The 54,893-nt window shown below is 58.3% G+C and carries 59 protein-coding genes, 3 tRNA genes and 1 pseudogene (1 of these 63 running past the window's edge); 17 read left to right on the top strand and 46 right to left on the bottom strand.

Features of this window, described 5'->3' with window-relative positions; translation table 11 throughout:
- Positions 1–514, bottom strand: the start of a protein-coding gene (locus tag ACR0AA_RS19095; protein ID WP_480756790.1) for an AIPR family protein. The gene continues 728 nt to the left of window position 1, outside the view; the window shows 514 of its 1,242 coding nt (coding positions 1–514); it begins with the start codon at positions 512–514; its stop codon lies beyond the left edge, outside the window.
- A 213-nt stretch (positions 515–727) separates the two neighbouring features.
- Between ACR0AA_RS19095 and ACR0AA_RS19090 the strand changes: the two genes are divergently transcribed.
- From ACR0AA_RS19090 to ACR0AA_RS19075, 4 genes are all read left to right on the top strand, one after another.
- Positions 728–1,630, top strand: coding sequence for a hypothetical protein (locus tag ACR0AA_RS19090; protein ID WP_480756787.1), 903 nt, complete (start codon positions 728–730; stop codon positions 1,628–1,630).
- Between the two features lie 50 nt (positions 1,631–1,680).
- Positions 1,681–2,058, top strand: coding sequence for a hypothetical protein (locus ACR0AA_RS19085; RefSeq protein WP_480756785.1), 378 nt, complete (start codon positions 1,681–1,683; stop codon positions 2,056–2,058).
- A gap of 3 nt (positions 2,059–2,061) precedes the next feature.
- Complete coding sequence (locus tag ACR0AA_RS19080; RefSeq protein ID WP_480756784.1) at positions 2,062–3,927, top strand: phage major capsid protein; 1,866 nt, start codon at positions 2,062–2,064, stop codon at positions 3,925–3,927.
- A 334-nt stretch (positions 3,928–4,261) separates the two neighbouring features.
- Entirely contained in the window at positions 4,262–5,326 is a 1,065-nt protein-coding gene (locus tag ACR0AA_RS19075; RefSeq protein WP_480756782.1) for a tyrosine-type recombinase/integrase, read from the top strand.
- Between the two features lie 90 nt (positions 5,327–5,416).
- Here the strand turns inward: ACR0AA_RS19075 and ACR0AA_RS19070 are convergent.
- From ACR0AA_RS19070 to ACR0AA_RS18995, 16 genes are all read right to left on the bottom strand, one after another.
- Positions 5,417–5,491, bottom strand: a tRNA-Phe gene (locus ACR0AA_RS19070).
- Positions 5,492–5,570: 79 nt separating this feature from the next.
- Entirely contained in the window at positions 5,571–5,753 is a 183-nt protein-coding gene (locus ACR0AA_RS19065) for a DNA gyrase inhibitor YacG (protein WP_480665562.1), read from the bottom strand.
- The gene (locus ACR0AA_RS19060; RefSeq protein ID WP_480756780.1) at positions 5,750–6,772 is read right to left on the bottom strand and encodes a ribonuclease E/G; all 1,023 of its coding nucleotides are present in this window, start codon (positions 6,770–6,772) and stop codon (positions 5,750–5,752) included. Before ACR0AA_RS19060 ends, ACR0AA_RS19065 begins: the two co-directional genes overlap by 4 nt.
- A complete protein-coding gene (locus ACR0AA_RS19055; protein ID WP_480665560.1) occupies positions 6,769–7,347 on the bottom strand; it encodes a Maf family protein in 579 nt (192 codons plus the stop codon). The genes ACR0AA_RS19060 and ACR0AA_RS19055 overlap by 4 nt, the downstream gene beginning before the upstream one ends.
- 11 nt (positions 7,348–7,358) lie before the next feature.
- On the bottom strand, positions 7,359–7,577 hold the full coding sequence (gene infA / locus ACR0AA_RS19050; protein ID WP_005978431.1) for a translation initiation factor IF-1: 219 nt from the start codon (positions 7,575–7,577) through the stop codon (positions 7,359–7,361).
- 91 nt (positions 7,578–7,668) lie between these two features.
- On the bottom strand, positions 7,669–8,544 hold the full coding sequence (locus tag ACR0AA_RS19045; RefSeq protein WP_480665559.1) for a carbon-nitrogen hydrolase family protein: 876 nt from the start codon (positions 8,542–8,544) through the stop codon (positions 7,669–7,671).
- A 69-nt stretch (positions 8,545–8,613) separates the two neighbouring features.
- Positions 8,614–8,883, bottom strand: coding sequence for a DUF4242 domain-containing protein (locus ACR0AA_RS19040; RefSeq protein WP_480665558.1), 270 nt, complete (start codon positions 8,881–8,883; stop codon positions 8,614–8,616).
- Between the two features lie 64 nt (positions 8,884–8,947).
- Complete coding sequence (locus tag ACR0AA_RS19035) at positions 8,948–9,541, bottom strand: GNAT family N-acetyltransferase (RefSeq protein WP_480665557.1); 594 nt, start codon at positions 9,539–9,541, stop codon at positions 8,948–8,950.
- Positions 9,534–9,932, bottom strand: a complete 399-nt coding sequence (locus ACR0AA_RS19030) for a ketosteroid isomerase-related protein (RefSeq protein WP_480665556.1) — start codon at positions 9,930–9,932, stop codon at positions 9,534–9,536. The genes ACR0AA_RS19035 and ACR0AA_RS19030 overlap by 8 nt, the downstream gene beginning before the upstream one ends.
- 2 nt (positions 9,933–9,934) lie before the next feature.
- Complete coding sequence (locus ACR0AA_RS19025; RefSeq protein WP_239342339.1) at positions 9,935–10,387, bottom strand: arsenate-mycothiol transferase ArsC; 453 nt, start codon at positions 10,385–10,387, stop codon at positions 9,935–9,937.
- A 3-nt stretch (positions 10,388–10,390) separates the two neighbouring features.
- Entirely contained in the window at positions 10,391–10,870 is a 480-nt protein-coding gene (locus ACR0AA_RS19020) for a UPF0262 family protein (protein WP_480665555.1), read from the bottom strand.
- An 84-nt stretch (positions 10,871–10,954) separates the two neighbouring features.
- On the bottom strand, positions 10,955–12,256 hold the full coding sequence (hisD, locus tag ACR0AA_RS19015) for a histidinol dehydrogenase (protein ID WP_480665554.1): 1,302 nt from the start codon (positions 12,254–12,256) through the stop codon (positions 10,955–10,957).
- Between the two features lie 60 nt (positions 12,257–12,316).
- Positions 12,317–12,898 (bottom strand): GNAT family N-acetyltransferase, encoded by a 582-nt coding sequence (locus ACR0AA_RS19010; protein ID WP_480665553.1) that lies wholly within the window; start codon positions 12,896–12,898, stop codon positions 12,317–12,319.
- Positions 12,828–13,304: a DUF2948 family protein gene (locus tag ACR0AA_RS19005; protein WP_480665552.1), complete on the bottom strand. Its 477-nt coding sequence runs from the start codon at positions 13,302–13,304 to the stop codon at positions 12,828–12,830. Before ACR0AA_RS19005 ends, ACR0AA_RS19010 begins: the two co-directional genes overlap by 71 nt.
- Positions 13,301–14,569, bottom strand: a complete 1,269-nt coding sequence (murA, locus tag ACR0AA_RS19000; RefSeq protein WP_480665551.1) for a UDP-N-acetylglucosamine 1-carboxyvinyltransferase — start codon at positions 14,567–14,569, stop codon at positions 13,301–13,303. The genes ACR0AA_RS19005 and murA overlap by 4 nt, the downstream gene beginning before the upstream one ends.
- Positions 14,570–14,575: 6 nt before the next feature.
- Positions 14,576–14,731 (bottom strand): hypothetical protein, encoded by a 156-nt coding sequence (locus ACR0AA_RS18995; RefSeq protein ID WP_480665550.1) that lies wholly within the window; start codon positions 14,729–14,731, stop codon positions 14,576–14,578.
- Between the two features lie 83 nt (positions 14,732–14,814).
- On the opposite strand from ACR0AA_RS18995, the gene ACR0AA_RS18990 reads away from it, so the two are divergent.
- A tRNA-Thr gene (locus ACR0AA_RS18990) sits at positions 14,815–14,889 on the top strand.
- 513 nt (positions 14,890–15,402) lie between these two features.
- On the opposite strand, the gene ACR0AA_RS18985 is transcribed toward ACR0AA_RS18990, so the two are convergent.
- Both ACR0AA_RS18985 and ACR0AA_RS18980 read right to left on the bottom strand, forming a co-directional pair.
- A complete protein-coding gene (locus tag ACR0AA_RS18985) occupies positions 15,403–15,906 on the bottom strand; it encodes a hypothetical protein (RefSeq protein ID WP_480665549.1) in 504 nt (167 codons plus the stop codon).
- A gap of 388 nt (positions 15,907–16,294) precedes the next feature.
- Positions 16,295–17,245 carry a GlxA family transcriptional regulator gene (locus ACR0AA_RS18980; protein ID WP_480665548.1) on the bottom strand — a complete coding sequence of 317 codons (951 nt, stop codon included), beginning with the start codon at positions 17,243–17,245 and terminating at the stop codon, positions 16,295–16,297.
- 138 nt (positions 17,246–17,383) lie between these two features.
- Here ACR0AA_RS18980 and ACR0AA_RS18975 point away from each other — a divergent pair, with 138 nt between their 5' ends.
- Genes ACR0AA_RS18975 through ACR0AA_RS18960 form a run of 4 tightly spaced genes read left to right on the top strand, consistent with a single transcriptional unit; the run spans position 17,384 to position 21,870 of the window.
- The gene (locus ACR0AA_RS18975; protein ID WP_480756772.1) at positions 17,384–18,094 is read left to right on the top strand and encodes a GntR family transcriptional regulator; all 711 of its coding nucleotides are present in this window, start codon (positions 17,384–17,386) and stop codon (positions 18,092–18,094) included.
- A gap of 7 nt (positions 18,095–18,101) precedes the next feature.
- Positions 18,102–19,031 carry a dihydrodipicolinate synthase family protein gene (locus ACR0AA_RS18970; protein WP_480665546.1) on the top strand — a complete coding sequence of 310 codons (930 nt, stop codon included), beginning with the start codon at positions 18,102–18,104 and terminating at the stop codon, positions 19,029–19,031.
- A 5-nt stretch (positions 19,032–19,036) separates the two neighbouring features.
- A complete protein-coding gene (locus ACR0AA_RS18965; protein ID WP_480665545.1) occupies positions 19,037–20,533 on the top strand; it encodes an aldehyde dehydrogenase in 1,497 nt (498 codons plus the stop codon).
- Complete coding sequence (locus ACR0AA_RS18960) at positions 20,530–21,870, top strand: NAD(P)/FAD-dependent oxidoreductase (RefSeq protein WP_480665544.1); 1,341 nt, start codon at positions 20,530–20,532, stop codon at positions 21,868–21,870. Before ACR0AA_RS18965 ends, ACR0AA_RS18960 begins: the two co-directional genes overlap by 4 nt.
- Positions 21,871–21,879: 9 nt before the next feature.
- On the opposite strand, the gene ACR0AA_RS18955 is transcribed toward ACR0AA_RS18960, so the two are convergent.
- The 5 genes from ACR0AA_RS18955 to ACR0AA_RS18935 form a co-directional block, all read right to left on the bottom strand.
- Entirely contained in the window at positions 21,880–22,614 is a 735-nt protein-coding gene (locus ACR0AA_RS18955) for an SDR family NAD(P)-dependent oxidoreductase (RefSeq protein WP_480756769.1), read from the bottom strand.
- Positions 22,611–23,342, bottom strand: a complete 732-nt coding sequence (locus ACR0AA_RS18950; protein ID WP_480756767.1) for an SDR family NAD(P)-dependent oxidoreductase — start codon at positions 23,340–23,342, stop codon at positions 22,611–22,613. The genes ACR0AA_RS18955 and ACR0AA_RS18950 overlap by 4 nt, the downstream gene beginning before the upstream one ends.
- Positions 23,343–23,353: 11 nt before the next feature.
- Entirely contained in the window at positions 23,354–24,457 is a 1,104-nt protein-coding gene (locus ACR0AA_RS18945) for a mandelate racemase/muconate lactonizing enzyme family protein (RefSeq protein ID WP_480756764.1), read from the bottom strand.
- Between the two features lie 77 nt (positions 24,458–24,534).
- A complete protein-coding gene (locus ACR0AA_RS18940) occupies positions 24,535–26,082 on the bottom strand; it encodes a trimethylamine methyltransferase family protein (protein ID WP_480665540.1) in 1,548 nt (515 codons plus the stop codon).
- A gap of 153 nt (positions 26,083–26,235) precedes the next feature.
- Positions 26,236–28,059 (bottom strand): BCCT family transporter, encoded by a 1,824-nt coding sequence (locus ACR0AA_RS18935; RefSeq protein ID WP_480665539.1) that lies wholly within the window; start codon positions 28,057–28,059, stop codon positions 26,236–26,238.
- Positions 28,060–28,607: 548 nt separating this feature from the next.
- Between ACR0AA_RS18935 and ACR0AA_RS18930 the strand changes: the two genes are divergently transcribed.
- The 7 genes from ACR0AA_RS18930 (at position 28,608) to ACR0AA_RS18900 (ending at position 36,117) form a co-directional block, all read left to right on the top strand.
- Positions 28,608–29,513, top strand: a complete 906-nt coding sequence (locus ACR0AA_RS18930) for a LysR substrate-binding domain-containing protein (RefSeq protein ID WP_480665538.1) — start codon at positions 28,608–28,610, stop codon at positions 29,511–29,513.
- A gap of 100 nt (positions 29,514–29,613) precedes the next feature.
- Positions 29,614–30,768: an aromatic ring-hydroxylating oxygenase subunit alpha gene (locus ACR0AA_RS18925; protein ID WP_480665537.1), complete on the top strand. Its 1,155-nt coding sequence runs from the start codon at positions 29,614–29,616 to the stop codon at positions 30,766–30,768.
- Between the two features lie 60 nt (positions 30,769–30,828).
- Complete coding sequence (locus tag ACR0AA_RS18920; protein ID WP_480665536.1) at positions 30,829–31,068, top strand: hypothetical protein; 240 nt, start codon at positions 30,829–30,831, stop codon at positions 31,066–31,068.
- A 110-nt stretch (positions 31,069–31,178) separates the two neighbouring features.
- Positions 31,179–33,599, top strand: a complete 2,421-nt coding sequence (locus ACR0AA_RS18915) for a GcvT family protein (protein ID WP_480756759.1) — start codon at positions 31,179–31,181, stop codon at positions 33,597–33,599.
- 259 nt (positions 33,600–33,858) lie between these two features.
- Positions 33,859–34,857 (top strand): isopenicillin N synthase family dioxygenase, encoded by a 999-nt coding sequence (locus ACR0AA_RS18910; protein ID WP_480665534.1) that lies wholly within the window; start codon positions 33,859–33,861, stop codon positions 34,855–34,857.
- A 126-nt stretch (positions 34,858–34,983) separates the two neighbouring features.
- A complete protein-coding gene (locus tag ACR0AA_RS18905) occupies positions 34,984–35,958 on the top strand; it encodes an alpha/beta fold hydrolase (RefSeq protein WP_480665533.1) in 975 nt (324 codons plus the stop codon).
- A gap of 82 nt (positions 35,959–36,040) precedes the next feature.
- Positions 36,041–36,117, top strand: a tRNA-Met gene (locus ACR0AA_RS18900).
- A 233-nt stretch (positions 36,118–36,350) separates the two neighbouring features.
- Here ACR0AA_RS18900 and ACR0AA_RS18895 read toward each other — a convergent pair.
- The 21 genes from ACR0AA_RS18895 to ACR0AA_RS18795 form a co-directional block, all read right to left on the bottom strand.
- On the bottom strand, positions 36,351–37,718 hold the full coding sequence (locus ACR0AA_RS18895; protein ID WP_480756754.1) for an SGNH/GDSL hydrolase family protein: 1,368 nt from the start codon (positions 37,716–37,718) through the stop codon (positions 36,351–36,353).
- Between the two features lie 85 nt (positions 37,719–37,803).
- Positions 37,804–38,616: a DNA adenine methylase gene (locus ACR0AA_RS18890; protein WP_480756752.1), complete on the bottom strand. Its 813-nt coding sequence runs from the start codon at positions 38,614–38,616 to the stop codon at positions 37,804–37,806.
- A 136-nt stretch (positions 38,617–38,752) separates the two neighbouring features.
- Positions 38,753–39,148 (bottom strand): hypothetical protein, encoded by a 396-nt coding sequence (locus tag ACR0AA_RS18885; protein ID WP_480756750.1) that lies wholly within the window; start codon positions 39,146–39,148, stop codon positions 38,753–38,755.
- On the bottom strand, positions 39,148–39,738 hold the full coding sequence (locus tag ACR0AA_RS18880; RefSeq protein WP_480756748.1) for a hypothetical protein: 591 nt from the start codon (positions 39,736–39,738) through the stop codon (positions 39,148–39,150). Before ACR0AA_RS18880 ends, ACR0AA_RS18885 begins: the two co-directional genes overlap by 1 nt.
- Positions 39,735–40,799, bottom strand: coding sequence for a phage tail-collar fiber domain-containing protein (locus ACR0AA_RS18875; protein WP_480756746.1), 1,065 nt, complete (start codon positions 40,797–40,799; stop codon positions 39,735–39,737). Before ACR0AA_RS18875 ends, ACR0AA_RS18880 begins: the two co-directional genes overlap by 4 nt.
- A gap of 9 nt (positions 40,800–40,808) precedes the next feature.
- Complete coding sequence (locus ACR0AA_RS18870; protein ID WP_480756744.1) at positions 40,809–41,480, bottom strand: phage tail protein I; 672 nt, start codon at positions 41,478–41,480, stop codon at positions 40,809–40,811.
- Entirely contained in the window at positions 41,480–42,592 is a 1,113-nt protein-coding gene (locus ACR0AA_RS18865; protein ID WP_480756742.1) for a baseplate J/gp47 family protein, read from the bottom strand. Before ACR0AA_RS18865 ends, ACR0AA_RS18870 begins: the two co-directional genes overlap by 1 nt.
- Complete coding sequence (locus ACR0AA_RS18860; RefSeq protein WP_480756740.1) at positions 42,582–42,965, bottom strand: GPW/gp25 family protein; 384 nt, start codon at positions 42,963–42,965, stop codon at positions 42,582–42,584. Before ACR0AA_RS18860 ends, ACR0AA_RS18865 begins: the two co-directional genes overlap by 11 nt.
- 241 nt (positions 42,966–43,206) lie before the next feature.
- A complete protein-coding gene (locus ACR0AA_RS18855) occupies positions 43,207–44,445 on the bottom strand; it encodes a hypothetical protein (protein ID WP_480756738.1) in 1,239 nt (412 codons plus the stop codon).
- A gap of 227 nt (positions 44,446–44,672) precedes the next feature.
- The gene (locus tag ACR0AA_RS18850; RefSeq protein ID WP_480756736.1) at positions 44,673–45,140 is read right to left on the bottom strand and encodes a phage baseplate assembly protein V; all 468 of its coding nucleotides are present in this window, start codon (positions 45,138–45,140) and stop codon (positions 44,673–44,675) included.
- A 5-nt stretch (positions 45,141–45,145) separates the two neighbouring features.
- A complete protein-coding gene (locus ACR0AA_RS18845) occupies positions 45,146–46,150 on the bottom strand; it encodes a phage late control D family protein (protein WP_480756734.1) in 1,005 nt (334 codons plus the stop codon).
- A complete protein-coding gene (locus ACR0AA_RS18840; protein WP_480756732.1) occupies positions 46,147–46,392 on the bottom strand; it encodes a tail protein X in 246 nt (81 codons plus the stop codon). Before ACR0AA_RS18840 ends, ACR0AA_RS18845 begins: the two co-directional genes overlap by 4 nt.
- Positions 46,389–46,847 (bottom strand): phage tail protein, encoded by a 459-nt coding sequence (locus ACR0AA_RS18835; protein ID WP_480756730.1) that lies wholly within the window; start codon positions 46,845–46,847, stop codon positions 46,389–46,391. Before ACR0AA_RS18835 ends, ACR0AA_RS18840 begins: the two co-directional genes overlap by 4 nt.
- Positions 46,847–49,039, bottom strand: coding sequence for a tape measure protein (locus ACR0AA_RS18830; RefSeq protein WP_480756728.1), 2,193 nt, complete (start codon positions 49,037–49,039; stop codon positions 46,847–46,849). The genes ACR0AA_RS18835 and ACR0AA_RS18830 overlap by 1 nt, the downstream gene beginning before the upstream one ends.
- A gap of 175 nt (positions 49,040–49,214) precedes the next feature.
- Positions 49,215–49,559, bottom strand: coding sequence for a hypothetical protein (locus ACR0AA_RS18825; RefSeq protein ID WP_480756726.1), 345 nt, complete (start codon positions 49,557–49,559; stop codon positions 49,215–49,217).
- A gap of 111 nt (positions 49,560–49,670) precedes the next feature.
- On the bottom strand, positions 49,671–50,180 hold the full coding sequence (locus ACR0AA_RS18820; RefSeq protein ID WP_480756724.1) for a phage major tail tube protein: 510 nt from the start codon (positions 50,178–50,180) through the stop codon (positions 49,671–49,673).
- A gap of 16 nt (positions 50,181–50,196) precedes the next feature.
- Positions 50,197–50,826, bottom strand: coding sequence for a hypothetical protein (locus ACR0AA_RS18815; protein ID WP_480756722.1), 630 nt, complete (start codon positions 50,824–50,826; stop codon positions 50,197–50,199).
- On the bottom strand, positions 50,789–52,318 hold the full coding sequence (locus tag ACR0AA_RS18810; RefSeq protein ID WP_480756720.1) for a phage portal protein family protein: 1,530 nt from the start codon (positions 52,316–52,318) through the stop codon (positions 50,789–50,791). Before ACR0AA_RS18810 ends, ACR0AA_RS18815 begins: the two co-directional genes overlap by 38 nt.
- Before the next feature lie 117 nt (positions 52,319–52,435).
- On the bottom strand, positions 52,436–52,894 hold the full coding sequence (locus ACR0AA_RS18805) for a hypothetical protein (RefSeq protein ID WP_480756718.1): 459 nt from the start codon (positions 52,892–52,894) through the stop codon (positions 52,436–52,438).
- Complete coding sequence (locus ACR0AA_RS18800) at positions 52,894–53,085, bottom strand: hypothetical protein (RefSeq protein WP_480756716.1); 192 nt, start codon at positions 53,083–53,085, stop codon at positions 52,894–52,896. The genes ACR0AA_RS18805 and ACR0AA_RS18800 overlap by 1 nt, the downstream gene beginning before the upstream one ends.
- Before the next feature lie 2 nt (positions 53,086–53,087).
- Positions 53,088–53,387: a helix-turn-helix domain-containing protein gene (locus ACR0AA_RS18795; RefSeq protein WP_480756712.1), complete on the bottom strand. Its 300-nt coding sequence runs from the start codon at positions 53,385–53,387 to the stop codon at positions 53,088–53,090.
- Between ACR0AA_RS18795 and ACR0AA_RS18790 the strand changes: the two genes are divergently transcribed.
- Positions 53,370–54,569, top strand: coding sequence for a S24 family peptidase (locus ACR0AA_RS18790; protein WP_480756710.1), 1,200 nt, complete (start codon positions 53,370–53,372; stop codon positions 54,567–54,569). The genes ACR0AA_RS18795 and ACR0AA_RS18790 overlap by 18 nt on opposite strands.
- A 227-nt stretch (positions 54,570–54,796) precedes the next feature.
- On the opposite strand, the pseudogene ACR0AA_RS18785 reads toward ACR0AA_RS18790, so the two are convergent.
- A pseudogene (locus ACR0AA_RS18785) lies at positions 54,797–54,893 on the bottom strand (IS5/IS1182 family transposase); the annotation flags it as partial.

Raw genomic sequence — 54,893 nt, 5'->3', positions numbered from 1 at the left:
CCCCAGAGAGTTCAAAGATTGACTGAGGTTTGACAGCGATACCTGTGTTTTGTCCGCGCGCAATATCGACTCGCAACGTGTGATCGTTGGAGCCTTCAACTCCAGTGATAATGCGCAATTCCACATGTTGGCCTTCAGCGATAGTGTCGTCGTCCTGACACTCCCAAATTAGCCGGGCGGTATGACTGCCATTGGCGATGCCGTATTCATCGTCAATCAGTACATCAAAAACACGCTTGTCATGAGCTTTCACTTCTTCTGCGATGACCGTGATCCCCAGGTTAAGGAGGTCGAAAGTTCCGGCGAGCGCTTCTTTCCCACGCAAGCTTTCGCGCACATCCTTATAGACCGCGCGGTTCATACCTGTTGCTTCTCGCAGATTTGCCTTTTCTGGAATTCCACGCGGTAGCTTGCTGGCGGGAACCAGAAAAACGTGTTTCTGAATGTTGGGAAAATGTGGGTGCCTGAAGCTTCGCGCTTCCGCAACCTCAAACCTATAAGGTTTAACAGCCATATTATGGCTCCTTTATTGCAGTGCCGACGGTGCGGCCTATGTCCTGCGGGCACGAGGACCCTTCACAGGGGACACGATGGTCCGTCCTTATTGTAGCACCCGGATCATCACCGCACAACATGTTACGTGGTCCACCGTACTAAGGGTTCAGCATTTCAATACGCCCCTTACATACGCTCCTTTTTCACACGCTAAAAATTTGGGGACCCCATCATGAACGCAGCACAATTGAAGTACCCGCTTTCAAAAGCCCTTGAGGTTGCCGGGGTTAAGCCCGGCCGGTTTCACAGGCATTTCTACAGCGGCGCTCTATGTGAGGCGTTATCGCGGGGCGGCCAACTAACAGCACATTTGTCAAATCGACCCAGTGAGTCGGAAACCGGTAAAGGCGGAAGAAGGTACATTACTGAATGCGGTACCATTTGCCTGGGTCTGTTCTTTTCTTTGATCGACGGCGGTATCAACTCTCGTCGTGCCATTCAAATCGCACAGACCTTTTGCTTTCTCGGGGAAGCTGGGTCGGGCATCCGAGCGTTAAAGCGAAATCGAATGAGACCGGCAGGCGAACTCTTTCCTGGTAATGACGATACTTGGTTGGTTGTGATTGTTAACGATCTGCCAAACGACGCCGCCGAATGTGATGGTTTCGCCTTCTTCCCTCGGTCTGATCTAAGCGGTGATGCGTTGCTTAACTGGTTGGACCTCCACGACTCAGAGGAAAGTCCGGCAACCATGTTGAACCTCTCGTTATTGAGCAAACGCATCAAGGCGGGTCTCAGGGAACATGACCTCGCCCCATTTCCCTTGGCACCTGAGACAAACTACTTGAACACCGAGGGCGTCTCTGTCGGTGCATTTCTCGCAGATTGTGCAATTCGAGATGACAAGGCACGGACACCAACCCAAGACTTCTTTCGGGCATACCTGGCTTGGTATGAAAGCTGCTCAGGCACTCCGGCCAGTGCCGCCGCTGGACTAAAGGCCCGAGACGCTGCGCTTCTGGAACAACTCGACACATTAGGCATCCAAAAGATCAAGTCCAATGGGATCATGACATTTGCCGGGTTTCGTTGGCGAGATGATCCAACCGTCCAGGAATACTTGGCACTCGCCTGAGCCTGGCTCACTTCTTCGTCCTTTTCCAATCTAACGAAAGCCCACGAGCAATGAACCCGCTACAAGAAAGCGGCGAGGACATCACTCGCCCATTAAACCGCACACACGTAATCGCCGCTTGCCTGACGGTATTGGCCCGCGAGGTCGGCCATGCGGGCATAGAAACTCAAGAGGCATTGGACCTCCTGCGCGACACCCCAGACAAAGTTGAGGCAGCGTTGACGCGCGGCCCTGACGCCCTGGTCGTTTACCGACTCGACCCTATCGGGGCGCGGGGGATCGTCAGTAACAATGATGCAAAGCTGCAGCGCTTTGTGGCCGCCGCCGAACAAGACAACGCCCCGTTGTTTGGCTTCTGTCCGGCGGTTGTCGCTGAGTTTGCTGCACACATAAATATGGGTGTCGCATCCTTGAGAAAGGATGCGTGACCGATGTTGCACCAGCGTTTCAAAGATCAGAAAACCCCCGCATTTGGCCCCGAGATTTCGGCCGATGCGAAGTTGGAAGAAGGCGACCGTTTGGTCCGCCTATCATTCTCAAGCGAAATTCCGGTCCTGCGAGATACCGAGATAGGACCGGCATATGAGGTTTTGGGACACGAACCGAGCGAGGTTGACCTGGTGAGGCTCAACAGCGGTTCTGCACCCGTCCTCAAAGATCACCGGCGTGACGTCGACTCGATGGTTGGGACGGTTGTTTCTGCCCAGATCGAGGGCCGCCGGGGCCGCGCAGTTGTGCGGCTGGCAGACACCAAAGAAGGCAACTCAATGCTATCCCGTATCGAGGCGGGCGAAGTGCAATCGGTGTCGGTGGGTTACGCCGTCCATGAGTTGAAACCGGCGGGCGAACACAACGGTTATCCGGTGTTGCGCGCCACGAAATGGGAAGCAGTCGAGATTTCGTTGGTCGCAGTTCCGGCGGACCCCACGGTCGGGGTCGGCCGATCTTTGCCCTCCGCTCCTTCTGCGCCCGGCAACCCTATGAAGAAAGGTTCAATGATGAACACCCCCACCACCGAACAGAAACCAGACAGCCCCAAAGCAACCAATGTGGGCTCCGAACGCCGCCGAGCGTCCGAGATTTATGCGTTGGCCCGCAAATTTGACGTACCTGCGCAAGACGTCGAGACTGCGATTGCAGAGGGTACACCGGTTGGCGCATTCCAGCGGTCTATTCTGGACCAAATGGGCCGGGACACGGCCGCGCCCACACGCAGCCGCATGGCATCGCCCACCGTTGCATCGGCGGAACGGTCGTATTCGCTGACGCGCATGGCTCAAGCGCAGATCACCGGCGACTGGTCGCAGGCTGGCTTTGAACGGGAAGTTTCCCAGGAATTGCAAACCCAGATCGGGCGCAGCGCATCCGGGGCTTATGTTCCTACCGCTGTTCTGGCTGGCCGCAACCTAGTCACAACCTCAAACGCTTCGTCTTTGATCGGCACCCAGCAGATGCAAGACGCATTTATCGATGTGTTGAAACCCCAGGTCCGCGTGATGGAATTGGGCGCAACCGTTCTGCCCGGTCTGGTGGAAAACGTATCCATCCCCCGGCAGACGGCCGGATGTTCGGCCGAGTGGATTGCAGAAAATGCAGAGGCTACCGAATCCACACCTGGCTTCGATGCGGTCACGCTGACAATGCACCAGCTTTCAGCCAACACCCGGATTTCCCGCCGCCAACTCAAGCAAAGTCTACCCGCCGTCGATCAAATACTATCCAACGATCTGCGCGCCCAAATCGCGGTGGCTTTGGACAAGGCGGCAATTGCGGGGAGCGGGGTAGCCGAACAACCAACGGGCATCTTGAACCAAACCGGTATCGGCTCTGTTGAATTGGGGGCCGATGGCGACCTCGTAACCTGGGCAAAGCTCATGGAACTTGTGAGCAAGGTAGAGTCGGCAAACGTCGATCCGGCGACCTTGGGCTTCCTAAGCAATCTCAAAGTCAAAGGCTACCTCATGTCCACTCCGCGCATTGCTGGCACTGACACAATGATGTTGGACCCTGATGCGGCAGCGACTGCAGAGGACTTGCGTCTGGCTGGATATACAGCCCGGTTCTCTGGCAACGTACCATCTGATCTAAACAAGGGCAGCGGAACCGACTTGTCGGCCGTGATCTTTGGAGCCTGGGCGGATTTGCTGATCGGCCAATGGGGAGGCATTGACCTCGTAGTGGACGATGCGACCGAGGCCGCGAAAGGGAATGTCCGGCTGGTGGCCCATTCCGAATGGGACATTGCCGCGCGCCATGCAGAATCGTTCGCTGCAATCCAAGATGTACAGACCCCGTAACCGCCTCTGAACGAACCTCCTGCCCCTTCAACGTCTACTCTGTTGGGGCAGGCCATTCTGCGTCAAATATGCCGAGGTCCACATGCTTCAATCAGCCTCAAATCAAAGTGCTGGCCTTGTCCCGCTTCCAACACGGCGCGGCCTCTCAAGGGTGGAGTCCGCCGAATACATTGGTGTCGGCGCGTCTAAGTTTGACGCAATGGTGGCTGACGGTCGAATGCCGAAACCCAAGAAAATTGACGGCAGAAGGGTGTGGGACGTCCGTTTACTGGACATTTCATTTGAGGCTTTACCTGGTGGTGAGGACGCGGACTATAATCCTTGGGATGATTAAATGACCGAGGAGCAAATGAAATTTCGATTAAAGTATGTTGTCGAGGATACAGATCGACACGGCAATGTGCGGCTGTATTACCGCCGCCATGGCCGGAAAATCCGCTTGCGCGGCCCGGCAGGTTCACCTGAATTTCTGGCGGACTATCGAGAGGCGGCGGCAGGGATTTCCGAACGTAAAGACAAAAGCCCTGGCGTCGGAAAGGTAATCCCGCGCAGCGTTCGCTGGCTATGTGTCCAGTATTTCAAAAGCGCGATGTTCAAAGAGTTGGACCCACGTACTCAAAAGGTACGTCGCGCGATCTTGGAGCGCTTCTGCAAGCACAAGAACGATGGGGACAAACCTTTTACTCTATTACAGCCCAGGCACGTGCGTATTCGACGCGATGAAATGTCGGATCGCCCAGAGGCCGCAAATAGCATGGTCAAGGCATTACGACAGCTTTATCGGTTCGCGCTGCGGTATGACCACCACGACGACAATCCGGCGGACAAAGTAGAATACCTAAAAGGCAACGCTGATGGCTTCCACTCCTGGACGCTGGACGAAATCGAAAAATATGAGGAGATACACCCGGTCGGGACGACAGCGCGCCTAGCGTTGGCCCTTGCTCTATACACCGGACAACGCCGGTCCGATTTGGTGCGGTTTGGTAAGCAGCACATCCGCGACGGCTGGTTGGTCTTTACGCAGCACAAAGGGCGAAATCGCAATCCTGTGCGAATGGAAATTCCAATCATTCCTGAATTGCAAAGCGTCATAGATCAAACGCCGACCGGCGATTTGACATTCCTAGTGACGGCCTTCAATCGCCCTTTCACTTCGAACGGATTCGGGAATCGGTTTCGTAAGTGGTGCGATGAAGCGGACTTGCCGCAATGCTCCGTCCACGGACTACGCAAAGCTGCGGCAGCGCGGTTGGCTGAGTTAGGTTGTACCGAACAAGAGATCATGGCGATCACCGGACACCGTACAAGCAAAGAGGTGACGCGATACACGCGCGCAGCAAGCCAAAAGACACGTGCTGAAAGCGCTCTGCGCCGAATGTCAGGAGAACAAAGCTAAGACAAAAGTGTCCCACTTTTTGATGTGATGTGTCCCAGTGGGACAAAACGCACAATCAAGCTTTTGATTTTATTTAACAAAATTTGAGAGTGGTGCCCGGGGGCGGAATCGAACCACCGACACGAGGATTTTCAATCCACTGCTCTACCCCTGAGCTACCCGGGCACGGGAACGACTTTTGTCGTTGGGTGGAGGCCTTCTATGACTTGCCAAAGGCAGTGTCCAGAGGCTTTTTGAGATTTTTTTAATGCGGACGTCTTTGTTGGGTTTCGCCCTCGGAAACATCGGCGTCCTTGTCATCTTCCCTCTGAGACGGAACGGCGTAAGAGCCGTTCAGCCACTTGGCGAGATCAATATCCGCGCATCGCTTGGAACAGAATGGGCGGAACGCTTTAAGCGTCTCTTCGCCGCAAATCGGGCAGCTCATTTCAGCACCTCAGCCAAAGGGGTACGGCCGCGCTTACGCTGCAGTTCGTAGTGGCCCAGTGGGGTCCAGCCTGCGAGGGTAGTCTCGATGGAATCAGCCTTGAAAGCCGCGCGTAAAGCGGCCTCAAAGCCACGACGATCCTTCTTTGGCATCGGAGCCAGATCCAATGTAATCTGCCCGCCCAAACCGCGTACACGCAAGGCACGGGCCAACGCTTTTGCGCAAGCAAAATTGGCCTTGGTTCCAGCGGCCAGTGACGTGTCCGATCCGGTATTTACGTCCACGGCAACCAGTGCGCGGGTCGGCTGAATATACAAATGCGCCCCACCGGACAGCGGCTCGGATATCCCGCGCGCAACGTCCAGTGCATCCAGCACACCATGCGTTTCGAAACAGCCCGATTGTGTCACCACCTCAGCCGGGTCGGTCCAATCGCGCCAGGCCAGTACGTGAGGACCGTCGCCTTCCAGCAGCAGCTCAGGTTCACTTCCCGGATCGTTCAGAACCTGATCCGCATGCGCCAGCATCGTGCCGATATCCTCGGCAATTTCAACCGCGTCTTCGCCCGCACAACACGACCGCAGGATCAGGCCATAATCGCGGCCTTCCATGCTTTCGTGCGCGATCTCGAGCAGTCGGTCGCGCTCATCCTCATCGCGGATCGAACGTGAAATATTCAGCCCGGGCGCATCAGGCGTGATGATCGCATAGCGGCTTTTGAACAGAATGCGGTCGGTCACAGGCAGCGCCTTGCCGGGTTCGGCATAGCCGGTCACCTGAACCAGCATCTGGGCACCCGGTGCGAGGCCTTTGACCTGCCGCAGAAAGGCCGGACCGTCAGGTGTGGTTAGGAACATTCCGCCCTGACCTTTGACTGGTCGGTCCGCACGTGCGCGGTAGATCGTGCCAGGCGTCGGAGCGTCTGCTGCGATCAGGAAGTCGTCCAGGTGACCGTCGACCATAAGGGCCGCAGCCTCGCGGTTTTCGATGTGGTCCAGAACGATAGTACGACCCTTCATGATGCCTCACGATACAGGGGATAGCCGATGCCTTGCAAAAGCGCGGCGGTTTCGGACAGGGGCAGGCCTACGATGCCTGTAAACGAGCCCGAAATCCATGGAATGAAAGCTCCGGCAGGGCCCTGAATCGCATAAGCTCCCGCTTTGCCTTGCCAGTCTCCGGTCGCCAGATAGGCATTGATCTCAACGTCCGACAGGCGCTTGACCTTGACCTGAGAAACCACGTCGCGTTGCAGCACTTTGTCACCGCGCCGGACAGCCACCGAGGTGATCACGCGGTGCCGCCGCCCCGACAGGGCGTGCAGGAACTCTGCCGCCTGACCTGCATTTTCCGGCTTACCTAAAATACGTCGGCCCAATGCTACGGTGGTGTCTGCGCACAGAGTGATGTCGCTGCTATCGGCCTGAACCGCCTGCACTTTTGAGCGCGTAATGCGATTGCAGTAGGGAACCGGAAGCTCGCCCTTTAAAGGCGTTTCGTCGATGTCAGGTGCGCGGATTGCATCGGGCTGCACGCCAAGCTGAGCCAGCAGGTCCAGCCGCCTTGGGCTGCCCGATCCTAAGATAAACGCCATTGCGGCAGGCGTTACTTGAAGCGGTAGTTGATCCGACCCTTGGTCAGATCATAAGGGGTCATCTCGACCTGAACCTTGTCGCCAGCCAGAACACGGATGCGGTTCTTACGCATCTTGCCTGCCGTATGTGCGATGATCTCATGGCCGTTTTCCAGCTCGACCCGAAACGTCGCATTAGGCAAGAGTTCCTTCACGACACCGGGAAATTCGAGCGTATCTTCCTTGGCCATGTTGTCTCCATCATTACATTGCACCCGCAGAATCTGCGGGGATGTGGGCTTAAATGAGCCCATTTTAGCCCTATTTCAAGGGCAGAATCACCTAAAGAGCAGATATTGTGACCGAATCAACTCGGGGCGGCTGCTCATCCCAGTGGGTTCGATTGAGGACATTGCCATCTGCACGAACCTCGGCGATGGCCGATAGGTCTACATCTGCATAGGTCCATCCGGGCTGATTCAGGGTGCCTTCGGCCAGCACTCCGGTCGCTGGAAAGCCTTTGTCTGGCGGACCAAAAACACCGCCAGCACCGGTATTCATGTCCACAGCCTCGGACCAGTCATTATTGCCAACCAAGGACGACATCACTGTAACACATTGATTTTCCAATGCTCTGGACATCGCCCCGATACGGACCCGCCAATAGCCTGACAGCGCCTCGGTGCAGGATGGAACCAGGATGATATCTGCATCGCTTAGCGCGCGGCCCAGCAAAGGAAACTCGCTATCGTAGCAGATCAGCACACCAATTTTGCCCAGCGCGGTGTCAAACAGTTTCAGGGGACCGCCTGGGGCGATATCCCAATCTTCGCGCTCGAACCGGGTCATGATCTGTTTGTCCTGATGATCCTGTTTTCCGTCGGGGGCATACAAAACAGCACGGTTCACCGGTCGGCCGGGACTATCCACAACCGGAGCCGAAGCGCCCAGAATGTATGTATTGTACGTCTGCGCAAGACGGGCATGCAGGGTTTGTACATCTTCCATCCGGTCCGAGACTGACCTGATCGAGCGTTCCAAGTCGCCCGCAACCTCGGCACCATCCAGCGTCGAAAGCTCCATCGCGCCGTATTCTGGAAAGGCCAGAAAATCAGCCCCCTGCCCGGCGGCTTCCGAGACCCATCGGTCCAACTTGTCCTCATACTGCGCCCAGCTGTCGAGCCAGTCGAGGTCGTATGCGGCGGTAGCGACTTTCATCAACGACATCCTCATTCAGTCGAATCCGCAGGACCATAGGCAAGGATGCCGAGCACTGTACAGCGTAATTCAGCCCGCAGTTGTCGGGTCGATAATAGTTGTGACCTCGGTAATCGTATTGGCAGGAAAACCACTGAGTTCCGCGTGCTTCAGAATCGCATCCTCATCCTCGGCGAGATAAATGCAAAACGTCTTGTCACCGGTGACATAGGAATGCTCCCACTGGACACCGGGTATTTGTGCCAAGGCCTCATTTGATTTTTCCGAAGCACCGCCCAACTCTTTGCCGGACATACTGCCAACTCCGGGCAAATCGCGTTCAATCACGTATCGTTTCATCTTTGACTCCCCCACTGAAAGCTCCACAATACCATAAAACTGCGGGATTCTCAGCGATCCGGAGTTACAAATCCCGGATCCAGAACTGCAACGGCTTTGCAGTCTCGTGCTCTTCGGCAATGTCCTTCCAGGAAAACTGTGCGATCACACCAGCCAGCGGTTCATACCCCCGCGCCCGCCAAAAGGCGTCCAAAGGGCGATAGCTGTCGGGTCGCATCGGATGATCCGCCGGGCGCTGCACTCCGCAAAAGGCGCATTTGGTGAAGCCCAGGCTGCGGGCATGGGCTTCGCGCAGGTCAAAGAATTTATGGCCGACGCCCTGTCCGCGATAGTCCGGCAGCAGCACGGATTCAGCGCAGTAGAAGATTTCGGTCAGGTCCAGACCCGACCCCGCAAAAGCTGCCGCGAAATCGTCAGCGTGATCCGTCAGCGGCGCACCGGTCGAGGCACCGACCAGGCGATTGTTTTCAAAGGCACCAACCACGATCGCCTTGTCGCTGTCTCGGTAGGATTGCAGGTACTTTCGCTCGTAGTCGAGATCACCGTCATATAGATACGGCCAAGCATGAAACACCTTGATGCGCAGGCGGGCGACATCATCCAGCGCATCCGCCAGCGCCGCACCGGTCAGGGCGCGGACATCGGTGACCTCAGCCATTGGAAACCTGTTTGGTCCAGTCCGCAAGATTGTAGAAGGTTGTGACGCGGGTGATTTTGCCGTCCTTCAGATCAAAGAACGACCCGGCGGGCAGGCGATAGGTCTGACCATGCGCTTCGGGCAACCCCTCATCCGTTTCCAGATAGGTGCCGTTCACGATGAATTCAGCCGCCGCACGGGTGCCACCTTCGGCCTCGAACACAACGATATCGGTCAGGTCTTCCTTGTAGCACCGGTTCATATGAGCGCAGAAAGCTGCAAACTTGTCCTTACCGGCACGGATCTGACCTTCGTTCACGTGGTGCGCCACGTCGTCGGACAGGCAGGCCAACATGCCATCGACGTCGCCGGCGTTGAAGGCTTCGAAATAGGTTTTGACGGTCTGGTTCATGATCACTCCGTAGGTTCGCCCCAGCTGTCTTTCAGATGCTGAATGATCTGGTCGCGGGTCTGTCGGTAGTGAGTTAGCTTGTCCTGGCGGTTCTCGCCCAGTCCAGTAGGGTCCATTATTGGCCAATAATCGACATCCAGGTGAAAAATTCGCGTCAGCTCCAGCGCCCGGCGCTGACTTGCCGGGGATAGCGCAACGATCAGGTCGAACGAGCTGAGATCATCGCCCCATTCCTGCATCTCGTCAAACGAGCGCGACCGGTGGCGGGACAGTTCAACGCCAACCTCGTGGCAAACTGCGATGCAAAAACCGTCAATCTCAAGGTCATTGCGGACACCGGCGGACTGTACGTAGGTGCCGGTGCCATAGAACTTTTTCATCAGACCTTCGGCCATAGGGGACCGAACCGCGTTGTGGTCGCAACAGAACAGGACCGACTGCGGCAAAGGCTTCACGCGTCAGCCTCCGAAATGCAGCACGCAGATCAGCGTGAACAGACGGCGGGCAGTGTCGGTGTCAATTTCAGCTTTACCTTCAAGACGTTCCTGCAATACGCGGCTGCCTTCGTTGTGAATACCGCGACGCGCCATATCGATGGTTTCGATCTGGCTGGGCGGCAGGGTTTTTACCGCATTGAAATAGCTTTCGCAGATCTGAAAGTAGTCTTTGACGACCTGCCGGAACGGGCCCAGCGACAGGTGGAACTCGGCCGCTTTTTCCTCGGCTTCGGTGGCGATGTCGAACACCAGCCGCTTGTCGCGGATTGACAGCTGTAGGTGATACGGCCCATCCGGCACCACGCGATCGTCACGCACGGGCAACGCAAAGCTGTTTTCCTCAAGCAGGTCATAGATCGCAACCTTGCGTTCCTGCTCGATCTCAGGCGTCGGCGGAGGCAGGTTTCGGTCGTCCAGTTCGATATGCGATATACGAGTCATAAGGTGTGGTCCGTTCAGGTCGGGTCAGACCTAGCGCAACACGGCCGCAGGAGCAACGCGCAGATCAAGGGCCTATGCGGGAAATCAACCGTTGAGGCGTTTGAGACGCGCCGTCACGGAAAGACCATGCGCTTCAAGGCTTTCGGATTGGGCCAGTTTCTCGGCTGCGGGACCAATGGCGCGCAGCGCCTCGGGTGTCATCTGGCTGAGCGTCGTGCGTTTGACGAAGTCCATCACGCTAAGGCCCGAAGAGAACCGCGCCGAGCGCGCGGTAGGCAACACGTGGTTCGGTCCGCCGACATAATCGCCGATAGCCTCGGGCGTGTACTGTCCCAGAAAAATCGCGCCAGCGTGGATCGTTTTCTGGCTAAGTGCCACAGGGTCGGCCACACACAGCTCCAGATGCTCGGGCGCAATGCGGTTGGACAAGGCGGCGGCCTCGTCCAGATCGCGAACGGTGATGATGGCACCGAAGTCGCGCCAGCTGGCCCCGGCGATGGCACGACGCTGCAAGGTTTCCAGTCTTTTTTCGACGGCTTGGGCGACGGCCTCACCAAATGCGGCACTATCGGTGATCAGAATCGACTGCGCGCTTTCGTCATGCTCGGCCTGGCTGAGCAGATCGAGCGCGATCCAGTCGGGGTCGTTGTCGTTGTCGGCAATCACCAGAATTTCGGACGGTCCTGCAATCATGTCGATGCCGACCTTGCCGAACACCCTTCGTTTGGCCGCGGCAACAAAAGCATTTCCGGGGCCAGTGATCTTGTCGACAGGCGCGATACTGTCGGTGCCATAGGCCAGTGCAGCAATCGCCTGAGCGCCACCGACGCGGTAGATCGTGTCCACACCTGACAATTGTGCCGCCAGCAGAACAAGCGGGTTCACCAGACCGTCCGGCGTCGGCACAGCAATGGCCAGTCGCTCAACACCTGCCACCTTGGCCGGGATCGCGTTCATCAGAACAGAAGACGGATAAGATGCCAGCCCCCCCGGCACGTAAAGCCCCGCTGCCGACACGGCAGACCAGCGCCAGCCCAATATGGCGCCTGTCTCGTCGGTCCACTCGTGATCCTTTGGCAATTGCTTTTCGTGGTAAGCGCGGATGCGTTCAGCTGCCAGCTCCAGGGCCTTGCGGTCCTCGGCCGAGACCAGAGCGACCTGCTGGGCAATCTCATCCGCGCGGAACGCCAGCGTCTCAGGCGTCAGCTCCAATCGGTCGAACTTTGCCGTCAGCTCGATTACCGCTGCATCGCCACGCGCCCGCACATCCTCGATAATCTGGGCCACAACCGCATCCACGTCAGGGCTGTCCTCACGCTTGGCAGACAGCAAAGTGGCGAAAGCGGCCTCAAAGTCGGGCGACGTGGTGTCGAGAAAAACGGGCATGATCTGGCACTCCGGAGCGTTTGATCGGGACATATCGCCCGGACGGGCTGGCCTCAACCCTCAGTCAGTTGGGTGCAGCGATTTGCGCATGACCAAACAGGACAGATCATCGCGCGCGCAGCACTCGCCTGTGGCGCGCCAACCGTGCCGTTTGTAAAAACCCTGCGCCGTTCGGGTCGCTTGAAGATGTGCCTCCGAGCATCCGGCCGCCAAGAGTTCCTGCTCAAGCCTTTGCAACAACGCCGCACCAATACCACAGCCTGCGTGATCAGGATCAATGTAAAGCAGCGTGATTTCACCCGTCTCGTTCAGCCCTCCAACAGCGGCGGCCTGACCCCTGTGCTCAGCCAGCCAGATCTGCGACCCATTCATGATCCAACCCCGTATCGTCGCCGGATCTTTATTCGCGGTCCATTGCGCGATGGTCTGCGAGTCATTCGCATGATCTGCCGCACAGAGCTGGGTGATCGATCTTATCAGAACGCAGCTAAGGTCAAATACGTCGAACACGGTCGCGCGACGCAACACCAGACCCGCAGAGGGTCCGGAGAATGCCTGCGATATGCCACGTTTATTCTGGATGGTGCGGTGCCTGACGGGATGGGGCCTGATACGGCCGTGTGACGTCTTTGAGCGTGACATCCAGCGCCTCGACCGACAGACGAATTGCGCCGTCGCCCGCCAAGGTCAGCATGACCAGGCCAGCACCGTCTTCGCCCGCTTCAAAATCGACGGACAACAGGGACATCACCATATCCTTGTCGCTACGGTCGACACCCTGGCTGGATACCGACAAAACTGAGTCGAAAACTAAAACAGATTGCACGCGCTCAAAAGGCCGATCACGGCGCGCAGCGGCGTCCTTGTCCTCCCACCGGAACCGGTTCAGCAGCAGACCAAAGCGACGCTCGGACGGGCGCCATGTCATCTCGGTGATCGGAAACACTGCATCCTGGGTCAGGGTGGAGATCACCTGAAGATCATCGGCATCCTCGGCCCCCAGATTCAGCGGGGCTTCGCGTCCGTCTTCGAAACTTGCGTCTGTCATTGGCCTTTGATCCGTTCAATCTTTGCGCCCACGCCTTCCAGCTTGCGCACCACATGTTCATATCCGCGGTCCAAATGATAGACGCGGCTGACCGTCGTTTCCCCTTCGGCCGCCATTCCAGCCAGAATCAACGAAACTGAGGCCCGCAGATCGGTCGCCATCACCGGCGCGCCTTTCAGGTTTTCTACCCCGGTCACTGTCGCCGTACCACCGTGCACTTCGATATTCGCGCCCATGCGCACCAGCTCGGGGGCATGCATGAAGCGATTCTCGAAAATGCGTTCTTCCAGAACCGATGTGCCTTCAGCCGTGCACATAAGCGCCATCATCTGTGCCTGCAGGTCGGTCGGAAAGCCGGGGAATGGCTCGGTCACGACGTCCACGGCGTTGACGCGACCATTCTTGCGACTGACTTTCAGGCCGTTTTCGGTTTCTTGGACATTCACACCCGCGGCATCCAGCTTAGCCGCAAAAGATTCGACCAGCGACATCCGCCCGCCCAACAACTCGACCTCGCCGCCGCACATCGCAGGGGCCAACATATAGGTGCCCAATTCGATTCGGTCGGTCACCACCTGATGAGTCGCACCATGCAGACGCTCGACGCCCTGAATTTCGATGGTCGAGGTCCCCTCGCCGGAAATCTGCGCACCCATCTTGCGGAGGCATTCGACCAGATCGACGATCTCGGGCTCGCGCGCGGCATTTTTCAGAACCGTGGTCCCTTTGGCCAAAGTGGCCGCCATGACGATATTCTCGGTTGCTCCGACCGAGGCAAAGCGCATCTCGTGCACCGCACCTTTCAACCCACCGGGAGCCTTGGCGTGCAAGTAGCCGTCTTTCAGTTCAATCTCAGCGCCCAGCGCCTCAAGCCCTTCGACATGCAGGTCCATCGGCCGCGCGCCGATCGCACACCCACCGGGCAACGACACGACGGCCTCTCCGAACCGAGCCAGCAACGGACCGAGCACCAAATTCGAGGCGCGCATCTTACGCACGATCTCGTAATCCGCCGTGTGACTGGTCAGGTCGTGACTGGACATTGCCAGCACTTGCCCATCCTGCAGCGAAGACACTTCCGCCCCCAAGGATTGCAGCAGCGCGGTCATGGTTTTGATGTCGCTCAGCCGCGGCGCATTGGTCAGCGTCAGCGGTTCTTCGCTCAACAATGTCGCGGGCATCAGGGTCAGACACGCGTTCTTGGCCCCCGCAATCGGTATCTGCCCGTTCAACGGGCCGTTGCCCGTCACCAGAATCGAATCCATCTGCTCTTATCCCTCGTCCTTTTCGGCTTTGTCCCCCGAGGCGGCGCGTGCCTTGGCCTGCGCCTTGCGCCGCGCCATATTTGCCTTTAACGCGGCCTTCAGCCGCTCTTCGCGCGCATCCCCGGATTTACCGTGTTTTTTAGGTGAATTTTTATCCGTCATGATCTTTCTCTACAGGAGGTGAAAAAAACCGTCCAGACACCCTTGCGCCCCGTTTCGTTTGAGTCTAATCACCCGCCCACAGCGCTGCTGTAGCTCAGAGGTAGAGCACTCCCTTGGTAAGGGAGAGGTCGAGAGTTCAATTCTCTCCAGCAGCACCATCCAATCCTTTCAGTGAACACACGCGCTTCTAGGCAGAGCGCGGACATCGCCATCCCGGCCGTCCTGCTGGCGGAAGACTCGGCTGGGTCGAAAGAGTCAAGGATTTCACGGTTTTTCTTGCGGCCCTCCATCTGGCAGCAATGGGTCTTCGAGTCGACCCGACGTCAACTGTGTGGGTTGCGTGGTGTTTCGCCGCCTAACGTCTTCATATTTGCAGTGATCGTTCTGTCAAAGTTCCTTTTGAGTATCTGGTCGCATCGGGTGGCGATCGCCGACAAGCTGTACGATTATTTTCCAATCGACGTCTTCGCGTCTGAGTGGATCAGAACGCACGTCGCAGACGCACGACCCGTGGTAGTCGCCTAGCGTTCACCATTGCGTTCCGCAGGCTACTGATTGGCTTTCGTTCGGACTGGCTGATCCGCCTTCCCAATAGGCTATCTGAACATTGTTTTGAAGTTACCCGGATGAAATCACCAAGCGCGTGATTCAAACAGGCCGTGCGTTTTGCGTCAGATTCTGGGAACCGACGCAGACAGAGCACCGGCAAGAGAGTTTTTGATTTCCGCAGGAATTTCCCGGCCCTGTTCCTGCAGCTTTGCCGCAATCCATCCAGCCGAGTGCCCTCGGCACCCAACTCTGTTCGTATACGCGGCGGCCGGAGTCGTCACATTTTCGGTGACCAGCGCCATTGATACCTCAACCTCTGAATCGGCCATCGACATCCTGACCGCGCTGAAAACATCCATCGAGACCTGCAACGTATGATGTTCCAGCCGATGCGCCGCGTCACCTAGCACCCGCGTGCAGTACGCAGAAAGAAAATACCAGCGAAAAACTTTAAAAACCCGGGCTTTAGGCCCAGTCAAATCAGCCTCGAGTTCCACAGCATTGGTCAGCTCTGCAAAGGCGGCTTTCGCCGATTTGGCTGCTTCGCAAATCTGATGCTCACGATTTGCGAGTACGGCGGCACCATTACTGGGGCGGGGTACTGAACTACCGGTTTCCAGGTCCATTGCTGTCCTCCATCGTCAATACGTGATGAAGATATGAAAACTGACCGCTTCGCCTGATTGCGATTTTCGGCCAGATTTTCCGGTTTCAATTGCTTTTTTGGCCATTTTCAAAATCTGATCCAACAAATTTGATCTTATTAAATGGCCTGCTTTCCGTCTTTCGGTCAACCAGCGAGTTGGAGCGAACATTAAGTATTTAGCTAAAACGCACACATATCTGACACGATCTTGTAAAAGTTATGCCCATTTCCGCATCTATGAATACTTAATCCTGCTGACCAGTTTACCAGTAAAGTTTTAACGAGGGGGTACGAAGCAGGACCAGGGGGTGAGCGCCTGTCCGGCCAGGCTCGCCTTAGGACAGAGACGCTCCCCCCGTCCTCAACGATCAGTCTATCTTGTTCTTTTGCGCATGCGGCGTCACGCCAAAGCTTGATCTGTATACGCGCGAAAAGTGCCCCGGGTTTTCAAATCCGCAAGCCATGGCGACCTCGGTTACCGACGCTTCGGTCTGCAACAGAAGTTTCTGTGCGCGTTCCAACCGCAGCTCCATGAAGTACTTTTTGGGCGAAGTGTTGAGGTACTTGCCAAACAGCCTTTCCAGCTGGCGCGTCGAAATGCCAAGACCCTCGGCAATCTCAGACGGGGATACCGGCGCCTCGATGCAGTCCTGCATGATGTGAATGGCCTTGGCCAGGTGCGCATTCCGCATTCCGTTGCGTGATTGCAGGGAAACGCGCTGTTTGGCGGTTGCGTTGCGCACAGCGTTGTAGACCATCTGGTCAGCAACTGCGACCGACAGTTCTTCGCCATGGTCACGCTCGATCAAGTGCAGCATCAAATCCGCAGTCGCCGTCCCACCCGAGGCGGTAATGTGCTTTTCATCCGCCACAAAGACACTACGAACCAAATTCACTTCCGGGAACGCCTCCATAAAGGCGTCATGGTACTCCCAGTGAATAGCGGCCTGCATCCCGTTCAGAAACCCGGCCTCTGCCAGCAACCACGCGCCCGAGCACAATGCGCCGATGGCGGTTCCACGTGCCCGCTCGCGCCGCAAGGTCGCAAGCAAGGGGCGTGAGACATGGTTGCGCATGTGAATGCCCGACAGCACGAACAGCTGATCGGTTTTGGGCAAGGCGTCCAAACCGCCATGGACCAATGTCACTGACCCATTGGAACACACCGCCTGTTCGCCATGCTCGGAAACGAACGACCACTCATACAAGTCTTTGCCGCTGACAAGATTTGCTATGCGCAGAGGCTCTACCGCACACGAGAATGCAAGGTGCGAGAACTCCTCAATCAGGATGAAAGTCATGTGGCTGGGTAGGCGCATGGGGCGTCCCGTCAGGCTGGATTTGGTCGATGATCTATGCTGCACGATTTTTTTCTGTATACAAGTTGTATTTTCTTCGAATACAGAGAATACACAGCAATGCCAATACGATTCGCGCCGAGGCCGCAGGAGGAACGGATGAAAGACGACGCCAAGTCCCGCAAAGCTGAATTGATGGAGCACCTGAAGGTGTCGATCCTGACCCTTCGCCTGCAACCCGGCACGGATCTGGACGAGGCGCACCTGTCGGATGCGTTTGGCCTGTCCCGAACGCCGTTGCGCGAAGTGTTCCGGCAATTGGCCGGCGAAGGGTATCTGGACCTGCGCACCAATCGCAGCGCCAGAGTGTCCGAAATGTCCTATACCACGCTGCGCGATTTCTTTCTGGCCGCGCCCATGGTCTATGGCGCAATCCTGCGGTTGGCCGCTCTCAACGCCACCAAAGCGCAGATTGATGACCTGAAAGACGCGCAGCAATCGTTCAAAGCTGCTCTGCGCGCGGGATCGGGCGAAGATCGAGCGTTGGCAAATAACCGCTTTCACGACGTGACCGGAGAGATGTCGGGTAATGTCTACCTGCTGCCTTCGTTCAACCGGCTGCTGATCGACCACGCCCGGATCGGGATGACCTTCTACCGGCCTCAGTCGGCCGAAATGTCTGACAACCTTTCCCTGGCCAGCCAGCAACACGATGCCATCATTGCGGCCATTGAGGCGCGCGACGATGCCACGGCCGCGCAACTGGCCGTAGATCACTGGAACCTGTCGCGTGATCAGATCGAAATGTTTGTAATGCCTGACGCGCTGGATGTCCCAATGGGCACCCCGCCCCTTTCGAAACCTGCATGAGGACGGAATGAACCCGATTTTCAAGTTTGAGGGGATTTATACCCCTGTAGTCACGCCTTACCACGCTGATGGCAGCGTGAATTGGGATGCTCTGGCGCAGGTGATCGAGTACCTGATCGAGAACGGCGTGCACGGCCTCATCTCCGGCGGATCAACCGGCGAGAATTATGCCCAAACCGTCGAGGAACGGCTGGAACTGGCAAAGTTCACCCATGCCCAGCTGAAAGGCCGTCTGCCGCTGGTCGTCGGCACCGGTGCGATGCTGACACCGGATTCGGTTGCGTTGGCGTCCGGCGCGCGCGAGATCGGCGCAGATGCAATCCTGCTGGCCAGCCCGCCTTATTCGGTCCCGACCGACCGGGAAAACGCGCTGAACGCGTTGGCGATCGACAAAGCCGCTGACCTGCCGATTATGCTGTACAACTACCCGCACCGCACCGGCACTATGATGGGCGAAGAGTTCCTGGACCGCATCGGTCGCAGCCGCAACTTCTGTGGCATCAAGGAAAGCTCGGGTGATATTAACCGGGTGCACCTGCTGGCCCGCGACTATCCGCACATCCAGCTGGGCTGCGGCATGGACGATCAGGCGCTGGAGTTTTTCGCCTGGGGCGCGCCGTTCTGGGTGTGCGGTGGCTCCAACTTCCTGCCCGCCGAGCACGTGGCGCTGTACAACGCCTGCGTGATCGAGGGCAATTTCGCCAAAGGCCGCCGGATCATGTCCGCAATGATGCCGTTGATGCGAGTGCTGGAACAGGGTGGCAAGTTCATCCAGACAATCAAACATGGCGTGACCATGAACGGGATCGACGCGGGCGCGATGCGGCCCCCGCTGAAAGGCCTGAACAAGGATGACAAGCGCGCGCTGGAACAGGTGACGCGTGTGCTGAAAAAGACAATCGCTGACATCGTGACTGAGAATAAGGTTGGGGGGTAAGAGACATGGATCTGCTGACACAGGACGAATACAAATCCATCGCCGCAGGCCTGACCCTGCCCACAGGCGCTTTTATTGACGGCGCGTACCGCCCGGCGATCTCGGGCGAAACCTTTGAGACAGTGAACCCGGCGACCGGCGATAAACTGGCTGACATCGCAGCCTGCGGCGCGGCGGATGTGGACTTCGCCGTTGAAAAGGCGCGTGCGGCGTTCGACGACGGCCGCTGGTCGAAACTGCATCCTTCGGACCGCAAGGACGTGCTGATCCGGCTGTGCAAGCTGATGACCCGCAACGCCCGCGAATTGGCAGTGATGGAGAGCATCGACAGCGGCAAAACCATCTTCGACTGCGAAACCGTCGACGTTCCTGAGACCATCCACTGCCTGAAATGGCACGCCGAGGCGATCGACAAGATCTATGATCAGGTCAGCCCGGCCAGCGATGACCATATCGCCATGGTGGTGCGCGAGCCGATTGGTGTTGTCGGTCTGGTGCTGCCGTGGAACTTCCCCCTGCTGATGCTGGCGTGGAAGATCGGCCCTGCGCTGGCGGCGGGCTGTTCCGTGGTCGTGAAGCCAGCCGCGGAAACCACGCTGACCGCGCTGCGTCTGGCCGAGCTGGCAATGGAGGCTGGTCTGCCGCGCGGTGTGCTGAACATCCTGCCCGGCGGCGGCGCAGAAGTGGGTGAGCCGATTGGCCGCCACATGGATATCGACATGGTGTCCTTCACCGGCTCGACCGTCACCGGCAAACGGTTCCTGACCTATTCGGCAGAAAGCAACGCCAAGGAGGTGGTTCTGGAGATGGGCGGCAAGAACCCGGCCATCGTGATGGATGACGCCGAAAACCTCGACCGCGTGGCCGCGCATGTCGTCAACGGCGCGTTCTGGAACATGGGCGAGAACTGCTCGGCCTCGTCTCGTTTGATTGTACACAAGGACGTGAAGGCGGAACTGCTGGAACGCATTGCCCATCACGCAAAACAGTGGAACATCGGCGACCCGCTGGACCCGGAAACCCGCATGGGTGCTCTGGTTAGCGAAGGCCACTACAACAAGGTCTGCGGTTATCTGGATCAGGCCGAGAACGTGGTGATCGGCGGCAAAGCTGACAAGGGCTTTGTGGAGGCGACTGTGGTCGAAGTGCCCGGGAACGACTCAACCTTGGCGCGGGAAGAGATCTTCGGCCCGGTTCTGTCGGTGATCGAGGTTTCGGGTTTCGATGAGGCCATCAAGATCGCCAACGACACCGAATACGGACTGTGTGCGTCGATCTTCACCGCCAACGCCAAACGCGCAATCCGTGGCGCACGGGCGATCCGGGCCGGAACCGTGACGGTCAACAGCTTTGGCGAGGGCGACATCACAACGCCGTTTGGTGGCTACAAACAGTCCGGGTTTGGCGGGCGCGATAACTCGGTCCATGCGCACGACCAGTACACCCAACTGAAAACCATCTGGATCGATCTGGCCGACGACGCTGACGAGGCGGTCGATTGACCGCCTTCACCACAAAACGCCTGCCACGGCAGACGGGTCCAGCAGGATGGAATGCCATTCTGCCGCCACAGCCTCCCTTGCCCCGGCTTGAGCAAAACACCTCGGCCGACGTCACCATTGTCGGTGGCGGATTTGCGGGCCTCAGTGCAGCGCGCCGGTTGCAGCAACTCGACCCGACGCTAAAGGTCGTCCTGTTGGAGGCCGGGCGCTTTGCCGAAGGCTCGGCCGGGCGAAACTCGGGCTTCATGATCGATCTGCCGCACGATCTGGCGTCAGATAACTACGCCGGTGACGGGCTAGAGGCAGATCGGGCAACCATTGCCCTGAACCGCCGCGCCATCGCATTTGCGACTGACGTTGCCAACGACTGCGACCTGTCGGATGAGACCTTCGACCCCTGCGGCAAGTTCAACGCCGCCGCAACCCGAGCCGGAGACCGTCACAACCGCGAATTCGCCGAGCATCTGGAGCGGTTGGGAGAACCTTGTACGCTCTACGATCGCCAGCAAATGCAAGAGATCACCGGCAGCCCGCATTACACATCGGGTCTCTATGCGCCCGGAACGGTCATGATCCAGCCTGCAGGATACGTGCGCGCACTGTCATCGCATCTGGCCGCGAAAATCGATCTTTTCGAAAACTCACCTGTGACCGCATTCAAAAAGCAGCGTTCCGGATGGCTTGTGAAAACACCCGACGCGCAGGTGTCGACGGGCCGCATCATTCTGGCAAATAATGGCCATCTTGAGAGCTTTGGTTTTTATGAACGCCGCCTGATGCACATTTGCCTGTATGCGTCGATGACCGAACCTCTGACGCCCGAGCAAGTAAGAACGCTCGGCGGCCAGCCTCGGTGGTCCGTCACTCCGGCCGACCCGATGGGCACCTCGGTCCGGCGCGTCTCGGGCAGCTATGGCGACCGCCTTTTGATCCGCACATGCTCCAGCTTCCACCCGACGATTGAGACCAGCCCAATGCGATTGCGCAATGCGGGTTGGGTGCATGACCGCAAGTTCCGCGAGCGTTTCCCACATCTGCCCGATGTTCGGATGGAACATCGCTGGGCCGGTATGCTGTGCCTCAGCCGGAATGGGTCAGCCGCGTTCGGAGAGCTGGAAAGCGGCGTGTTCTCTGCCTGCTGCCAGAATGGTCTGGGCATTGCCCGCGGTACGTTGCAGGGCATGGGAGTGGCAGAGCTGGTCACGCAAGGCGGATCGGACATCGCCGATCACTTCCTGTCCCAACCGATGCCACCACGACTTCCGCCAGAGCCGTTCGCGTCATTGGGCGCGAACAGTTATCTGATATGGAAGGAATGGCGTTCGGGCAAAGAATAAGCCTGCCCGTTAAGGCAGGCTGAGCTTAGCCATTCTACCACCATCTACCGTGTAGACCTGTCCGGTGATAAAACTGGCGTCTTCAGAAGCAAGATACGCGACCAAAGCGGCAACCTCTTCGGGGCGGCCAGTCCGGGCCACGGGGTGAATGCGTCTGATATCGCGGCGAAATGCGTCCGGATCCGGCTGTGCTTCGATAAAGTCCATATTCAGCTCGGTGTCGATCCAACCGGGTGCCACGGCGTTACACCTGATGCCGTCGGCCCCATGATCCACTGCGACGGCGCGCGTCAGGCCATGCAGCCCCGCCTTTGTCGCGCAATAGGCTGCGTGGCCGGGATTGCTACCTAACCCTTCGATTGAGCCGATATTGACGATGGACCCGCGCGATTGACGCAGATGCGGCAGGGCCGCCTTTATAAGCAAGAACGGAGCCGTCAGGTTGACCGTCAAATTGCGTTGCCAGTCATCCAGGCTCATCTCTTCGACCGAGGCTTCCTGCATCATACCCGCGTTGTTCACGAGGATATCCAGCTGACCCGCGCTTTCGACGACCTGCGAAACCACCGAACCTGGGCTGTCCGGGTTGCTGAAATCGGCTTCGATACTCTCGAAATTCGGGTCCTCACCACGTTGCGCGGTAAGAACTCGGGCACCGTCATTGCGCAGCCGCTCGGCAATGGCCCGGCCGATCCCGCTGCGCCCGCCGGTGACAAGGGCGGTTTTGCCTTTAAAACGGGTCATGATACGGGTTTGCCTCCGTTCACCTCCAGCAGCGCACCGCAAACATAGCGCGATGCGTCCGACGCCAGAAACAGGATAACGTCCGCAATATCCTCCGGTTCGGCGATGCGACCCAGAGGTACGGTCTGACCCAGTTCAGCCACCGCAGTATCCGGGTCAAACCCGCGTTTGGCAAAGCCGGACCGCAGCATTGGCGTGTTCACCTCATTCGGACAGACGGCATTGATACGGATGCCCTGATGAGCGTGATCCATCCCCATACATTGGGTCAGAGAAGCTATGGCTGCCTTGGTCATGCAATAAACGGCGTGGTTCGGGCCCGGGCGCAGCCCCCAGCAGGAAGCAGTGTTGACGATCGCCCCACCCCCTTTGGCCGCCATGATCGGAATTGCTGCGCGACAAACGCGGAACGGTGCCTCGACATTTACGCCCAGCGACAGCGCCCAGTCCTGATCCGAGGTTTCGGTGACCGCACCACGAGAGATAACGCCCGCGTTGTTGACAACAATATCCAGCCCGCCCAGCGCGTCCGCAGCTTTCTGAGGCAAAGTATCGGCGTAATTCGCATCCAACAAATCGCCTGGCAGATGCGCCTCGGCATCGATCCCATCGACCGAGCGGTCGGCAATTGCTACCTTTGCACCGGCGGCGCGCAGGCGCTGTACGAGTGAGGCTCCAATCCCACCAGCAGCACCTGTGACCAGAGCGGTTTTTCCTTCGAATTCCATGACCTGCTCCTTCAGAAAGACGCGACAGGTGCGCCAAAGCGGGTTTCGTCAGGCACAACGCCAAGACCCGGGCCAGTTGGCACTTGTATATGCCCGGCCTCAATCCGAATTCCATTCTCGGGGTCGTAGTTGCCTTCGATATACGGCGCAGCCAGCCAAACGCCTTCCAGAAGATCGGGTCGAACCGTTGCGCCAATATGCGTGCAGGCCGCGGCGATAACATCTCCGCCCCAGCTGTCATCGCAGGTATGGGGCAGATTGCGCGCCTCGCAAATGTCTCGGAACGCGCGCATGGGCTGCAAGCCGCCGATGCGCGTGACTTTCATACCGAACCCGTCGACCAAACCGGTGCCCGCCGCAGTGATCACCGTGTTCAGGCTGGTGCTGTTTTCATCCATGTAGATCGCGTGGCTGACCTGTGGCCTGATTTTCTGCAGATCTTCAATCGTGTCGCACGGTTGCTCCATCACAAAGGGAACATCCGGGCACTCGCGGCTGACCCGCAGCGCGTCGCGGGTCGTCCAGCCACGGTTCCCGTCGACGGCAAGTCGCATTCCGGACCCGCCGATGGCCTCCCAGACTTTTCGGATGGTCTCGATATCCATCTCCACGGGCCGTCCACCGACTTTGATCTGCAGGCGTGGATAACCTTCGGCCAGTTTGTCTGCTGCCAGACGCGCGATATCATCCGGGGCACCAACACCTGTCGCGTAGTAAGACGCAACTCTGTCTGTAATGGTGCCTCCCAACAGGTCCGATACGCTGACCCCAAGGTGTTTGCCGAGCAGATCATGCGCCGCGATGTCGATCGCGGCCTTGGCGTAGTTGTGACCGTTCAGCAAGCTGTCCATCTGGCGATGCAGGCCTAGCGGCGCAACCTCGGCTCCCAAAAGACCCTGAGCCATCTGCGCCAATGCGGCACGCGCTCCGGCTGAGTGGGCTTCGGCATAGGTCGGGCCAACCGGGCAAGTTTCGCCCCACCCGACCAGACCGTTGTCGGCAACCAGCTTGACCAAGGTTGTATCCAGGGCCCAGACCTCGGCCTTCGCCATGGTGTAGGGACCGTTCTTGACCGGTAGATCGTGACTGTAGATGTGAATTTCGGCGATTTTCACGGCTTGTGTTCCGTACTGCTGTTTAAGGAAAAAACCCGCCCAATGGTCCGGGCGGGTGAGTTTCGGGGGAGTTGATCTCAGTAACTCTGGTTCAGTTCGTCGGCCGCTGGAATCTCGCGTTCGCGCCGGGCGATGTAATCCAACAAGGCTTCGTTTCTGGCCTCATCCAGTTTGGGCTCCTCATACTCGGCCAACAGGGATCGGGCGCGGTTCAGGGCGCGTTCGGTAATTTCGACACTGCCCTCCGCCTGCCACTGCTCGATCGAATTGTTGTCGAACAGTTCGGGCATGAAGAATGCGCTCTGGAAGTTGTCCTGCGTGTGCGGGTGGCCCAGATAGTGCCCACCGGGGCCAACATCCGGCACCGCCGCGATGGCCTGATCGAAATCGTGCCACTTCGGGCCCTCGGCCATGCGGTACGCCATCGCGCATTGTTCGGCATCGACGATGAATTTGGCGACCGAGCAGTGCATCCCGGCCTCGTTCCAACCGGCGCTGTGCCAGATGTAGTTGGCACCGGCATGAACAACCGCCTGCAACGTCGTCGCGGATTCGTACCCGGCCTGCGCGTCAAACGTCTTGGCCCCGCCCAGCGTGTTCGAAGTGCGCCACGGTACATCGTAATGCCGCGCCATCTGACCGATCATGAAGTTCATCAGGCTGATCTCGGGTGTCCCCGCCATCGGCGCGCCGGACTTCATCGACACGGTCGACAGATAGTGCCCATAGATCGCCGGAGCACCCTTGCGGATCACCTGCGTGTAGGCCAGCGCACTCAGCGCCTCGGCATTCAACTGGGCAACGGTTGCTGGGACGGATGCAGGCGTATTGGCCCCGCCCAGCACGAAGGGAGAGCAAAGTACCGGCTGATTACGACGGCAGAAGGCTCGCATTGCACCCAGCATGGTTTCGTCCCAAACCAGCGGCGAGTTGCCGTTGCAATTGCCGGTCGTGACCGGGTGATCCTCAAGGAACTCTTCTCCGAACAGGATTGCGCACATATCCATCACGTCTTCGGCGTTCTTGGGCGAGGTGGTCATGCCCATGAACGTCTTGTCCGAATGCTTCATTGACGAATAGGTAATCCGCAGGTGTCGCTGGCTGATCGGGTGGTCGTAGGGCTCGACGATGTGGTGCGCCGAGCTGTGCAACGCGGGCATCATGTGGCTCAGCTTATGGAACATCGCCAGATCGTCCAGGGTGGGGTTTCGGCGCACATCATCGAGATCACGCAGGAAAGGTGCGCCAGTCATCGGCACAAAGATCGAGTGCTTTCCACCTAGGCGCACGTTCTTTTTGGGGTCACGTGCGTGATAGGTGAAATCGCTGGGAATGGTGGCAATCAGCTCGCGCACCAGTCCGCGGTCGAGATAGACCAACTCACCTTCGACCTTGGCCCCGACCTTCTTCCAGTCTTCCAACGCAATGGGGTCGCGGAACTGAACGCCGACATTCTCCAGAATGTCCATCGAGGCGTTGTCGATGCGTTCGACCTGGCTGCCGTCCATTACCTCACACAAGGGAATGCCTCGTGTCAGGCCGGGCAGCATTTCAATGTTCGGGGCGGTGCGCTTGGCGCGGCGGGCAGAGCGTCCGCCCGAGCGTGTCGCAGTACGAATGTTCACGGGGCAATCCTCCAATCTTGTACTCAGATTGACGGATTCGGCGGCTTCGCACCTCACTGATTGCGATGTCTGTTTGCAGGAAGCGACACCGGCCCGGAACGAAAAACGCCGCCCGTGCTGGGGCGGCGTCCACTACTTTATACGAACGCGCGCTTATTCAGCCGCCTGCGATTGCGACGCCAGCTTATCCCGCTGGCTGTCGCGGAAGAGCGCCTTGGCCAGCGACACGCACATCAGACCCATCACCATAGTAAAGGGCAGCGCACCGATGATCATCGCATTGCGTAGGGCGTCCATCGGGTTGTTGTCACCCGCCGCCAGGATCAGCGCGCCGATCACAGCTGTCAGGATCACACCCCAGATGATGCGGTGCTTGATGCCGGTTTCCTGGCTGCCACCGGACATGATGGTGTTCATCACCAGAATACCCGAGTCCGCGGACGTCACCAGGAAGGTCATGATCAGGATCACGCACATGACGTTCAGCATGGAAAGCAGCCCACCGTCGATCATGAAGGACAAGGTGGCGAACAGCTTGTTGGTGTTCGACGCACCGATGATCGCGCCTTCGGCTGCACCTGCCAGCTCCAGATCAATCGCGGTTCCTCCCAGAATGGTCATCCAGGCAAAACAAACCAGTGCCGGTGCAAAGACACAGCCGAGGATGAATTCGCGTACGGAACGACCTTTGGAGATGCGCGCCAGGAACAAGCCCACGAAGGGCGAGAAGGCGATCCACCAGGCCCAGTAGAACGTGGTCCAACCTGCCTGCCATCCGAACTGACGACCCTGCTCGCCGGCCGCATATACTGCGGCCAGTGTTGCCTCGTCCAGCTCGGCAGCGGCGCCTTCCAGGCCGCTCTTGAAGCCGTCAAAGCTGCCCCAAGCGTTGGTCGCGCCGCCCATCAGGGCATCTGCATGGGCTTGTGCTTCGGCAGGCAAAGCCGCTGCAAAGGTTTCGGCAGACAACGGACCGTATGCACCAAAACTCAGTGAGATGAAGTGCAGGATGTAGTCCACCATCGCCGTGCCATAGGTGGTCATGGCAAAGACGAACGAACCGAAGACCACAAACGTGCCCAGCAGGATGATCGACAGAACCAAGTTCAGGTTCGACAGGTATTTCACGCCTCGGCCAACACCGGACACAGCCGAGATGATCGACAGGCCCATGATGACAACCAGACCTGCAATCAGGCCCACTTTGCTGGGGGTTGGCACTTCGCCACCCAGATCCATGACCCAACCCATGCCGGTGATTGCATAGACACCATCGATGAACTGGCTGACACCGTAACCTATGGTCACCGAAACACCGAGGATCGTCGCAACGACACCCAGAACGTCAACAACATGTCCGAGGAAACCGTTCATCAGGCGACCGAACAGCGGAGTCAGCGCCGAACGGATCGTCAGCGGCATACCGCGCGTGTACGCATAGTAAGCCAGCGAAAGGCCGGTGACGACATAGATCGCCCACGCATGGAAACCGTAGTGCAAGAAGGTAAAGCGATAGCCCGACTGCAGCGCCTCGGGCGTGTTGCCCTCGACCGCGCCCGAAACGACAACGGGGTTCGATCCCCACAGGCCCAGTGGTTCGGCTGTAGCAAAGACCATAAGGCCAACACCCAGACCCGCGCCGAACATCATCGAGAACCACGAAAAGTTCGAAAACTCAGGCTTTTCACCCGGCGTTCCCATGATCCGGCGACCCGTGGCTGGAATGATGGCGACAATGGCGAGGAAAAAGAAAAAAGCGCCGACGATGATGATGTAGAAGCTGTTGAAGATTTCCAGCAATTGGCCGTTCAGAGTGCCCAGTGTGCTGGTGGCGTTCGCCGGAAAGACCAGCGCCCACAGAACAAGAGCCACCATAATGCCCTTACTGATAAGGGCGATTGGGACGCTGTAGTTTTCATAGAATCCGGCATCAGCCGTTTCTATTTCAACGTCCGTAAAGGGTTCGGGTATCGACATGTTTCTCCTCCGTGTGTCGTTTTCTATCTTGGGCCTTTTTGCTGATGATCGACCGTCCAAGGCACGGGATGTTGGGGACGATGCGACAGCGGGCATCTGGTGACTTTGTGTTTCTCGATGTTCAGAACCCAGCACGACAGGCGCGCAGCCGTATGGCTCGACGCTTTCTGAGTTGCAGTGAATTCAACACAGAGACTTTACGGGCTGTATTCAGTCTTACCAACCGGGGATGAGTTCCGCGCCTCCTCCACTTTCCCTTTCCGCAGTCAGTTTGAGACGTCGCCTTGAGGCAGAACCATCTTGCGACGCCGGGCATTTTCACCCAGAAAGCCTGCTGAACACGACATTTGTTGGTGAAACTGACTATAGTGGCGCACCAATCTAAATTCGGCCAGAACCGACGCATTGACGAAAAATGCGACATCCACCCCGTACGTGAGCTAAAAAAACACCATTTCCGTCAGACAGGCCTAGCTTTCACCTTCAAAAAAACTAAAACTGAGTTGATAAAAACTAAACTGAAACCTAGCAACGATTCACCAGCCACTATGTCCAGACGCCACTACAACCTGCCACCGCTGACAACCCTGTCCGCTTTCGAGGCTGCAGCGCGCCACCTGAGCTTCAAGAACGCCGCCGTTGAGCTGTCGGTCACACCCGGCGCGGTCAGTCACCAGATCAAAGCGCTGGAAGGCGATCTGGGCACTCCTTTGTTCCAACGCAAGCATCGCGGTGTCGATCTGACCGAAGATGGCAAAGCGCTGTATGAGGCACTGTCCAAATCCTTTGGCCGAATTTCAAACACCCTGAACACAATCCGTGACAGGTCGACAGCCGGCAAGGTCACCGTTGGCTCGACGACTGCGGTTGCGGCTCTCTGGTTATCCCCGGCCGTCATCCGGTTCTGGCGCGACATGCCAGAGGTCAATGTTGATCAGTTGTCTCAGGACCGTCCGTTCCGCGATCGTCCAGATGTCGACCTTTTCATCCGTTACGGGCGACACAGCGATCCAAGCCTGTCCCACACGCCGTTGTTCCGCGATCACCTCGTCCCGGTCGGTAGCCCGGAGGTCGCCGAACGCCTGACCGGCGCCAGCCTCGAGGAACTGGCTGCCGAACGGTTGATCCATCTGGATTCGGAAGATCGCACATGGACAACTTGGCCCGAGTGGTTTCAGCAATTGGGTTTAAACGACGCGGTTCCCATTGAATCTCGCGTCAACAGTTATTCCGTCGCACTACAGCTTGCCCGCAAGGGCGCGGGGCTGGCTTTGGGTTGGCAGCGCCTGATTCAACCGATGCTTCAATCTGGCAAACTGGTGCCGATTGGCCCGCACCAAGTGGCCGCTCCCAACCAGTTCTACCTTGTTGGACGCCCCGATGATGAGCTTTCCGAAAGCGCCCGCGCCCTGAAAGCATGGATCATTCAAGAAGTGCAGGAAGGTTCGGTTTAGGTGAAATCACCCACTGATGAGCTTTTCTGATATTGAGACCATCAGGTTCGATCCGCCAATACGGTCAAAGATACATCCAGCAAAACCTCAGGAGAGCCCGATGAACAAGCATAGCGCGCTGTCTTCCGTTCTGGCCGACGTCAACGTCGCAAATGGCCTGCCGAATGAACATTATATCGACCCGGCCGTTTTTGATGAAGAAAAGCGTTCCGTGCTTTATGCCAATTGGTCCGGGATCGGGTTCGGCAAAGACGTGCCGGAAGAAGGCGATGCGAAACCGGTCGACTTTCTGGGCATGCCGCTTCTGATTGTCCGGGATCGCGACGGTGAAGTTGGCGTGTTCCAGAACACCTGCCGCCACCGCGGCATGATTCTGGTGGACACTCCGCGCAAAATTGGGGGCGCGATCCGCTGCCCCTATCACAGCTGGTGTTACAGCCTGAAGGGTGAGCTGCGCGCAACCCCGCATGTGGGCGGCCCTGGCCAAAACAAACACGAGGATGTCAAACGCGAAGATCTGGGACTGGTGCGCGTGCGTTCATACGTCTGGCGTGACGTGATCTTTGTGAATGTCGACGGCAACGCGCCCGAGTTCGAAGAGGTACACGGCGCCCTGCTGGAGCGCTGGAAAGAATTCGAACAACCCGTTTTCCACGGTGGCGAGACGTCCTCGTTCAAGTTGGAGGTCAAAACCAACTGGAAACTGGCGGTCGAAAACTACTGCGAAAGCTACCACCTGCCTTGGGTGCATCCCGGCCTGAACAGCTATTCCCGCTTAGAAGACCACTACAACATCGAAGCGCGGGGCCACTACTCTGGTCAGGGTACGCTGGTTTATCGCCAGTTGACCGATCAGGACGGCGCGACCTTCCCGGATTTCGACGGCCTCAGCGACAAGTGGAACGAAGGCGCGGAATACATCGCGGTTTACCCGAACGTTTTGCTAGGTGTTCAGCGGGACCACGCCTTTGCCATTGTGTTGGAGCCGGTGGACCACGAAAACACCGTCGAGCACATTGAGCTCTATTACGCCAAAAGCGTCGAAGACACGCCCGAGCATGACGGCCTGCGCGCGTCAAATGCTCAACTATGGAAGACTGTGTTCGAAGAAGACGTCTTCGTCGTTGAAGGCATGCAGAAAGGCCGACACGGCATGTTGTTCGACGGCGGTCGGTTTTCACCGGCGATGGACGGGCCGACGCACAACTTCCACCATTGGGTCGCGACGCAGATCGAAAATGGCCGCGCGGAATAAACCTTTTGGACCGGCCCGCCATGTCACGGTGGGCCGGCCTCCCGTTGAATGCGGACGCCCATGGATAAACAGGATCTGGATCGCCTTTTACTGGACGCGCATGATCGCAATGATCATGCCGACCTGATCCGGTATTACGCCATGGCCGCGGATGAGCGCGAAAAGGCGCAAGACATCGACGCGGCCTGTTTTTACCTGACTCATGCGTTTGTTTTCGCACTGGAATCCGGCGCACCAGAAGCCGATGCGCTGAACCAGCGGCTGGTCGCGCATGGCCGCGCGCATAAGCTGGAGTTCTGAGGCGCGCCTCGGATTAAACCCGCTCAACCCAACATGAAATTTATGTCCGTTGCCGGTGTCACAGCGATGGTGACACAAGGCTGCTGGACCAACTTTGATACGGCAGGCTCATGAAAACGAATGCACAGGCGGTGGTAATTGGCGGCGGGGTGATCGGATGCTCGATCCTCTATCATTTGACCAAATTGGGATGGTCGGATGTAGTGCTGCTGGAACGGGATGAACTGACGTCAGGCTCGACCTGGCACGCGGCAGCGAACATCCACGGGCTGCATGACAGCACCAATATCAGCCGCATCCAGCACTACACGATGAACCTGTACAAAGAGCTTGAGGCTGAAACGGGTCAAAGCTGCGGCGTCTTCCAGCCTGGGTCGCTGTACCTTGCGCAGACCGAAGAGCGCGAACACCAGCTGAAGCTGCAGGCCGCCAAGGCCAAGCTGTATGGTATGAACTTCTATGAGATCAGCATCGAAGAAGCGCAGCGCCTGAACCCGCTGGTCAACTACGATGGCATCCGCTGCGTGATGTACGAACCCGACGGTGGTAACGTGGATCCTTCGGGTGTGACCAACGCCTATGCGGTCGGCGCGCGGCAACGCGGGGCCGAAATCCATCGCTTCACCCCCGTCATCGCGACCGACAAGCAAAAAGACGGCACCTGGATCGTTCGAACGCCGAAGGGTGAAATCCGAACCCCCTGGGTCGTGAACGCAGCCGGCCTGTGGGGCCGCGAGGTGGCCAAGCTTGCCGGCATCGAATTGCCCCTTCAACCGACCGAGCACCAGTATTTCGTGACCGAGACCATGGCCGATGTCGAAGCACACGGCACCCGCCTGCCCTCGGTCAGCGACCGCGATGGCGAGTATTACCTGCGGCAGGAAGGTCAGGGCCTGCTGGTCGGGGCCTACGAGAAAGGCATGAAATTCTGGGCCGAGGACGGCACGCCCTTGGACTTCGCGCACGATCTGTTCCCTGACGATCTGGAACGGATCGAAGAGAACATGATGAACGCCATCGAACGCCTGCCAGCCGTGGGTGAAGCCGGGATCAAGCGCGTCATCAACGGGCCGATGATCTGGTCTCCGGACAGCAACGTGCTGATGGGTCCAGTGCCCGAAGTTGACGGGTATTTCTGCTGCAATGGTATCATCCCCGGATTCTCACAATCCGGCGGCATGGGCCTGATGGCGGCTCAGTGGATTATCGAGGGCGAAACTCAATACGACATGTTCGCCTGGGATATGGCGCGGTTCGACAGTTGGGCCACCAAAGACTTCACCATGGCCCGCGTAAAGGATCAATACGCCCACCGTTTCGCCATCCACTTCCCCAACGAAGAACGCAGCGCAGGACGCCCGGCGCGCACGCGACCGATTTACCAGAAACAGGCAGAGATGGGCGCTGTGTTTGGGCTGAACGCGGGATGGGAACATCCGCTGTGGTTTGCGGACTCGCCGGGCACCACTGATACCAATGGCTTTACCCGCCAGAACTGGTGGGGACCCGTCGGTGAAGAATGCCGGATGCTGCGTGATCGCGCGGGGATCATCGATATCTCGAACTTTGCCAAGTATATCTGCAAGGGACCCGGCGCCGAGGATTGGCTGAACGCCGTCTTCGCCAACACCATGCCCAAAGCGGTGGGACGGTCCTGCCTGACGCCGCTGATCTCAAAGCGCGGCGGCATCGCCGGGGATTTCACCGTGACCCGCGTTGCTGAGGATGAATTCTGGATCATTGGCTCGGGTATGGCCGAGCGCTATCACAAACGGTTCTTCAAGCAGGTGTCCCTGCCCGATGGCACCACGTTCGAAAGCAGGACCGAGGCAATGTGCGGCTTCAACGTCGCCGGACCGAAGTCACGCGAGATTCTGCAGCGCCTGACTAACACATCGCTTGCCACCGAAGACTTCCCTTTCATGCGCTCCGCCAAGATCGAACTGGCAGGTGTCGAGGTACTGGCATTGCGAGTCTCGTTCACTGGCGATCTGGGGTGGGAGGTTCATTGCGCCACCGAAGATCAGGAACGCCTGTATGATGCCTTGATCGAGGCCGGTCGGGACTTTGGCGCAGGTCCTGTAGGCAGTCGGGCACTGATGTCTTTGCGTGTGGAAAAAGGCTACGGATCGTGGAGCCGCGAATACAGCCCGGAATATTGGCCTCATGAGGTCGGTCTGGACCGCTTGTGCAAGTTCGGAAAGGACTTCCTGAACAAGGATGCAGCCGAGGCGGTGCTGAGCAACCCTGCCCGCGAGCAACTTGTGCTATTGCATCTGGACGAACAGGACACCGCCGCATCCAATGCCGATGCAACCGGGGGGGAGCCGATTTTCAAAGACGGTCAGGGCATCGGGCGCGTTACCTCGGGGGCTTACGGCTACTCGGTGGGCATGTCGTTGGCACTTGGCTATGTCGCCGGTGTGGAACCGGGGGAAGAGGTGCAGGTCATGGTTCTGGGCCGCCCGCACAAGGCGATTATACTGCACGAGCCGCCCTTCGACGCATCGGGCAAAGTGCTTCGCGGATAGTTCGGGAAAACTGTTGACGCAGTTACATAGGCCGGCCTCAAAAGCCGGCCTTTTTTTGCACTGTGCGGTTAAGAAAACTAACTCATAGCGACGATGCTTTCATTAAAAAAACTTCTAAATTATAGCGAAATGAACGCATGTGAATCTCTCAGAATACTTTAGCTCATCTCATGGCGAGAATTTAGCCTGTTGAAAAACCCGCGCCGGATGGGAAGTTGGCACCATCCCTTTGACCCTCCAGAACACAGGCAAACAGGCCATGGAACCAGACTTTACAACCCAACTCGACGACAAGCTCCGCGCCAAGCGCGAGTCCTTCGACAAGATTCCGGTGATCGACATTGCTCCGCTGCTGGACGGCAGCGACAAACTCAAAGTAGCCCGGGAAATCCGCTGGGCGCTGTCCAATGCCGGCTTCATGTATGTGAAAAACCACGGCATCGCGCAGACCTTCGTTGATCAGGTATTCGACGTCACACGACGCTTTTTCGAGCTGCCGATGGCCACCAAAATGGCTTTGCACGTCAGCAACTCGGATGTCGCATTACGCGGCTATATTGAGCCATTTGGCGAAAACACAGATCCAGGCAAAACCAAGGACCTGAAAGAATGCTTCGACCTTGGTCCTGAGCGCGCAGCACTGGAGGGGCCGTTCTTTGGCCCGAACCAATGGCCCAGCGCCCTGCCCGAATTCCAGGATTTGACCTATAGCTATCACCAGAAAATGGTGACCCTGTCCAAGCACCTGCTGAAGGGCATCGCTCTCAGCCTGGATCTGCCCGAAACGCATTTTGAAAGCCTGATGCAGGACCCGATCAGCATTCAACGCCTTTTGCATTACCCGCCGCAGAACGGCATGATCGACGAAAAGATCATCGGCATTGGCGCTCACACCGACTATGGGAACCTGACAATTTTGGCACAGGACGACGTTGGCGGCCTGCAGGTCATGAACCGTGAAGGCAACTGGATCGAAGGCACGCCAATCCCCGGAACGTTCGTCATCAATATCGGTGATCTGATCCAACGCCTGACCAACGATGTCTACCTGGCCAATTTGCACCGTGTCATCAATGCGACCGGGCGCGAGCGCTATTCGATCCCGTTCTTCATTGACGCGGATTACGGTGCCACCTTTTCTCCGCTGGAGTCGTGCATCAGTGAAGCCAACCCCCGGCGTTACGAGGCCGTAACTTGCGGCGCTCACAAGTTTGGCCGTTTTGCGGCCAGCTACCAACACCTGAAAAAGGCCGGTTAACGACCTTTCTTCTCACTGCGAGACGCCGCGCTTTGGCTAACCGGCATTTCAGAGTATAGCTGTGCATGTCACGGTTCGGGCGCGCGAATTACCGCTCCGCCCGAACCCCAGACGGAGACCGTTGGCATGACTGCATTTCTGATTATCGTCCTTCTGATCGCCGCGTTTTTCATCGGCATGAACCTGTGGACCAGGCGCCTGACTCGTCAGGGGTTGGAACGCGTTCCGCAACTTGGCGATATTGTACCGGTGCAAGGCGGCAGCATTCATTTCGTGGAAAAAGGCGATCCCGCCAATCAGACCATCGTGCTTATTCACGGGCTGGCGGGGCAACTGCAGCATTTCACCTATGCCATGGTGGATCTATTGGCCACGGACTACCACGTCATCGCCCTCGACAGGCCCGGCTGTGGGTATTCGATCCGAGAAACGGCCGATCTGGCACGTCTTCCCCAGCAGGCCCGTATGATTCACGAGTTTCTGGACGCCAAAGGAATCTCCAACGCCGTTCTGGTCGGGCATTCGCTGGGCGGGGCCGTATCCCTGGCCATGGCGTTGGATTACCCTGAGAAAACCAGAGCTTTGGCTTTGCTGGCGCCATTGACGCAAAAACTGCCCGGATCACCTCAGGTATTCAAACCGCTGGAAATCCGCACCGAGTGGTTGCGCGAGTTGATAGGCAACACGATCGCAGTGCCGTTGTCTGCAAAGACCGCCCCCCATGCCCTGGACGCCGTTTTTGACCCGGAAACCGCGCCAGACGACTTTCTGGACCGAGCAGGTGGCGCGCTGGGCTTGCGCCCGTCGGCATTTGTCACCGCCTCGCAGGACGTTGTCGGACTCGATCTCAGCATTGATGCCCAAGTAGCCCGTTATGATGAGCTGACCGTTCCCGGAGGTATTTTGTATGGCGCGCAGGACGCAATCCTATCCCCGTCCGCACATGGCCCCTCGATGACCCAGTTCGGGCTGAGCAACAAACAGATCGAAGGGTTGGGCCACATGATTCCCATCACCGCGCCTGACGCCTGCGCGGCCTTCGTTCGCAAGATTGCAGATAGTGTGGGAACCGAAGCCGAAGCCGCCAGTGAAACGGTGTAAACGGCGACGAAAATAATCCCGGCCAGGCGCTATTTCCCCCTTGACCCTCCCCGGCCCCTCGCTTAAATCGCCTCTCACGCATGGCGGAGTAGCTCAGTTGGTTAGAGCAGCGGAATCATAATCCGCGTGTCGGGGGTTCAAGTCCCTCCTCCGCTACCATTTCCCCCTTAAAAACACAGTCTTGGAAGATGCCGTAGGTTCGCACGCACCTCAGTGGCGCCAATTGTACCATTTCCGTACCATTTAATCCTACTTTCGCATGTGTATCGGAAACCTTTTGTAGCGCGGCGGCAGCTTCCGGACAATTTGGTGCGATATTCCGGACAAAATCAGGGCCAAAACGGTAACAGCGCCGCGCCGGATTAAACAGCGGCGCGGCTATTTAGGCCCGATCAACCCGGCGGCACAACGGCTACAGCACTCGTATCCGCCAGTCGGTTGCGGAGGTTCTCGGCCAGAACCCTATGCCCGGCGTCGTCTGGATGGGTGCCGTCCGATTTCGAGAAAGAGACCCCCTGCATGTCCACGAAGCTGAAACCGGATCGCGTACCCACGGCGGCGCGGATTGCATCCCGTGTGGCGTTCCAGGCGGCGGAAGGCGCTGCTGGCGCGGCCGTGTCCCATGGGCCAAGAACAAACACCTGCCCGGCATAGACCGTTCTCAAGGCGTCAAACGTGGTCGCTGCTGCCGCTTCGACACCGGCCAAACCCACGTCATTGAGACCCATGGCAATCACCACCTCATTAGGAACGCCTGTGTCGTCCTTGATACGGTTGTAGTCGGCGACGATCCTTGCAGGCAGGTTTTGCTGGGTGCCACCAAGATCATTCACATAGCCGGTGCCGCCGCTGCCACTGGCCGCAATACCAAACTCCTCCTGCGGGCGCAGCAGATTGACCCAGCCGTTCCACTGGGCAGATGCCCCGGTTCCCGAGGTGAAGCTGTCGCCGAACACGATGCTGCGCCACTTGGCCGGGCTTGCGTTCACAACCGCTCCCGCCTCGGTCACATAGCCGAACCATCGCACATCGCCATATCCTTTAATCACCACTCGGTTGGCCTGATCTTTGGGCAGTTTGAAGGCCCACCAGCGCCTGCCGCCCGCGACCCCTGTGGCGTTGACCGGGAAATGCTCAACGCCGTTGATTTCGGCACAGTACCGACCGAGCAGGCTGTCACCACCGTCGAGACGGATGGCAAGGTTGCCATCGACAACAATGGAGGCTCGCCATGAGACCCCACTCCCATTAGCCGCCGGGATATTGCCCCCCGTTCGCGTGGTGGCTGGAAACTGTCGGGCCAGAAGGTCATTATACACCGCGTCGTGGAAAAATCCGCCGCTCAGATCGGCGTGTTCATGACCGTCCTGCAGAAGGTGGCTTTCCGTAAGACCGGAAAAGGGCGCTGACGGCGCTCCGGACGTACCGACAGAGAGTTGATTGGGATAGCTGGCAACTCGTGTCCGCGCCGCGAACTCTTTCAGGCGAGCCGTGATGGTCACCACCGCGTTCTGGCGACCTGCCACCCAAAGGCGCTCGCCGTTTCTCAGCGGCAGCTCTCTGTTCTCCAGCGGAGACAAGGGGTGACCGTGTCCGACTGGAATAGAAGGCGGTTCGTCCGAGAAGGTCGTCACAAAACGCAGAAACTTGCTGCGGAACACGTTAGCCGGATAAGACAGCAGGATATCGGTATCGCCGATGGCGGTAAAACGGCCACTGGCACTCCAGTTTTCCGAAACGTTCAATACGATGCTGGTCAAAGTGCTTTCTCCTGTGTGTTTACCGGCTCAGGTAATCGGCGGTGCAGCCTTCCAGTTGCGGTGGGATCGGCGCTGCCCTGACGCATCACTCCCCCCACCAGAAGTTGCTGATCAGCAGCTCTGCCCGTGCGCCTCGGGCATCGTTGGTTTTGCCGATGGTGTAAGTTGTCTCGACCGGCGTGATCCGGAAGGCCGAGAATATCTCGCGGATCTCTGGCACATCGTTGATCGACATGAGGAACTGACCCCGGATGTCCTTCAGGTGAACGGCCATTCGTTCAAAGTCCGCCCGCTCAAACAGGTTCTTCCCGTAATCGTTCTCACAGCCCCAATAGGGCGGGTCGAGGTAGAAGAACGCGCTCGGCCGCTCAATGCGCCGGATGAATTCCGCATAGTCCAGGCAGGTCACCGTGACGCCGGACAGGCGCGTGTGCAGTGCCTCGAGATCCGATTCCAGCGTCGTCAGATTGAATCGGGCCGGACGTTCGATTGAGAGGCCGAAATTCCGCCCCGAAATCTTGCCACCAAAGGCCGTGCGCTGCAGGTACAGAAACCGCGCTGCACGCTGCATATCGGTCAGCGTGGATGGATCGGTATCCACCAGCCGATTGAAATTGGCCTGCGTGGTCAGCTGAAACCGCATCAGATCCAGAAAGGCGACGTAGTGCTCCTGAAGGATGCGAAACAGGTTGTAGACGTCCTGCTGGGCGTCGTTGATGAACTCGGCTCTGGCCTGCTTGCGGCGGCGCAGGAAGATACCGCCCATGCCCACGAAAGGCTCGGCATAGGTCAGGTGGGGATCTGCGTCGATGATGGCGCAGATGCGCTTGGCCAGATTGCGTTTTCCACCCAGCCAGGGCGCGATTGGTTTGGTCTGCTCGATGTCATGCTTTGACATTTGTTCTCGAATCGTTCTTATGTGCCGCCATCTCATGATCATGAGTGCGGACGGCCTTGATGAGTGCTGGGTCGGCGGGGGTGAGTGAGATTGTTCCCCGTGGTTTTGGGCGGACCCCATCCGCCCGAACCTCCGCTTATCGGTAGGTGTCCAGGATCTCCTCAAACGTGGCTGGACAGTCGCGGTATTCGAAGCTGCCAAACTGACCGCCGATCCGTACGGCGAGATAGAAAATCAGGCTCAGCACAGTGGCGGGAAGGGCTTTTGCGGGCCAACCCAGATCCTGTTCCTGCGTGACCGCGTCCTTCAGCATCGCCTTCAGGAACTTCCAGTCACAGCGGGCGCGGTCCCAGCGATCACCGCCCACCGCATAGCCAAAATCATGGTGCCGCCAGCTTGCGTCCCAGAAGAACCAGCTCGCGGTTTTGGTGATGAAGCGGCGCACCCGGCCGGGCAGCCAGAACGGTCCCAGTCCGTTGCCGAAGAGCTGTTGCTGGACCGGGGTCAGATCGTGAAACGAAGGGCGGCACATCAGCTGATCGTCACGTTGAGTTCGGTTGCGATCTCGGCGGCACGGGCTTTGCCGCGACCCAGAATGGCCTCGTACTCGAGAGAGTTCGTTTCCGCCTCAAGCTCATCGTCCAGCTTGCCGCGCAGGCCCGCCACCCGCGCGATGACCCCTTCATATTTGGTGGCCTTTGCGGTGATCGTGGTCGCCATTTCTGTGACGGTTTTGCCGCGTTCGTTGGCTTCACCCGTGATCAGCGCGGTCTGATCGGCGCTTGCGGTGTCAGCAAGAACAGCGCGGGCCGCTGCAGCCTTGGGAGGCCAGCTGGCGCGCTCGAACTCTGGAACCTGCCCGGCAATCTTGGCCATGATGCCGTCGATCCAGGCCGACATGACCAGCCGGGCATCGGCAAGGTTGCGGTATGTGGGCACCGGGTCCGGGTCGCTCAGCTTAGGTCGGCCGTTGTTGTCGCCTGACAGCGTCTTCCCCTGCAGCATGCCTGAATAGAGCGAGGCATGTTCCTCGGCACTGATTTCAACCGCATCCTGCGGCAAAGTGCTATGAACGTTGTTGTCAAAAAAGCCGTTGGCAGACATCGAATAAAAAAGGGTCATGACTTTTTCCCGATTGCGATCCAGTGAATTGTTGGGACAAAACCAACGTCAGGTGTCGTGATCGCCAGACCGAAACCTGTCAGGGCATTTCCACTGCCTGCCATGTTCGTTGACGCTGAGGTGCCTGCCATTGGAGCCTGTGAGGCATTGGTGGATGCAGCCAGGTTGGCGACACAGGCAAATGGCCCCTCACTGAATGCGACAGGGTACGGGACCGTATAGTAATGGGTGTAGATCGGCACCCCCAAAGACCGTGAGTTAAATGCCCCAACCGCCGCTAGCGTTGGCGTCCCCCACTGAATGAGAAAGTCACCGGGCAGATTTTTATATCCCGGATTTGACAGCACTCCCGCGAAGTCTGACAGCGCGGCCTTTCCTGCCAGCGCCGCCAAGACCATGGCACCAAAATCGTCGTCGTCATTCAGCGCCTGGGCCAGCTCGTTCAGTGTGTCCAGCGCGCCCGGTGCACCACCGATCAGCGCAGCGATCCGGGCACCCAAAGTGGCAGGTGAGATTACCTTGGCCGGTTCTGTTCCGGCCATCGCCTCGGCCTCGGTCGCGAAATCGACGGCCAATGTGCGGTCGGCCGACAGATCCCCGCCGCCAGACAGGCCATCGCCAGCGATGATCTTGCGCTCGGTCGGCACATAGGCGTCCGTGCCCTGCACCTGCAGAACAAGGTTTTGCAGATCCGAAAACAGAACATGGATGCGGATCAGCGACGAGGTTGCCCCTTGGACCTGGTTCACCGGCGGGTCATAGCGGGCGATGGCAATCAGATCGCCATCCGCATCAAAGAGGCCCGCCTCGCGGATGGTGAACGGCCCTTCGGTCGTGTCCAGCAGGATCTCGAAAAAGGCCGTGTTCAGCGCACCGGGTACAACGCCGTTGCCCTGCACGGGTTTGCGACCCTGCTCGTTCAACAGAGCGGTTTCACCGCCGCCCGGAACGCGGTCGCCGTCGCCCCATGCGATATGTGTGATCTCCAGCGCCTCTTGTTGCGCAAGGGCTGCCGCTTCCTTGTTGCGGCCGACATTGGTGATGAGTGCCTTATGTGCCATGTGCGCTCCTTACGCGGTTGTCACGATTGACGTGATGCGGGTGGTGGGGACAACGGCCATGGACGCCGCCGCGCTCAGAACCGGAGGCGGATCGATGACTGCGTCCGCAATTGCCGTGTTGTGGGTCAGGGGAAATGCGCCCGCATAAGATCCGCTGCGGCCGACAACGCCGATGCGCAGGTCGGTGCCTTGGGAATGCCGCTTGGTCGCCTCGATCATTTTCAGCGTGGCGCGGGTCTGTCGGGGCGAGAAGTAGCCGCCATCGTCGCCGGGATAGAGGACGTCATCGACCATGATGGTCAACCGATGCGTGTTTGGCGCACCCATGGGCGTCTGCCGGTACCATTGCTCGATGGCAGCTGTCATACCCATCAGGCTGAGGCCGAGCTTGACGCCCGCGTCATAACCCTCGAGCGACTGAAGCAGCCACGCGTTCTTCAGGATGCGCCGCTGAATGGCCTCGGGCAGTTCGGGATCGATGAACTCCTGCATCGAGTATTCCGCGATCAGGGCGGGCAGCGCCTCGGCCGGGCAGGTCTCGGCTTCCTTGACCTGAAAAGCGGTAATCGGTTGGTCGCCGATGATCTCGTTTAACGCCCGCAGATAGGCTGTGCCACGCGCATCCTTCACCTGTGGGGGCGTGATGCGGTCCAGCTGGTCGTTTTCCCAATAGCCCGCCATCACACCGCCTCCACCGTGACGTTGAGCGCGGTGCATTTTGGCCAGGATGAAGCGGCGACTTGCTTGAAGGCCAGACCGGGCACAGAGGCGTCCACAACGCCCGTCACATCACGGGCCGCATCGGTCAGAGCTGAGGGCGCGATGTAGCCGCCCAGACTGCGCGTCCAGCCGTCCAGCACCTTCTGAACCGCCGCAGTGGCCGGGGCCTCGGCTGTCGGCGTGGACAGTACCAGCGTCAGGTTCGTGGTGAACTCGTCGGGCGTTGGGGCGTTCACCTGAATGAAATCGCCCTGATGCGTGTTGCTGTCGTTGAACACGCCGATAAGGGAAGCGATTTCCTGCGCGTTGGGTTCGCCGGTGTCCATCAGCGGGAAAATGTCCACGTAGCCGGGTTGTGGCCGGGAGATATGGACATCGATGCAGCGGGCGTTCCAGCCCAGCACATCGGCGCGGTACCGTTCCCGGTTCAGACCGTCGCCGATCCGCTCGAAAGCCAGCGCCAGACGCTCGCGGTAACGGTCATCAGATTCACGCTCGGAGCCACCACCGGACGCGGTCAGGTTGGTCACCGCGCTGATCCCCGGCACCGGGTCCACCAGCACCTTGAGCGCGCCCACAGGCTGGCCGTTCGCGCCGATCCCGACCCTTGTGGCCGAGGCAGGGACATCAATGCTGGATTGCCCGACATCCAGCGCCACTGGCTGGCTGGTGGCGAACTGGACCTGCCCACCGGCGTCTCCGACCCGTGTTCCGGCCGGGATCTGAATGCGGGAAACAGCGGGCTGCGCTGTCGAGAACCGCAGGCTGGTTGTGGCTGCAGTCGCGTTCAGGCGCGGCGTGTTGCGATCCGCGCCATGCCGATCCAGCCAGTCGTCTTGCGCCCATGCGATGAAGCAGTTCTGCAGTGCCAGTTGCTCTTCCGCGCCACGCAAGGCCAGCATGTAGGCGATGGTCTCCAGCAGGTGCATCTCGACCTGCATCTCGGACAGGGTGCGGCCCGTGTCGGCTTCGAATTTGGCCTTGGCCTGATCCAGCAGCTTTTGCGCCTCGATAGTGACAAAATCGGGTGCGCCCGCCTTGTTCAGGACGGTGATTGGTTCATCAGAAGGCATAGGCCACCTCCGTTGACTGGAAGTCGTCCAGGACAGCCTCAACCGGCGACCACGTCACATTGAGCGAGATTGTCTCGAAAGAGGTCGTGTAGGTGATCTCATGCACCTTCACGCGCGGCACCCAGAGCTTCAGTGCCTCGCGCACCTCGGCCACGACAAACAGGCTGCGCACATTCATCGGCCGGTCCCGGAACTGGTCCAGATCGCAGCCCTTATCCGGGTTCAGTGGCACCGACCCCTTGGGCGTCAGGATGCACTGGCGGATTTCCTGCGCCAGATCCTCAAGATCAGGCGCAATCTCGCCCCACGCAGGCCCCTCGGCCGTGCGTTTCAATTGCCAATGTACGTTTGTGATGGTGTTCCGATCCAGCATGAACAGGTGATGCCGGATCGAAGGGGGTGCAAGATACCTGAACTCAGTTCAGGGGAGGTCTTCAGGGTTCCCATGGAACGAGGACAGCGAGCTGAGGATTTACGGAAAATCCTACTGGGTCAACAGAAGGTTTGGCAGGGAGGAGGTTTCAATGAAACGGGTGCCGTACGTTGTCATATTAAACTATACCGCGTGGTTTAACATTGAAACCGCAACCAGCTATAAGCTCGAGCTAAGAGTTCTATCCAGTAGTCTTGGCAGCCTTGGTAGACTTGGTAGACTTGGTAGACTTTACTCTCCCACGAAACGCGAAGAAAAACCCTACTAGTAGCAACACGTTAGCAAGGAGGGAACCGACCGAAATCCAATTTATTGAACGCAAGTTCATCAACCCTTCGACGGAGGAAAACTTGTCGCTGATCTTCACATTGTTAAAGAAGATGTCTCCGTTCAGGTAGATTCCGCCGTGCTTGTCGATAGCAAAAAGCTCGTTGGTGTTGTCATTGGAAACCACTCTAACTCCATTAGCACCGGACCTGATAGTTAGCCAACCGTCGTCCTCAGCATCACTACCCTGCCAGCGTTCACCGGCATAAATCTCGCCGCCCTGACCATCGTTAAAAACAACCCCTGTTCCTACGCCATTCACGTTGAATCTAGCTGCACCTTCGCTAAAAATTGGTTTGCGAAAATCAAGCCCAATTAGGGCTTCATCGAAATCAGCAACTACAAACCGACCATAGTCTTTATGGAGCGCGTTTTGCGCATACAAAATGCTTTCGAAGTGACCTCGTTGAAATTCCTTTTCACGATCAAAGTTCTCAACGATTACCGAGAATGCTTGACCATTTGGATTGCCGAACCCGACGACTTGAACGCCATGTTTCGCCTTGTTTGGAAAAACACCAGGCTTTCCTCCATTTAAGACATCCACCTCAAGACCAGTCAGTTGGGCATCGAAATCGTCGCCGCATCCGCGATCTATACCGGGCGGAGCATATTTACCTGTAAGGTTGTCTTCAAGACATGACGAGCGCGCCGACACGAAAGCCCCCCAAGCTCCAGCGCCATTTACCGCTGCGTGACTGTCCCCCCAAAATGGTATCCCATTGGTGCCCGGCGTGTAATTCACCACCTCCGAGAGGATGCTCTGGTGATGATTGTGAGTGTCGTGATAGTTTTCAGGGGTTTGAGTTGCCAAATCCACAGGCTCAATTGGGGAACCATCATACAAATGCCACTCGTCGGTGGGGGTAAGAACATCAATAAAGTTCAAGTTACCACGCAGTCGAGTGCTCAGGTTTTCATATTGACTAATGAAACCATCTTGGATCGGATGCCTGTCTCCACGCAAAAAAGTTAGCATGTTGTCCTGTTCGATGACTTCCATCTTGAGTGCATCGGGATTCACGAACGTACTGTTTTGTGCTACGGCACTTGAAGCGCACAAGACCGCACAGATCGACAAAATGTTTCTCATTTGACATTCCTATTTATCAGTGGCGATGGGCCATAGTGTCTCCAAGATCTGTCACAAACCAATATCGCCGTGTGAACCCCAGAGGATGATGCCCTATCGCAACCCGGCTAAAAAATCTCAAGGTCAAAGCAATAATCTATTAGCCCCTGTGATCTACCCGACAACATCAGGTGAAATGCAGTTTAGGGCAGGTGGTTGGTAGATCAGTCTTAAATTGGCAGTTGGCCTCAATCACCGACCTGCGTGATCCCGTTGATTTTGGTCGCCTTCAGGTCGGTTGCACCGCTCACAGTCAAATCGCCTGACACTTCAAGGTCACCCTGTACAACCAGCTTGCCGCCAGAGATCGACAAGACGATCCCGCTGGCATGGTTGATCGTAAATGTCCCGCCTTCCCAGATCACGGTTGACCCATCTGGCATCTCAAAATGCACCGTCCCGTCTCCTCCGGCCGGTGCGGGATCCGCGTCAGAATAGAGCGCACCCAGGACAACGCCCGATTCACGATTGGCATCAAGCAGGCAGGCAACCTGACTGCCGGGTTTGGGGCGGGTGAACACCTTCATGCCAGCCGTGCTACGCTGCGCGACATCGAGCCAGCCGGAGATGACCTGGTCATTGTCTTCAAACCGAACTTTGACCTGCGATCCGCGCCCTTCGACAACGATGCCGCGTTTCATTTGATCGGATTGCATGCCGCTCACTCCACCAGCTTAAGATCGATGTTGGTCGTATACCCATCCGGTCTGAACCGATGGCGAGCCATGGTGATCAGCCAGCGCCCGGCATAGCGTCCATAGCTCGGCCCCAGCGCCACAACCTGACCGGCCAGCAGTAAAGGATCACCAACAGTCGTGATGTGCCCGGTTGCCAGCGCGTCGTTCTCGCGCGCCAGACGGGCGATGCACATCCGTTCGGCATGGGTCTGGGTCTCGACCCGGTCATCCAGTTTCAGCGTGTCGCCGGATGGCACGCGCGGATCCTCGGCCTCTGCCGTCAGAACTGTTTTGCGAACCGGATGCAGATAGCGCGCCTGCGCCTTCGCGTAGAGCTTGTGCGTGGACTTCCGGAACTGGTAGCGGGTCACGGGATCGCCATTGACCAGGTCAAAGGTCCGGACGGGTGCGGCGCGCTCAATGGCCTCGCGCGCGGTAAAGACCAGTTGGTCGCCTTTGACGGTAAAATAGCAGCCCCAATCCTCGGCCAGCCGGGTCAGGAACGCCAGATCGCCCTGCTTGTTCTGGCTGATGCGCTCAAAGGACAGGTCGGGGATCTCACCCACCACTTTCAGCTGATGCCGAGCGGCCACCTCGTTAACGATGTTCGAAAGCGATTTCTGATCATAAGCGGCCGAGCGTTCGGTGCGCAGCTCTTTCGAGGTGAAGGCCGACAGTGCCTTGAACGTGGCGGTATCGCCACCGGCACCCCCTTCGACCTCGGTCTCATCCACGGCAAACAACCCGCAGGGCACGCGGATCCCCTGCAGCCCGGCATAGCCCATTACGGCAGAGACCTCGGTGCCCTCATCAATGCCCCAGCTACTGCGCCACAGGCCACGCCCGTCAGCCAGCCTGAAGCTGATGTCATCGACCTCGCCATGATGCACGTCGCGGTAGGTAAACCGGCGCAGATCCTTACCCAGGATCAGGCCCGAGGCCGTACCGGCGACGGCGATGTCCACAACGGGTTGCCGCGGGCCGATCAAGATGTGGCCTGCTTCCACGGCGGCAGCTGCACCTCTGCGATCTCGCTCTGCTCCAGCACTGGGATCTTCAGCACCGTGCCCGGCTCGAGGATCAGAGGCACCGGGTTGCTGGTGTCACCGACCAGCTCAGGGTTGGCCATCAGGATGTGATGCAACAACTTGGCGTCACCGTAATAGCGGTGCGCGATCAGATCCCATCGCTCACCCGGCCGGGTGGTATGTTCAAGGTAAGTCTGGCTCATCTCAGCCTCCGGAGAGCGGGGTTGAGGGCGGCGCGCACCACACCGGCCGCCGCATCGCGCAGGCCACCCAGCGGGCTGGCGCTCTCGATCAGCTCAACCTCGATCTCGACCCGAACCAGTCGGCCTTTGGGCGTGGTTTTCTGCCGCCTGATGCGCAGACGCTCGATGACGTAGACGCTGACGTCGAAGCCCTTCAGATCGAAGAACAACTTCATCGGCACGCGCCCCTGAAACGCCAGATCAATCTTGCGCAGTTCAGATTCCGGATCGCAGAAGGTCTCATCGAAAAAGAACCGCAGCTGCTTTGTGCCAGCATCGTTGCCGAGATCCTGAAGAACGGGCTTGCCGCGCACCACGGCATGCTGTGCCAAGCGCGCGGATTTCGCCTCGGTGTCTGCGGTCGGGCCGGTCAGATGATCGGTGCCAATGATGGAGTCGCCAAACAAGCCAAGCATCAGTTGTGGCTCCTGCGCTCAGCGTCCCGAACCTCATCGGCCAGTTCGTCCTTGAAGCGCTGCAGCTCGTCCTTGAGCCGGGCCAGCGTGTCAGCATCAACACTGCCATCAATGCGCAGCGTCATGGGCGCAGATATCGAAACCGACCCGCCACCTGATCGCGCGGTGACATATTGCGACCCGTTTGCGCCGCCATCCGCAATCGCGGCACCAGTTCCGCCAGCTGCAAGGGCGCTCGACAGCGCAGCCGCGCGTGCGACCTTGGTCGCGGTGGATGCGTTGCCAATACCAAAGGGACCACCCACCGGCCCTGACGCGGCAGGGCGAGAGGCAAGTTGGGCAATGCGGGCGCGATTGCCTGCTTCATTGCCCTGCGCCCATTCCCATGCGGATTTCATCCAGTCGGGAACCATGCCAGACAGCTTGGCGGAAATCGTTTCAACCATCGTGGACAGAATGGACGCCATTCCATCCCAGATGGCCTGCATGTAGGAAACGCCTGTGTCATAAAGCTCGCCGGTCAGACTGGACAGTGTCGCGGGCAGGTTCATGACGCCGGACACAACACTCCCGACTGCTTCGCCCGCGTTGACGCCCCATTGCCGCCAGGCACCGGCGCTGGCATCGAGCGGTCCCACCAGTTTGGTCATCCAGTTCCAAAGGTCCGATGCGACATCGACAATCCCCTGCACGAGCGGCCGGGCAGGACCGAGACTGGCCATGAAGGCCTCACCAAAGCCTTTGAAGAAGGACACCAGACCCGACCAGTTATTGTAGATCCACGTCCCCGCCATGGCGAAGCCGACCACCAACGCGCCGATCCCGGTGGAGATGATCGCAAACCGGATCGCAATGAAGGCGGCGCGGACCAGTTTCAGCGGGTTCAGCATCGCAAGCATGACCGATCCGAGACGCAACGCGCCACCAGCAGCGGAGGCAAATCCGATAACAGCCAGAGAACGGGCGGCCAGAAGCGCACCAGCGGTAAACTGAACCAGTCCAACCGCCGCGCCGATGATGAAGCCCCGGAACGGGATCGCCAGCACCGCCAGTGCCAGATTGCGCCAGCCCCCCAAGGCGTCGGCGGCGGATTGCAGGAGGGGATGCAGGGTCTGCCAGAACGCAACAGCCCCTGCACCGAAGCTCCAGATCGCATCCAGCCCGATCATGATGTGATTGGCGATGCGCTTGGCCCAAAGCTCCAGCTCGCCCGAGGCCTCCAGCCGGTTGATTTCGTCCAGGACAAGTTTGAGCTTGCTCTTCATCCAGTCGAAGACACCCGCGTCCATGATCATCCGCTGGAACTTGGTCCACTGGTCGGCAAGATTGGATGTCATGCCATCAAAGGTCAGCGACAGGCGGTCCATTGCGCCGCCGTATTTCTCATCGAAGATGCCGAGGATCGCGGCCTGTATCGCCTGTCGGTCATTGGCCAGCGCGCGGACGATCTTGGTGGTGCCATCCTTGCCGGTATAGGAATACTCGAAGTGTTTCCCAACCTTGGCGGCCTTGATGCCCAGTTCCTTGAGCCGTTCATTCTCGCCCGTAACCGCATCGGCCATGGCTTCAACCGATTGCATAAGAGGCTTGTTCATCGCGGCCGAGGCATTGCCGAGTTTCTTCAGCATGCCATTGGTGGGATCGAGACCGTAGGCGCGGAGCTGCACGAAGGACTCCATGACCTGGTCAAGCTCATAGGGTGTTCTGACGGCAAAGTCTTCGACCCAGCTCATGGCCTCTTTTGCCGCCAGCGCAGTTCCTTCGGTCGTGGTCAGAACGGTCTCGAATTTCTCGAACTGGCGGGCCGGGCCGAGCATCGCAGCCCCTGCGGCCGAGACGGTTCCGGAATAGGCGGCAAACAACCCGCCAGCCAGAACAGCCGCGCGACCCACGCCCATGATCCCGGATCGCATCATGGCCGCCGAGGATCGCAGTCGGGTTGTCTGGGTCGCAATCGCCTGATTGGTACGCCGGATCCCGGATCGCAGCACGTCCTGCGCGCGGTCCAGGCGGCGGACTGCGCCGGTGTACAGATCGGTGGCGCGCTTGGCCGCAGCGGATGTCCGCGCCGAGACCTTGTTGGCCAGCTCGGTTGCGCGGCCCATGCGTTTCTGCAGGGCAATAAACCGCCGCGCCGGGCGGGAAGCCTTGTCGATCAGCTTCAGCACCATTTCGGCTTTGCGGCGGCTCATGTGTCGTCCTTCGGTTTGGTCTGGTTTTTGATGGCCTCGGCAATCACCCGGTCATATTCGAGGCGCTCATCCCGCCAGAAGCAGAACTCTGCCTCGGACATGTTCATCAGCTCGGAATGGGAAAACCCGCAATCGATCAGATGGACATGGTCAAGCGGGGTGCTTCGACCTGAACTCAGGCCGTTGCGTTTCCCTCTTCATCGTCGCCGCCCATGACCTCACCGATCAGATGGAGCGCATCTCCGTTTGGGATCAGGCTCTTGAACTCTTCGATGGTGATCTTTTCATCGTCGAACTTGCACAACAGGACGATGTAGATATCGACAGTGCTGAACACCTTATTCTTGGCAATACCTTGCGCACGCATCCACAAATCGTGCGGCTGGAACTTCGGCCACGTCACCTTGATGCCAGTTTCGGGCAAGGTCGTATCATCCAAGCCGGAGTTATCAGCTTTGTGCTTCTTCAGGCGGGCGATGACGCCAGCATCCTCGGCGGGAGTTTCGGTTTTGGTTTCCATTTCGGGGTCTCCAGGGCAGTTCAAGGGCAAAGGTGGCAGGCTCCGCGAATGCCCCAGAACGGAGCCTGCCGGTCATGGCAACGTGTCGGAACTCACGCCACCAATTCACGATCAATCAGGCCAGACGTCCTCGCCGCCGACCTTGTAGATGTTGGCAAAGAGATCGACCTCGACCAGCGGGGTTTCCGAGCTGAGGAGGCGCTGCATCAGGTAGGTGGCAGTAAACTCACCTGTCGCCTCCTGTGCCTCGCCCTTTTTGACGGCGGCAAACGCGCTCTTGTTGAACAGCGCCTTGACGTGCGTAACCAGCGTGTCGGATTTCTCCTCGTTCAGACCGTCCGCATCGAAGACATCGATCTTTTGATGCACCTGGAAGGGCACGGCCTTGTTGGGGCGCGAGAAGATCTTCACCATGTCCGGTTCGGGGAACATCAGCTTGATGCTGCCCGTTAGCCCGGCGAGGCCGCGCGCAGGCAACATCAGCACACCGACAGAGCCAAGCGTATCATGTTCGACCGTACGGCTTTCCAGCTCGGGAATGTTGAACTCGTTGCAGATGCCCAGCAGTTCCTTGTCTTCAAGGTAGACCGGGGCGTCTGTGACCTGCCCATATTGCAGCATGTCTCAGGCTCCTTTCTTACGCAGCCAGCCCGAGGGCGTTGCTGATCAGGTTGAGGTCGATGTTGCGGTCCACGGTGATGCGCTCCATCACGCCGACCGGCGCATAGTCGAGCCGCCAGAAGAACTGACCCTGCGCTACCGATGTGCGCGTGGTTTGCTTGCGGTCGAAACGGAACTGGCCACCGTAAAGCACCGGGTCGTTGCCGGTCATCCTGGATTTGAGCCAGTCGTTGATGCCCTCCTCAAGGAACTCGATCCGGGCCGGGTTGCCGTTGCGGTCCTTGTGCTGATCGAGATAGGCCAGCACAGATTCATCCAGCATGTCCTCGGTGAACTGAACATGCAAGAAGTTGCGCATGTCGGTGTCGGTCGGGTGCGCCAGCGAACGGTTGCCCGAGGTGTGCGGGCCTTTGCCCCAGCGCTCCTCGGTTGTCACAACGCCTGCGTCCCGCAGACCCTGCACATCGGACTGGCGGTCGCCGGGAATGTAAAGCACGGGCGTCTCCGCCTCCTCGATGCCAAGGATCGGGCGGTTCGAAGGCGAGTGGTGATAGCCGTTTTCGACAATGGTGCGCAGCCAGATCCCGGCAAAGCGCGCCGAATAGGGATCAAGTCGCGTTTGCCCGGCGTTTTCGGTGTCGGCCACCCGCATATGCGGCCAGACCGCGACCAGGCGGCGACTGTTTGTCTGCAGGTCGAAGCTGCCCGATGGACCACGCGCCTCGATCACCTTTTGCGAGGTCTGCCCGGTAGGCGTGTCCAGGATCGCACGGCCCCGGATCCGGTTGCAGATGGTCTCCAGCTCGGCGCGCACGCCGGTCGGGTACCTCGATCCGTTCGCCGGTAGTCGGATCCTGAACCTTGCGCATTTTGAGTGTCGGCGCAGTGTCCGGACCATCCTTGCCCAGGCGTTTCAGCCCGGCCGCGCCGATGGCCTGAACGCCGCAGGAGCATTTCCAGCCATTGGGCGGGTAAATCCGTTCCCAGATCGGATCGTCATGGCGGAACACCTTGCCGTCCCAGACCAGATGCTCTTCGCGGGGCTGCTTGGGTTCTCGGGTCTCCGCGTGGACATAGAGCCAATACGGACGCAGCTTGATCACATCCGGATCACGCATCTGCTTCAGGCGACCGGCCTGATGGGCGGCGCGCAGGTTGGTGTCGTAGATCACCCGCGTGCGCCAGTTACGCCCGCCATTGTAGTCCCAGCCATGACGGGTGACGATCTCGTCAAAGCTCTTCCGGAACGCCTCCAGCCCACCGTCACCATTTATGGCCTTGTCCAACGCGCCGCGCAGATCCTCGACCAACGACACGGAATCGGCACCGGCGACAACAAAGGCGCGGTCGTGCGCCTGGTGCAACGTGTCGGTCCAGATCTTGCTGGGCAGGCTCACCTTTTGCCGATGGAACTCCTGCGCCTCTTTGAACGTCACTGTTCCAATCTTTGGTTCGGCCAGAGCCGGGCCGTCCTCGTCCAACACTTCCCCGCGGCCGATCAGCTCCGCCAGCGCCAGAGCATCACCCAGAGCATCAACATAGGGAATGTCATCGACCAGTCGCGTCTGCCAGCCCAGCAACGCCTGCCGAACCTCGTCTGCATCGTCCTGCAGGCCGGTCGCCGTCTTCAGCTCGCGGATCCACGCCTCGTGCGTCGGACGGATCGCCGCCTCGGTGGCCGCGATCAATTCCGTGATCGACACGCTGCCGTCATCGGCAAAGGCTATGTCAGGAGTTTTTTTTTGAGTGTCTGATGTGGCGGCAGGCGCGACTTCCTGCATTTCGCAATCAAAGACATCGTCCATATGCACGCCGATATCTTTGGGCTCATAACCCGCCTCACGCGCGGCCTTGAGCGCATCCATGTCTTTGATGCGCCGTTCGGCTCGTTTGCGCTTCAGCTCCTCCTGCGCCATCTCGTTGGCAGGCCGGGGACGCCAGATCTTTGGCAAGGCCGCAGTCGGATAATTGAACTCACAGAGCCAGCGGACGAAGGTGTTGTTTAGTGTCCCGGACAACAGATCGCTGTCGCTGTCGACCAGGGCATCCAGAATATCAGCGTGGGTCTCAGATGCTGCCCGCGCGCCAGTGTCGCCCATTTCGGTGGTCAGCGTTTCACCCAGCACCGCCTTGGACATTTACGTCACTGGATGACCGCCAATTCTCGCGAGCTGCCAACGCCTCAATGCCTTGACGGGTGTTTGGCAGTGATACGAAACCTGCCATTGACCATTCTTTGGAGGTTTTCCAATCACTCATCGACTAGCCCTCCAGCGTGCCATTTTGGCGCTCTTACGAGCAGCAAGTGCGCGCTCCTGTTCTTCGATGAAGTGCAACTCTATTAGATCGTTGTAGCGTTCCGGAACAACGACCAAGCCAAACTGTTCGGCGATGAAACCTAGCAACCCGTGCTGGCCAGTTACGTGGATCATCGCGACGAACCGTTCCAGTGTGATACGATGGCTTTCCCGCGCCTCGCTAGCATAGGCGTCCAGCATGTTCTTGCTGATCTCTTCGCCCAGATACTTGGACATTGCTTCGGCGATCTGATCCCGACTCAACTCCGATGCCTTCAACGCTCGGCTAACCGCACGAGCGATCTGACTGGCCAGATTGCCGCCCGTGGTCACTTCAGGTGGCAGTGTCACAGCCACTTGCGGCGGCTGCCAGTCGGTGAACATGTCCAGCGTGTTCGGGTCACGGAGGCGAGGCATCACTCCAGCCCTCCGACTAGCGCAGCCTCTATCTCAGGAAAGCACCCCAGTAGGTAGGGGCCAAACAGTACGGCCAGCATCAACACTACAAATGCAAGGCCCGCCACAACTTCGGAAAAGGCTGTCTCATTCACCCGAATAAGGGTCTTTGTGGAATCGTCAGTTACGCGGATCAGATACAGGCGCTTCATGTTCAAACCGCCACCATTTTTTGACTGGTTTTCGTGCCGCTGAGCGCGTTAAACTGCTTACGGATGTGGGGATGAAGCGGAATTCCAGCTTTGTCATACCGGTTCGGCCAGATCTCGTGGGCAGCCTTGCCCAGGAAGTCTGCAATAACCTGCTCTCCGCTGTGGCACGGCTCCTGTAGAGCCTTGCTGACGGTTCGGGGGGCAATGCCGCTGGCGCGTGCAATGGATGCAAGGGTCCGCCCCTGCTTCTGCACGGCTGCCAGAATATCGGCAGGATGCCAGTTATGGGCATTCTGGTTCATCTGCTCATCCTGTGTTCTGCTCTGGGCGGTTTTTCTTGGCTGTTTAACGCGCCTCTGAGCATGAACATGAACGAAATATCGTTATCATGCAACGAAAAATCGAGTTGCATGTTCGATTTTTCGATTAATCCGCCAGTAGGCGGGGGAAGTTGTTGTTTTCAAACAGCTTTCCATAACATGCAATTGAGGTTGGAACGTGCAAATCTTGTTTGCATGTTTCTGAGAGGTAACATGCAAACACTTGCCGACCGGATCTTCCAGGCTTTTCAAACTGACAATGTGCGAAAAATCGCCAAGATGTGCGATATACCGCCAAGCACACTTTCGAGTATTGTATCCGGCTCACAGCCTCGTCTAGACAACCTTCTGGCTCTTGCCGAAGGTGCAGGTATTAGCGTTGAGTGGCTAGCAACAGGTAGAGGCCAAATGCGGTCCTCTGAGGGTTGGGAAGACAACACACGCTGGAGCTACACATATCCTACATATCGGCAGGAGCTAGCTCAGCGTCTTGAGACGTTAATGGAGGGATTTTCTACAGACAGAGAGGCTGCTGAGGCAGCAGGAGTCAGCACGCAGCAACTAAGAAAGTGGCGAGGACACGTCAAAAAGACTGAAAACATACCGAGAGTACCTGTAGAGGCGTTGTTGTCGCTGGCTGATGCGGCGGACGTCAGTTTTAATTGGCTTGCGACGGGACAAAAGGCCGACGAAGTCGCAATTCCAGTCAATACGGCTGACAACAGCCGGTTGACGATTACATCAAGCAGTTTTTGCGCGATACCTCGGTACAACGTCCAGCTTTCGGCAGGAAGCGGAAGCTTTGTAGAGCGCTCTGAGGTTCTTAACCACATACCCTTCAACGTTGATTTCTTTGAACGGTACCTGCAGCGTAGTGCTGATGACATGATCATTGTGGACGCTCGGGGGGATAGCATGCAACCAACCATGCGTGACCGAGACCTACTGATGATCGACACATCTACGGCAAAAAGACCCCTTACGTCGGCAATTTATGGCTTTACCTTTGGGCAAGACGTCTACGTGAAGCGTCTTTTTGTGACTCCGGATGGCATCATCGCCAAATCTGACAACAAGGACTACGGCGAATTCACCATTCGAGCAGAGGATATGGCCCAGTTCCACCCAATAGGTCGCGTTGTCTGGATTGGTCGTACGCTCTAAGCGTCGGCCTTTCTCATTTTCTGTTCATTCCGACCCATTTTGTCCGAAAGTTTGAGCCGATTGTTAGCACTCCGCTCATTTTTGTCCGACAGCCTTGATGCGCCTGGGCTTACGTTACCGCCATATTTTTAAAGCCTTCTGGGCTGTCGCACCCTAAAACTCGTTTGTCCGGAATAACTCACCCCCCCACACCTTTATGTGCGCGAAGGTTACCCTAGGGTCAGGCTTCATAACCAATAGATGACGGTTGCTGCGAGCGCGATGGCAGAAAGGAATACTTTGGGACAGCGGTCATAGCGGGTTGCGACGCGTCTCCAGTCCTTG

This window comes from Ruegeria sp. CE8 (assembly GCF_056537465.1).
The sequence above is the reverse complement of the archived record's forward strand: the minus strand, read 5'-3'. Positions and strand labels throughout refer to the sequence as shown.

Excerpts from the sequence above, each read along its gene's own strand:
- ACR0AA_RS18985 (WP_480665549.1), bottom strand. The coding sequence starts at position 15,906 with ATGGACCTGGAAACCGGTAGTTCAGTACCCCGCCCCAGTAATGGTGCC.
- ACR0AA_RS18805 (WP_480756718.1), bottom strand. The coding sequence starts at position 52,894 with ATGCCTCGCCTCCGTGACCCGAACACGCTGGACATGTTCACCGACTGG.
- ACR0AA_RS18860 (WP_480756740.1), bottom strand. The coding sequence starts at position 42,965 with ATGCTGGATCGGAACACCATCACAAACGTACATTGGCAATTGAAACGC.
- ACR0AA_RS18865 (WP_480756742.1), bottom strand. The coding sequence starts at position 42,592 with ATGCCTTCTGATGAACCAATCACCGTCCTGAACAAGGCGGGCGCACCC.
- ACR0AA_RS19035 (WP_480665557.1), bottom strand. The coding sequence starts at position 9,541 with ATGGCTGAGGTCACCGATGTCCGCGCCCTGACCGGTGCGGCGCTGGCG.
- ACR0AA_RS19055 (WP_480665560.1), bottom strand. The coding sequence starts at position 7,347 with ATGGCGTTTATCTTAGGATCGGGCAGCCCAAGGCGGCTGGACCTGCTG.
- ACR0AA_RS18925 (WP_480665537.1), top strand. The coding sequence starts at position 29,614 with ATGAACAAGCATAGCGCGCTGTCTTCCGTTCTGGCCGACGTCAACGTC.
- infA (WP_005978431.1), bottom strand. The coding sequence starts at position 7,577 with ATGGCCAAGGAAGATACGCTCGAATTTCCCGGTGTCGTGAAGGAACTC.
- ACR0AA_RS19075 (WP_480756782.1), top strand. The coding sequence starts at position 4,262 with ATGACCGAGGAGCAAATGAAATTTCGATTAAAGTATGTTGTCGAGGAT.
- ACR0AA_RS19045 (WP_480665559.1), bottom strand. The coding sequence starts at position 8,544 with ATGAAAGTCGCTACCGCCGCATACGACCTCGACTGGCTCGACAGCTGG.
- ACR0AA_RS18870 (WP_480756744.1), bottom strand. The coding sequence starts at position 41,480 with ATGGCGGGCTATTGGGAAAACGACCAGCTGGACCGCATCACGCCCCCA.
- ACR0AA_RS18880 (WP_480756748.1), bottom strand. The coding sequence starts at position 39,738 with ATGACCCTTTTTTATTCGATGTCTGCCAACGGCTTTTTTGACAACAAC.
- hisD (WP_480665554.1), bottom strand. The coding sequence starts at position 12,256 with ATGCCCGTTTTTCTCGACACCACGTCGCCCGACTTTGAGGCCGCTTTC.
- ACR0AA_RS18920 (WP_480665536.1), top strand. The coding sequence starts at position 30,829 with ATGGATAAACAGGATCTGGATCGCCTTTTACTGGACGCGCATGATCGC.
- ACR0AA_RS18790 (WP_480756710.1), top strand. The coding sequence starts at position 53,370 with ATGGGCATTCTGGTTCATCTGCTCATCCTGTGTTCTGCTCTGGGCGGT.
- ACR0AA_RS18795 (WP_480756712.1), bottom strand. The coding sequence starts at position 53,387 with ATGAACCAGAATGCCCATAACTGGCATCCTGCCGATATTCTGGCAGCC.
- ACR0AA_RS19060 (WP_480756780.1), bottom strand. The coding sequence starts at position 6,772 with ATGAAGGGTCGTACTATCGTTCTGGACCACATCGAAAACCGCGAGGCT.
- ACR0AA_RS18810 (WP_480756720.1), bottom strand. The coding sequence starts at position 52,318 with ATGTCCAAGGCGGTGCTGGGTGAAACGCTGACCACCGAAATGGGCGAC.
- ACR0AA_RS18915 (WP_480756759.1), top strand. The coding sequence starts at position 31,179 with ATGAAAACGAATGCACAGGCGGTGGTAATTGGCGGCGGGGTGATCGGA.
- ACR0AA_RS19080 (WP_480756784.1), top strand. The coding sequence starts at position 2,062 with ATGTTGCACCAGCGTTTCAAAGATCAGAAAACCCCCGCATTTGGCCCC.
- ACR0AA_RS18840 (WP_480756732.1), bottom strand. The coding sequence starts at position 46,392 with ATGAGCCAGACTTACCTTGAACATACCACCCGGCCGGGTGAGCGATGG.
- ACR0AA_RS19030 (WP_480665556.1), bottom strand. The coding sequence starts at position 9,932 with ATGAACCAGACCGTCAAAACCTATTTCGAAGCCTTCAACGCCGGCGAC.
- ACR0AA_RS18965 (WP_480665545.1), top strand. The coding sequence starts at position 19,037 with ATGGATCTGCTGACACAGGACGAATACAAATCCATCGCCGCAGGCCTG.
- ACR0AA_RS18855 (WP_480756738.1), bottom strand. The coding sequence starts at position 44,445 with ATGAGAAACATTTTGTCGATCTGTGCGGTCTTGTGCGCTTCAAGTGCC.
- ACR0AA_RS19040 (WP_480665558.1), bottom strand. The coding sequence starts at position 8,883 with ATGAAACGATACGTGATTGAACGCGATTTGCCCGGAGTTGGCAGTATG.
- ACR0AA_RS18835 (WP_480756730.1), bottom strand. The coding sequence starts at position 46,847 with ATGCTTGGCTTGTTTGGCGACTCCATCATTGGCACCGATCATCTGACC.
- ACR0AA_RS18955 (WP_480756769.1), bottom strand. The coding sequence starts at position 22,614 with ATGACCCGTTTTAAAGGCAAAACCGCCCTTGTCACCGGCGGGCGCAGC.
- murA (WP_480665551.1), bottom strand. The coding sequence starts at position 14,569 with ATGGATTCGATTCTGGTGACGGGCAACGGCCCGTTGAACGGGCAGATA.
- ACR0AA_RS18995 (WP_480665550.1), bottom strand. The coding sequence starts at position 14,731 with ATGACGGATAAAAATTCACCTAAAAAACACGGTAAATCCGGGGATGCG.
- ACR0AA_RS18930 (WP_480665538.1), top strand. The coding sequence starts at position 28,608 with ATGTCCAGACGCCACTACAACCTGCCACCGCTGACAACCCTGTCCGCT.
- ACR0AA_RS18935 (WP_480665539.1), bottom strand. The coding sequence starts at position 28,059 with ATGTCGATACCCGAACCCTTTACGGACGTTGAAATAGAAACGGCTGAT.
- ACR0AA_RS18910 (WP_480665534.1), top strand. The coding sequence starts at position 33,859 with ATGGAACCAGACTTTACAACCCAACTCGACGACAAGCTCCGCGCCAAG.
- ACR0AA_RS18830 (WP_480756728.1), bottom strand. The coding sequence starts at position 49,039 with ATGAGCCGCCGCAAAGCCGAAATGGTGCTGAAGCTGATCGACAAGGCT.
- ACR0AA_RS19085 (WP_480756785.1), top strand. The coding sequence starts at position 1,681 with ATGAACCCGCTACAAGAAAGCGGCGAGGACATCACTCGCCCATTAAAC.
- ACR0AA_RS19020 (WP_480665555.1), bottom strand. The coding sequence starts at position 10,870 with ATGACTCGTATATCGCATATCGAACTGGACGACCGAAACCTGCCTCCG.
- ACR0AA_RS18875 (WP_480756746.1), bottom strand. The coding sequence starts at position 40,799 with ATGGCACATAAGGCACTCATCACCAATGTCGGCCGCAACAAGGAAGCG.
- ACR0AA_RS18800 (WP_480756716.1), bottom strand. The coding sequence starts at position 53,085 with ATGAAGCGCCTGTATCTGATCCGCGTAACTGACGATTCCACAAAGACC.
- ACR0AA_RS19090 (WP_480756787.1), top strand. The coding sequence starts at position 728 with ATGAACGCAGCACAATTGAAGTACCCGCTTTCAAAAGCCCTTGAGGTT.
- ACR0AA_RS18825 (WP_480756726.1), bottom strand. The coding sequence starts at position 49,559 with ATGGAAACCAAAACCGAAACTCCCGCCGAGGATGCTGGCGTCATCGCC.
- ACR0AA_RS18975 (WP_480756772.1), top strand. The coding sequence starts at position 17,384 with ATGAAAGACGACGCCAAGTCCCGCAAAGCTGAATTGATGGAGCACCTG.
- ACR0AA_RS18890 (WP_480756752.1), bottom strand. The coding sequence starts at position 38,616 with ATGTCAAAGCATGACATCGAGCAGACCAAACCAATCGCGCCCTGGCTG.
- ACR0AA_RS18850 (WP_480756736.1), bottom strand. The coding sequence starts at position 45,140 with ATGCAATCCGATCAAATGAAACGCGGCATCGTTGTCGAAGGGCGCGGA.
- ACR0AA_RS19065 (WP_480665562.1), bottom strand. The coding sequence starts at position 5,753 with ATGAGCTGCCCGATTTGCGGCGAAGAGACGCTTAAAGCGTTCCGCCCA.
- ACR0AA_RS18980 (WP_480665548.1), bottom strand. The coding sequence starts at position 17,245 with ATGCGCCTACCCAGCCACATGACTTTCATCCTGATTGAGGAGTTCTCG.
- ACR0AA_RS18820 (WP_480756724.1), bottom strand. The coding sequence starts at position 50,180 with ATGCTGCAATATGGGCAGGTCACAGACGCCCCGGTCTACCTTGAAGAC.
- ACR0AA_RS18885 (WP_480756750.1), bottom strand. The coding sequence starts at position 39,148 with ATGTGCCGCCCTTCGTTTCACGATCTGACCCCGGTCCAGCAACAGCTC.
- ACR0AA_RS18905 (WP_480665533.1), top strand. The coding sequence starts at position 34,984 with ATGACTGCATTTCTGATTATCGTCCTTCTGATCGCCGCGTTTTTCATC.
- ACR0AA_RS19010 (WP_480665553.1), bottom strand. The coding sequence starts at position 12,898 with ATGTCACGCTCAAAGACGTCACACGGCCGTATCAGGCCCCATCCCGTC.
- ACR0AA_RS19005 (WP_480665552.1), bottom strand. The coding sequence starts at position 13,304 with ATGACAGACGCAAGTTTCGAAGACGGACGCGAAGCCCCGCTGAATCTG.
- ACR0AA_RS18970 (WP_480665546.1), top strand. The coding sequence starts at position 18,102 with ATGAACCCGATTTTCAAGTTTGAGGGGATTTATACCCCTGTAGTCACG.
- ACR0AA_RS18950 (WP_480756767.1), bottom strand. The coding sequence starts at position 23,342 with ATGGAATTCGAAGGAAAAACCGCTCTGGTCACAGGTGCTGCTGGTGGG.